General features: G+C 62.7%; 42 protein-coding genes (1 of these 42 running past the window's edge). 14 read left to right on the top strand and 28 right to left on the bottom strand.

The window, feature by feature from the left end; translation table 11 throughout:
* Positions 1-186 precede the first annotated feature (186 nt).
* Positions 187-6,531: an amino acid adenylation domain-containing protein gene (locus ACFY68_RS22585; RefSeq protein ID WP_387531932.1), complete on the bottom strand. Its 6,345-nt coding sequence runs from the start codon at positions 6,529-6,531 to the stop codon at positions 187-189.
* A gap of 415 nt (positions 6,532-6,946) precedes the next feature.
* Here ACFY68_RS22585 and ACFY68_RS22590 point away from each other — a divergent pair, with 415 nt between their 5' ends.
* From ACFY68_RS22590 to ACFY68_RS22605, 4 genes are all read left to right on the top strand, one after another.
* Complete coding sequence (locus ACFY68_RS22590; protein WP_387531935.1) at positions 6,947-7,717, top strand: helix-turn-helix transcriptional regulator; 771 nt, start codon at positions 6,947-6,949, stop codon at positions 7,715-7,717.
* Positions 7,718-7,734: 17 nt separating this feature from the next.
* Entirely contained in the window at positions 7,735-9,150 is a 1,416-nt protein-coding gene (locus tag ACFY68_RS22595) for an efflux transporter outer membrane subunit (protein ID WP_387531938.1), read from the top strand.
* An 82-nt stretch (positions 9,151-9,232) separates the two neighbouring features.
* The gene (locus tag ACFY68_RS22600; protein WP_387531941.1) at positions 9,233-10,123 is read left to right on the top strand and encodes a universal stress protein; all 891 of its coding nucleotides are present in this window, start codon (positions 9,233-9,235) and stop codon (positions 10,121-10,123) included.
* A gap of 561 nt (positions 10,124-10,684) precedes the next feature.
* Positions 10,685-12,820, top strand: a complete 2,136-nt coding sequence (locus ACFY68_RS22605) for a TonB-dependent siderophore receptor (protein ID WP_387531944.1) — start codon at positions 10,685-10,687, stop codon at positions 12,818-12,820.
* Between the two features lie 31 nt (positions 12,821-12,851).
* On the opposite strand, the gene ACFY68_RS22610 is transcribed toward ACFY68_RS22605, so the two are convergent.
* From ACFY68_RS22610 to ACFY68_RS22620, 3 genes are all read right to left on the bottom strand, one after another.
* Positions 12,852-13,373 (bottom strand): acyloxyacyl hydrolase, encoded by a 522-nt coding sequence (locus tag ACFY68_RS22610; RefSeq protein WP_387531947.1) that lies wholly within the window; start codon positions 13,371-13,373, stop codon positions 12,852-12,854.
* 564 nt (positions 13,374-13,937) lie between these two features.
* Positions 13,938-14,381 carry a carboxypeptidase regulatory-like domain-containing protein gene (locus ACFY68_RS22615; RefSeq protein ID WP_387531950.1) on the bottom strand — a complete coding sequence of 148 codons (444 nt, stop codon included), beginning with the start codon at positions 14,379-14,381 and terminating at the stop codon, positions 13,938-13,940.
* 61 nt (positions 14,382-14,442) lie between these two features.
* Positions 14,443-15,309 (bottom strand): LysR substrate-binding domain-containing protein, encoded by an 867-nt coding sequence (locus tag ACFY68_RS22620; protein WP_387532136.1) that lies wholly within the window; start codon positions 15,307-15,309, stop codon positions 14,443-14,445.
* Between the two features lie 105 nt (positions 15,310-15,414).
* Here ACFY68_RS22620 and ACFY68_RS22625 point away from each other — a divergent pair, with 105 nt between their 5' ends.
* Positions 15,415-16,800: an aldehyde dehydrogenase family protein gene (locus ACFY68_RS22625; protein ID WP_387531953.1), complete on the top strand. Its 1,386-nt coding sequence runs from the start codon at positions 15,415-15,417 to the stop codon at positions 16,798-16,800.
* A 35-nt stretch (positions 16,801-16,835) separates the two neighbouring features.
* Here ACFY68_RS22625 and ACFY68_RS22630 read toward each other — a convergent pair whose 3' ends face one another.
* Together ACFY68_RS22630 and ACFY68_RS22635 are read right to left on the bottom strand one after the other, a co-directional pair.
* A complete protein-coding gene (locus ACFY68_RS22630) occupies positions 16,836-18,749 on the bottom strand; it encodes a hypothetical protein (RefSeq protein ID WP_387531956.1) in 1,914 nt (637 codons plus the stop codon).
* A gap of 40 nt (positions 18,750-18,789) precedes the next feature.
* Entirely contained in the window at positions 18,790-19,689 is a 900-nt protein-coding gene (locus ACFY68_RS22635; RefSeq protein WP_387531959.1) for a helix-turn-helix domain-containing protein, read from the bottom strand.
* Between the two features lie 186 nt (positions 19,690-19,875).
* Here ACFY68_RS22635 and ACFY68_RS22640 point away from each other — a divergent pair, with 186 nt between their 5' ends.
* From ACFY68_RS22640 to ACFY68_RS22655, 4 genes are all read left to right on the top strand, one after another.
* Complete coding sequence (locus ACFY68_RS22640; RefSeq protein ID WP_346613253.1) at positions 19,876-21,234, top strand: glutamine synthetase family protein; 1,359 nt, start codon at positions 19,876-19,878, stop codon at positions 21,232-21,234.
* Positions 21,235-21,369: 135 nt separating this feature from the next.
* A complete protein-coding gene (locus ACFY68_RS22645; RefSeq protein ID WP_387531963.1) occupies positions 21,370-22,458 on the top strand; it encodes a polyamine ABC transporter substrate-binding protein in 1,089 nt (362 codons plus the stop codon).
* A 14-nt stretch (positions 22,459-22,472) separates the two neighbouring features.
* Complete coding sequence (locus ACFY68_RS22650; protein WP_387531966.1) at positions 22,473-23,768, top strand: NAD(P)/FAD-dependent oxidoreductase; 1,296 nt, start codon at positions 22,473-22,475, stop codon at positions 23,766-23,768.
* A 381-nt stretch (positions 23,769-24,149) separates the two neighbouring features.
* Complete coding sequence (locus tag ACFY68_RS22655; RefSeq protein ID WP_387531968.1) at positions 24,150-24,827, top strand: DUF3313 domain-containing protein; 678 nt, start codon at positions 24,150-24,152, stop codon at positions 24,825-24,827.
* Between the two features lie 15 nt (positions 24,828-24,842).
* On the opposite strand, the gene ACFY68_RS22660 is transcribed toward ACFY68_RS22655, so the two are convergent.
* Positions 24,843-26,219 (bottom strand): L-serine ammonia-lyase, encoded by a 1,377-nt coding sequence (locus ACFY68_RS22660; protein WP_387531971.1) that lies wholly within the window; start codon positions 26,217-26,219, stop codon positions 24,843-24,845.
* Between the two features lie 146 nt (positions 26,220-26,365).
* Between ACFY68_RS22660 and ACFY68_RS22665 the strand changes: the two genes are divergently transcribed.
* On the top strand, positions 26,366-27,325 hold the full coding sequence (locus ACFY68_RS22665) for a LysR substrate-binding domain-containing protein (RefSeq protein ID WP_387532139.1): 960 nt from the start codon (positions 26,366-26,368) through the stop codon (positions 27,323-27,325).
* A 6-nt stretch (positions 27,326-27,331) separates the two neighbouring features.
* On the opposite strand, the gene ACFY68_RS22670 is transcribed toward ACFY68_RS22665, so the two are convergent.
* The 13 genes from ACFY68_RS22670 to ACFY68_RS22730 all read right to left on the bottom strand — a co-directional run bounded on the left by ACFY68_RS22670 (position 27,332) and on the right by ACFY68_RS22730 (position 41,456).
* The gene (locus ACFY68_RS22670; RefSeq protein ID WP_387531973.1) at positions 27,332-28,993 is read right to left on the bottom strand and encodes a phosphoethanolamine transferase; all 1,662 of its coding nucleotides are present in this window, start codon (positions 28,991-28,993) and stop codon (positions 27,332-27,334) included.
* Positions 28,994-29,186: 193 nt separating this feature from the next.
* Positions 29,187-30,602, bottom strand: coding sequence for an undecaprenyl-phosphate glucose phosphotransferase (locus ACFY68_RS22675; RefSeq protein ID WP_387531975.1), 1,416 nt, complete (start codon positions 30,600-30,602; stop codon positions 29,187-29,189).
* A gap of 208 nt (positions 30,603-30,810) precedes the next feature.
* A complete protein-coding gene (locus ACFY68_RS22680) occupies positions 30,811-31,581 on the bottom strand; it encodes a WecB/TagA/CpsF family glycosyltransferase (protein ID WP_387531978.1) in 771 nt (256 codons plus the stop codon).
* Positions 31,581-32,768 carry a glycosyltransferase family 2 protein gene (locus ACFY68_RS22685; protein ID WP_387531981.1) on the bottom strand — a complete coding sequence of 396 codons (1,188 nt, stop codon included), beginning with the start codon at positions 32,766-32,768 and terminating at the stop codon, positions 31,581-31,583. The genes ACFY68_RS22680 and ACFY68_RS22685 overlap by 1 nt, the downstream gene beginning before the upstream one ends.
* Positions 32,765-33,967, bottom strand: coding sequence for a glycosyltransferase family 4 protein (locus tag ACFY68_RS22690; RefSeq protein WP_387531984.1), 1,203 nt, complete (start codon positions 33,965-33,967; stop codon positions 32,765-32,767). Before ACFY68_RS22690 ends, ACFY68_RS22685 begins: the two co-directional genes overlap by 4 nt.
* Before the next feature lie 76 nt (positions 33,968-34,043).
* Positions 34,044-35,003, bottom strand: a complete 960-nt coding sequence (locus tag ACFY68_RS22695) for a DUF535 family protein (protein ID WP_387531987.1) — start codon at positions 35,001-35,003, stop codon at positions 34,044-34,046.
* 7 nt (positions 35,004-35,010) lie between these two features.
* On the bottom strand, positions 35,011-35,988 hold the full coding sequence (locus tag ACFY68_RS22700) for a glycosyltransferase family 2 protein (protein ID WP_387531989.1): 978 nt from the start codon (positions 35,986-35,988) through the stop codon (positions 35,011-35,013).
* 150 nt (positions 35,989-36,138) lie between these two features.
* Entirely contained in the window at positions 36,139-36,663 is a 525-nt protein-coding gene (locus ACFY68_RS22705; RefSeq protein ID WP_387531992.1) for a serine O-acetyltransferase, read from the bottom strand.
* Between the two features lie 8 nt (positions 36,664-36,671).
* The gene (locus ACFY68_RS22710; protein ID WP_346613237.1) at positions 36,672-37,628 is read right to left on the bottom strand and encodes a glycosyltransferase family 2 protein; all 957 of its coding nucleotides are present in this window, start codon (positions 37,626-37,628) and stop codon (positions 36,672-36,674) included.
* On the bottom strand, positions 37,621-38,238 hold the full coding sequence (locus ACFY68_RS22715) for an acyltransferase (protein WP_346613236.1): 618 nt from the start codon (positions 38,236-38,238) through the stop codon (positions 37,621-37,623). Before ACFY68_RS22715 ends, ACFY68_RS22710 begins: the two co-directional genes overlap by 8 nt.
* 115 nt (positions 38,239-38,353) lie before the next feature.
* Positions 38,354-39,820, bottom strand: a complete 1,467-nt coding sequence (locus tag ACFY68_RS22720) for an FAD-dependent oxidoreductase (protein WP_387531997.1) — start codon at positions 39,818-39,820, stop codon at positions 38,354-38,356.
* Positions 39,817-39,945: a hypothetical protein gene (locus tag ACFY68_RS22725; RefSeq protein WP_346613234.1), complete on the bottom strand. Its 129-nt coding sequence runs from the start codon at positions 39,943-39,945 to the stop codon at positions 39,817-39,819. The genes ACFY68_RS22720 and ACFY68_RS22725 overlap by 4 nt, the downstream gene beginning before the upstream one ends.
* 134 nt (positions 39,946-40,079) lie before the next feature.
* Positions 40,080-41,456: an oligosaccharide flippase family protein gene (locus tag ACFY68_RS22730; RefSeq protein WP_387532000.1), complete on the bottom strand. Its 1,377-nt coding sequence runs from the start codon at positions 41,454-41,456 to the stop codon at positions 40,080-40,082.
* A 94-nt stretch (positions 41,457-41,550) separates the two neighbouring features.
* Between ACFY68_RS22730 and ACFY68_RS22735 the strand changes: the two genes are divergently transcribed.
* The 3 genes from ACFY68_RS22735 to galE all read left to right on the top strand — a co-directional run bounded on the left by ACFY68_RS22735 (position 41,551) and on the right by galE (position 46,720).
* The gene (locus tag ACFY68_RS22735; RefSeq protein WP_387532003.1) at positions 41,551-43,077 is read left to right on the top strand and encodes an O-antigen ligase family protein; all 1,527 of its coding nucleotides are present in this window, start codon (positions 41,551-41,553) and stop codon (positions 43,075-43,077) included.
* Positions 43,078-43,081: 4 nt separating this feature from the next.
* Positions 43,082-45,682: a glycosyl hydrolase family 5 gene (locus ACFY68_RS22740; RefSeq protein WP_387532006.1), complete on the top strand. Its 2,601-nt coding sequence runs from the start codon at positions 43,082-43,084 to the stop codon at positions 45,680-45,682.
* A gap of 75 nt (positions 45,683-45,757) precedes the next feature.
* Positions 45,758-46,720 (top strand): UDP-glucose 4-epimerase GalE, encoded by a 963-nt coding sequence (gene galE, locus ACFY68_RS22745; protein WP_387532009.1) that lies wholly within the window; start codon positions 45,758-45,760, stop codon positions 46,718-46,720.
* A 65-nt stretch (positions 46,721-46,785) separates the two neighbouring features.
* Here the strand turns inward: galE and ACFY68_RS22750 are convergent, their stop codons facing one another.
* From ACFY68_RS22750 to ACFY68_RS22785, 8 genes are all read right to left on the bottom strand, one after another.
* On the bottom strand, positions 46,786-47,592 hold the full coding sequence (locus ACFY68_RS22750; RefSeq protein ID WP_346613229.1) for a CpsD/CapB family tyrosine-protein kinase: 807 nt from the start codon (positions 47,590-47,592) through the stop codon (positions 46,786-46,788).
* Between the two features lie 12 nt (positions 47,593-47,604).
* Entirely contained in the window at positions 47,605-49,173 is a 1,569-nt protein-coding gene (locus tag ACFY68_RS22755; RefSeq protein WP_387532012.1) for a GumC family protein, read from the bottom strand.
* 20 nt (positions 49,174-49,193) lie between these two features.
* Positions 49,194-50,270 carry a hypothetical protein gene (locus ACFY68_RS22760; RefSeq protein WP_387532015.1) on the bottom strand — a complete coding sequence of 359 codons (1,077 nt, stop codon included), beginning with the start codon at positions 50,268-50,270 and terminating at the stop codon, positions 49,194-49,196.
* Between the two features lie 64 nt (positions 50,271-50,334).
* Positions 50,335-50,892, bottom strand: a complete 558-nt coding sequence (locus ACFY68_RS22765; protein ID WP_387532018.1) for a polysaccharide biosynthesis/export family protein — start codon at positions 50,890-50,892, stop codon at positions 50,335-50,337.
* A 302-nt stretch (positions 50,893-51,194) separates the two neighbouring features.
* Complete coding sequence (eppA, locus tag ACFY68_RS22770) at positions 51,195-51,371, bottom strand: EPS-associated small membrane protein EppA (RefSeq protein WP_167060926.1); 177 nt, start codon at positions 51,369-51,371, stop codon at positions 51,195-51,197.
* 339 nt (positions 51,372-51,710) lie between these two features.
* Positions 51,711-52,829 carry a glycosyltransferase family 61 protein gene (locus ACFY68_RS22775; RefSeq protein WP_387532142.1) on the bottom strand — a complete coding sequence of 373 codons (1,119 nt, stop codon included), beginning with the start codon at positions 52,827-52,829 and terminating at the stop codon, positions 51,711-51,713.
* 75 nt (positions 52,830-52,904) lie between these two features.
* Positions 52,905-54,056, bottom strand: coding sequence for a hypothetical protein (locus ACFY68_RS22780; RefSeq protein WP_387532021.1), 1,152 nt, complete (start codon positions 54,054-54,056; stop codon positions 52,905-52,907).
* A gap of 254 nt (positions 54,057-54,310) precedes the next feature.
* The gene (locus ACFY68_RS22785) at positions 54,311-55,924 is read right to left on the bottom strand and encodes an EAL domain-containing protein (RefSeq protein WP_346613223.1); all 1,614 of its coding nucleotides are present in this window, start codon (positions 55,922-55,924) and stop codon (positions 54,311-54,313) included.
* A 139-nt stretch (positions 55,925-56,063) separates the two neighbouring features.
* On the opposite strand from ACFY68_RS22785, the gene ACFY68_RS22790 reads away from it, so the two are divergent.
* A protein-coding gene (locus ACFY68_RS22790; RefSeq protein WP_387532025.1) for an NADP-dependent glyceraldehyde-3-phosphate dehydrogenase crosses the window boundary here: on the top strand, positions 56,064-57,671 show its 5' portion. Its footprint extends 12 nt past the window's final position; only the first 1,608 of its 1,620 coding nucleotides appear in the window; the start codon lies at positions 56,064-56,066; its stop codon lies off the right edge, out of view.

Here is a 57,671-nt window from a genome sequence, read left to right on the forward strand (position 1 = left end):
CGAAGCGCCGCGCGGGCGGCGCTCGATCTCAAAGGCGCTGAAGATCCCAAGGCAAGCGCTTCGCGAAGCGCCGCGCGGGCGGCGCTCGATCTCAAGGGCGCTAAAGATCCCAAGGCAAGCGCTTTGCGCACCGCCGCGCGGGCGGCGCTCGGTTTGTGCATCACCCCAAATCCACAGCGAACACCGTCAAATCCGCCTACGCTTGCCCAGGCTCGGGATGGTGGTCTGCGGTATCACTACCTCGACCTGCTCGCGACGGGTACTGGCCGCCAACCCGGCCAGGGTCGGCTGGCTGAACAAGGTGCGGGCATCGACATGCAGCCCGGCCTGACGCATGCGCGCCACCAGGCTTACCGCCAGCAACGAATGGCCGCCCAGCTCGAAGAAGTTGTCCTCGCGCCCTACCTGCTCAATCTTCAGCACTTCGGTCCAGATCGCTGCCAGCGCCGCCTCCAGCTCGCCCTCCGGCGCCCGGTACTCACGGCTGATCACCGCATCTTCACCGGGCGCCGGCAGCGCCTGGCGGTCGACTTTGCCGTTGGGGCTCAGCGGCAGTTGCGCCAGGGCGACAAATGCCTGCGGCACCATGTACTCGGGCATGCGCGCCAGCAGATGGCTGCGCAGCACTTGCAGGGCGGGCACCGGGCTGGCGTCGCGGCAGGTGAAATAGGCCACCAGGCGTTCTTCGCGCATCAGCACCACGCTTTGCCCAATGGCCGGGTGCGCCACCAAGGCTGCTTCGATCTCACCCAGTTCGACCCGCAGCCCGCGCAGCTTGACCTGGAAATCGTTACGCCCGACAAAGTCCAGCTCGCCATCCGCACGGTAGCGCACCAGGTCGCCGGTGCGGTACAGGCGGTCGCCCGGCGCAAAAGGGCTGGCGATGAAGCGCTCGGCCTGCAGCGTCGGTAGCCCCAGATAGCCACGGGCAACGCCAACGCCGCCAATGTGCAACTGCCCCACCGCGCCCAAGGGCACCGGGCGGTCGTGGGCATCGAGCACATACAGGCGGGTATTGGCGATGGGCCGGCCGATCGGTGGCGCCAGCGCGGGGAGCGGCTGATGCGCCTGCAGGGTCCAGGCGGTGCTGTCGACCGTCGCTTCGGTGGGGCCATACACGTTGTGCACGCGCACCTTGGGCAACCGCTCGCGCAGGCAGCACAACAGCGCCAAGGTCAACTCACCGCCGCCACAGAAGATATCGGTCAGGCTGGTGCAGCGCTCGACGCCCGGCTCATCCAGAAACTGGTGCAGCAAGGCCGGGACGAACTTCATCGTGGTCACCTGCCGCGCCTGGATCAACTCCACCAGGTACGCGGGGTCTCGGTGGCCGTCGGGGCGCGCCAGTACCAGGCGCAAGCCGGCACACAACGGCCAGAACAGCTCCCAGACCGAGCCATCGAAACTGAACGGCGCGCGTTGCAGCAAGGCATCCCCAGGCTGCGGGGGGCAGATCTGCGAGCCCCAGTGCATCAGGTTGCACAGGCCGCGGTGTTCGATCATCACGCCCTTGGGCGTACCGGTGGAGCCGGAGGTGTACATCACGTAGGCCAATTGCCCAGGCCCCAGGCCCGCCACCTGCGGGTTTTCGGCGCTGCAGGCTGGCCAATCGTCGCGGTCCAGGTCCAGCACCGGCGCTGCAAGCGCATCGAACAGGCCCAGCGTAGCGCCATGCACCAGCACCACAGTGGGCGCGCTGTCTTCGAGCATGAAACGCAGGCGCTCGGCCGGGTAACCTGGGTCCAGCGGCACATAGACGCCGCCGGCCTTGAGCACGCCGAGCAGCGCCAGCATCATCGACACGCCGCGCTCCACGCAGATGGCTACACGCGCATCGGGGCCAACGCCCAAGGCGATCAGGCGGTGGGCCAGGCGGTTGGCCTGGGCATTGAGCGTCTGGTAGTCGAGGCTGATGTCCTCGGCCTGCAAGGCAATGGCCAGCGGCGTGCGCCGCACCTGGGCCTCGAACAGCGCAGGCAGGGTGCTGCGCAACGGGCTTTGCCGGTCTTCGGTCTGGTTGAAGGTGTGCAACAGCTGCTGCAGTTCATCGGCGGGCACGCTGCAAAGGGTATTGAGCGCCTGGCTTTGCTGAAGGCTGTCGGCGAACTGGCGCAAGGTGGTCAGCAAATAGCCCAGCAGCCGCGCTGCGCCTATCGCACGCGGCGCACGCAGGGTGAGTTGCAGCGTATCGCCCAGGTCATCCACGGTCAGCACCCTGCCGTGGCTCAGCACTTCGCTGGCCGCGATCAGCGCTACGCCGGGCAGCACCTGCCCCTGCGGCAGCGCACCCTGGCGGTAGTTGATCAGGCTTTCGAACAACGGCGTGGCGGCCGGCAGCCCGCTGCAGCGCTGGGCCAGCAGCAAGGGCGCGTCTTCGTGCCCGAGCAAGGCGGCCAGGCGCGCGTGGGTCTGCGTCAATGCCTGGCCCAGCGGCTGGTCGCTCAGGCTGATGCGCAGCGGCAAACTATTGATGAACATGCCCAGCGCACGGTCAGCGCCCTCACCGGCCATGGCCCGCCCCAGCAGCACGGTGCCGATCACCACCTCGTCACGGCCCGACAAGCTGCCGAGCACCTGGGCCCAGGCCAAATGCAACAGGCTGGCCAGGCTCACCCCGTGTGCACGGGCCCGAGTACGCAGCAGCTCGCTCAGGCGACTCTCGAGCGCCAGGGCATGCGTCTGCAGGTCTTGCTCGTCAACCGCCACCGCGCCCAGCCCCGGCACGGGCGCCGGGGGCTCGACGTCAGCCAGCTGCTCACGGAAGTAAGCCTCATGGTGGGCCTGGCGCTCTGTCGCGCCGCTGAGCGCCACGTAGTTGCGGTACGGCACCGGCAGCGGCAATTGCTCGCCCCGGCCCTGCATGAACGCATCGAGTTCGCCGAACAGCACCTGCAATGAAACGGCATCGTTGACCAGGTGGTGGAAGCGCAGCAGCCCCAGCCAGCGGCCTTGCGCCGCGTCTTCGGCGGTGACCAGTGCCATCATCGGCGCCTGGCGCAAGTCCAGCGGCCGTTGTTGCGGGTCGTAGGCCTTGCGCAGCTGCGCCGCCACATCGCTGCCCGGCACTTCGGGCGCCCAGCGCTCGACGGGCAACGGCGCCTGGCGCCAGACCACTTGCTGCGGCTGCTCGAGGCCGTCCCACGCCAGGCTGGTGCGCAAAATGTCATGGCGCTTGATCACCTGCTGCAGGGCATCGGTAAAGGCCTGCAGCTGCGCATGGCTGGCAAAGGCGAACAGGGCCTGCTGCTGATAGGGGTCCTGGGCATCGGTGACATGGTGGTACAGCAAACCCTGCTGCAACGGTGCCAACGGGTAGATTTCCTGCACATTGCCAGCGCCACCTGGCACTGCCGCGACGATCCGGTCGATTGCGGCCTGGTTGAGTTTGGCGAGCGTGAGCATGTCGGGGGTAATGTGTTGGCACGCCGCTGGCACGCCATTGCCCGGTACCGTTGCGGCTTCCCCAACCACTACCGCGGCAGCCAGGCTGGCCAGGGTCGACTGGCCGAATAGCACCTGCACGTCAGCCTGAAGGCCCTGCTGACGCATGCGTTCGATCAGTTGCACCGCCAATAGCGAATGGCCGCCCAGTTCGAAGAAGTGGTCCTGGCGCCCTACCCGTTCGACCTGCAGCAGTTCGGCCCACAACAGTGCCAGGCGCTGCTCGACCTCACCGATCGGTGCTTGGTGCTCGCGGCGCACCTTGGCTGCCTCGTCGGCGGCCGGCAGCGCGCGGCGGTCGAGTTTGCCGTTGGCGGTGAGCGGCCAGCTTGCGATGTTGATATAGGCCGTTGGCAGCAAGGCGGCCGGTAGCCGCTCGCGCAGGTGCTCGTGCAGCTCACGGGGTGCCACCGCCGACTCGGCGATGAACCACGCCTGCAGTTGGCCGTCGCGCAGCAGCACCACGCACTCGCGCACCGCAGCATGGCTGGCCAACGCCGCTTCGATTTCCGCCAGTTCCACCCGCACACCGCGGACCTTCACCTGGTCGTCATTGCGCCCCAGGTATTCCAGCGTGCCGTCGGCCAACCAGCGCACCAGATCGCCGGTGCGGTACAGGCGGGCGCCGGGGCAGAACGGGTCGTCGATGAAGCGTTCGGCGGTCAGTTCGGGCCGGTTCAGGTAGCCACGGGCTACGCCGCTGCCGCCGATATACAGCTCACCCACCGCGCCGATCGGCAGCAACTGGCGATGCTCGTCCAGCACATACAGGCGAGTGTTGGCCACCGGGCCACCGATATGCAGTGGCCGGCCCGCCTCGACCAGGCCGGAGGTCGCTACCACCGTGGCCTCGGTGGGGCCGTAGTTGTTGATGACCCGGTAGCGGCGCTCGCGCGCCAGGCGGCGCAGGCGGTCGCCGCCGATCAGCAGGGTGTGCAAGGTTGGGTGCAGTACGCCCTGGGCAAAGGCATGTTCGGCCACCGGGGTAGGCAGGAAACTTACGTCCAGCGGTTGGTCGCGCCACCACTGCAGCAAGGCGTCGATATTCTCGGCGCCGTCGCGCACCGGTGCCAGATGCAACGTGGCGCCGCTGCACAGCGCCGGCCAGACTTCCCAGGCCATGGCATCGAAGCCGAAACCGGCCAGGCTCGACTGGTGCCGCCCTGGCCCCAGGTCGAAACTGGCGCAGTGCCAATCGACCAGGTTGGCCAGCATGCGGTGTTCGACCATTACCCCTTTGGGCAGCCCGGTGGAGCCGGAGGTGTAGATGACATAAACCAGATGGTTGGGTGCGAGCTGGGCGACGGCGGGCGCATCACCGGTCGCCCCGGCCCATGACAAGCGGTCCAGCTCTACCTGTGGCCGGCCGTGGGCCGGCAGGCGTTCACGCAAGTGCGAGAGGGTCAGCACCACCCGGGGCGCGCTGTCTTCCAGCAGGTAGGCCAGGCGCTCCTGCGGGTGAGCCGGGTCGATCGGTACATACGCAGCCCCGGCCTTGAGTACGGCCACCAGGCCAACCAGGGTATCCAGGCCACGCTGGGCGACCACCGCGACCCGCTGGTCGGGCCCTGCGCCCATGCCGATGAGTTGTTTTGCCAGGTGGTTGGCGCGCCGGTCGAGCTCGGCGTAGGTCAGGCTATTACCTTCGTGTAGCGCGGCGATTGCCTGCGGCCGGGCCCTGGCCTGGGCTTCGATGCGGCGATGGATCAGCATCTCGCCCTGCTGCCTGGCCACCGCCGAATCGTTCCAGCGCTGCAGTTGTGCCTGCTCGCTGGCGGTCGGCAGGTGGTAGGCGCCAATGCTCGCGTCAGGCTGCTGCAACCCTTGCTCGAGCACATGCAGCAGCCGGGCAGCCAGCGCGTCGACTTCGTCGGCACTGAACCACGCCCGGCTGTACACCAGGTGCAGGCAGGCCTGGTCGCTGTAGCTGTTGCTGCGCAGGTGCACGCTCAGCGGCGTCGGCTCGTGGCTGTTGCAGACCATCACCGTATGGCCGCCGACGTCACCGAAACGCAGGTCGTTGCTGTCCTCCTCGAACGACACCATCAGCTCGAACAGTTGCGGCCGCTCTTCGCGCAGCGCACCCAGCGCCCGGTTCTGTTCGCTCAGGGCGAAACGCTGATGGCGAAAATCCTGCTTGAGTGCGTCACGTATGCCCCGCACCAGTTCAGCGAACGAACGGCTGCGGCCAAAGTCCATGCGCAATGCGCTGACCTGGGTGAACAGCCCCATGGTCGATTTGAATCGGGCGTTGCCACGGTTGCGCACTGGCAGGCCGACCACCCACTCGTCGCGTTGCCAGGTGCGCGCGCAGCACACATGCATCGCCGCCAGCAGCACATGGAACGCCGAAGCCTGCAGGTCTGTTGCCAGCTGCCGCATCCGCGCCAGCAGGCCGGCATCGAAGGGTTGTTCAAGGGCGCCACTCGGCTCGCCGGCCTGTACCGCGCCACGTTCACGCGGCACCAGTAAGGCATCGGGGAGTTGCGTGAATTTGCCCAGCCAGTAGTCGCGGTCACGGCCATGACGGGGCGACGCCTGATACTGGGCGTCGTCGTCGATGAATTCCCGGTAGGACGGCCCCGTGGCAGGCAAAGGCAGGCCGTGCCCCAGCAGGCCATAGCAGTCGGCGAGCTGCTTGAACCACAGGTCAACGCCCCAGCCGTCGAGGATCAGGTGGTGCGCCTGCACGGCGAGCAGGTAGCGCTGATCTTCCAGCCTGACCAGCTGCGCGGCCCACAGGGCGCCGCCATCCAAGGCGAAGACCTTTTGCATCTGGGCGCTGAGCAGGCGCCGGGCGGCGCCGAACGGGTCGTCGCTGGTGCGCAGGTCGTGCTCGGGCAACCCCACCGCCAGGTCTTCGGCAAAGCGCTGGCGAGGTACACCCTGCCCAGGCACCAGCACCGTACGCAGCCCGTCGTGCAACGCCACCAGGTGCGCCAGGGCCGCGCGCAGCCGTTCGACGTCAACAGCACCACCCAGCTCGACATAAGCGCCTATGTTGTAAAGCGGCGAGTCGCCGTGGCTGATCTGGTCCAGCCAGATGTCGCGCTGGGCAACGGTCAGGGCAAAGGTTTGGGCGGCAGGCATGAGGGCTCAGGTCCTTCTGATTGATCATCCGCGGATTCAAGCATCGCCACCCCACCCTGTATGGCCCCTTAAACCCGGACAATCCCGGTGGCCGTCCACGGCGGCTGAAATATCTGTAGGAGATTGGCCATAGCTAGCTGCCCCTGATGGCCTACGCCCTGCGGGATAGTGCGGGATCAGCCGCGAACCGACAGGCTTATGACGTCAATTCGCTGGCTGCTGGCCACAACGCCTGCTGCGGCGCCGCATTAATGCCTACATTGGACTCCGCCATTACTGGCATTTTCTGTCCCGGTTTCCCGCTACAGACGCAGCAATCCGGGCACGCTTGAATACCGCTATCACCCGCTTGCCACCCGGAGACTCGACTGCGAGACCACCCGCCGTAACGCTTTGAATCAAGGACGACAACGCTATGAAGCTGACCGCCAGCCTCGACTACCGCCCCGACCCTCAGCTGTATCTGCAACTGGGCGAGCTGATCGCCAGCAGCGGCGCCGATGACTTCGCCGAGCAGATGTATCGCCTGGTCGATGCCCAGGTGCCGGTCCACAGGCTCGACCTCAGCGAATGGACCCTCGACCCACGCCAGGCCAGTGTCAGCCGCATCAAGCTGCTGGGCAGCGCCGGCCCTGAGCAACCACAGGCTGTAGATACCCTGCGCCACCCGCTGCTGCAAAGCATCATGCAGATGAAGGACCCGCTGCTGATCGAGTTCAAGGCCCCCCTGAACGCCTGCCACAGTGCCCACCAGTGCAACTTGGTTTCGCGCAGCGGCGACCGCCGCTGGGTCATCTGTTTCCATCGCCTGCCCAGCCAGCGGCCCTTCAGCCTGAGTGAGCTGTCGCAGCTCAAGAGCCTTTCCGACACCCTGCTGCCGTTGGTGGAACACCATGGCCAGCTGCTGGGCCAAGGCACGGCTCGCCGGGCCGGTACAGCCGCCTCGGCTGTGGACGCCGGCTCGCTGCGCCAATCCTTGACCGAACGCCTGGCGCAGGATGCCGTCAAGCTCTCGACCCGCGAGCAGGAAGTCTGCCTGGGCCTGCTGACAGGGGGCACCGTGCCCGAGATAGCGCAACGGCTGAATGTGAAGAACAGTTCGATCGAAACCTACCTCAAGCGCGCCACTGCCAAGCTGGGGGTCAGTGGCCGCCACGGCCTGGCGAAATGGATGGCGGGCGCCTGACTGTGCGAGAACCGGTAATGCCCCGACATGCCCTTACCCTGTGCGCTGCACTGCTGTGCGGCTGCTCCCTGGTGCCCGATTATCAACGCCCGGCGCCGCCGGTGGCCGGGCAGTTCCCGCAAGGGCCGGCTTACCAGGGCGATGCACTGGCACGCCAGCCTGCGCAGGACTGGCGCCAGGTGTTCCAAGACCCTGTACTGCGCCAGTTGATCGACGCCGCCCTGGCCAACAACCGTGACTTGCGCACCGCAGCGCTGAATGTGGAGGCCTATCGCGCCCAGTACCGCATCCAGCGTGCCGACCTGCTGCCCAAGGTGTCCGCCGACGCCCAAGGTACGCGCCAGTACCTGCCGCGCAGCATGACCGGCACTGACCAGGGCGTGATCTCCTCCACCTATGCGGCAACCCTGGGCGTCAGCGCCTACGAGCTGGACCTGTTCGGCCGGGTGCGCAGCCTCAGCGACCAGGCGCTGCTCACCTACCTGGCCAGCGATCAGGCGCGGCGCAGTACGCAATTGAGCCTGGTGGCGAGTGTTGCCAACGTTTACCTGACCTGGCGTGCCGACCAGGAACTGCTCACGCTCGCCCTGGAAACCCTGGCTGCGGACGAACGCAGCCTGCGCCTGACCAGCAACCAGCGCCGCGCAGGCACGGTGTCGGCGCTGGACCAGATCCAGGCACGCACCAGTGTCGACAGCACCCGTGCTGCGGTGGCGCGCTACAAGCGCCAGGTGGCCGAAGACCTCAACCAGTTGACCTTGCTGGTGGGCGCACCGGTGGCCGCTGACCTGGCCGCCCTGCCCTTGGCCGACGAACAGATCGCGGGCTTGCCGGCCGGCCTGCCCTCCGACCTGCTGCGCCGCCGCCCGGACATCGTGCAGGCCGAGTACCAGCTGCGCGCGGCCAATGCCAATATCGGCGCAGCGCGGGCAGCGTTCTTCCCGAGCATCAGCCTGACCGCCAATGCCGGCAGCACCAGCCCGGAGCTGAACGGGCTGTTCGACGCAGGCTCCGGCACCTGGCTGTTCCAACCGCAGATCAGCTTGCCGATCTTCACCGCTGGCAGCCTGCGCGCCAGCCTCGACTACGCCCAGTTGCAAAAGGACATCCAGGTGGCCCAGTACGAAAAGGCCATCCAGAGCGCCTTTCAGGAAGTGGCTGACGGGCTGGCGGCGCGGGCCACCTACCAGCGGCAGTTGCAGGCGCAGCGCGACCTGGTGGCGTCCAACCAGCGTTATTACAACCTGGCCGAGCACCGCTACCGCATTGGCGTAGACAGCAGCCTGACGTTCCTCGATGCACAACGCTCGCTGTTCACCGCACAGCAGGGTTTGATCAGCGACCGGCTGGCGCAGCTGGTGGCCGAGGTGAACCTGTATGCAGCGTTGGGCGGGGGGTGGCAGGAGGCTGGGGCACCTGGCAGGCAACTGTAGGCCGCAGCGCGCCCCCACAGGGGCTAGACTGAACAGACCAGATGGCATGAACCGGGGGGCTGCCCACACGAGGAGGTGTGCGATGAGCCAGTTCAAGCGTTTGTTAGTCATGCTCGGCCCGCAGATGCGATACACGCCGGCGCTGCAACGCGCGGCGGCGTTGGCGGAGTCCAGTGGTGCATTGCTGGACATCAACGTGTTCGTCGACGATGTCGACACCTTTGGCCTGATGGGCGACGGCCGCGAACGCGAGCGATTGCTCGCCGACAACCGCCAATGGCTGGCCGACGCCACCGAGCAGTTGCGCAATGCCGGCCTGGATGTCTCCACCGAGTTGCTACTGACCCGCGACCCGCTGGGCAGTGCCATCGAGCGCATCGAGCAGCTAGGCTGCGACCTGCTGGTCAAGGACGTGCAGCACGAACCGGTGCTCAAGCGCCTGCTGGTAACGCCGCTGGACTGGCAACTGCTCAAGGACAGCCCGGTGGCGGTGCACCTGGTCAGCGACATTCGCCTGCCACTGCCACGGCAGATCGCTGCAGCGGTCGACCTCAACAGCCACGGCGCTGGCGAACACCTGGACGAGCAGGTCATTCACTGCGCCCATGCCCTGGCGCTGCAATGCAACGGCGAGGTTCATCTGGTGCATGTGTGCGATGCGGCACGGACCCATATCGCCGATTTCGGCGCCGGCACAGTGACCATGCCCGGCTTCGATGCCAGTGTGCGCACCGCGCAGCGGGCGGCGTTCAACCGCCTGGGTGACCATCATCAGGTACCGCTGGAACGCCGGCATTTTCTTGAAGGGCCAGCGATTCGCGCGATTGCGCAATTTGTCAGCCACAGCCGCATGGATGTGATCGTGATGGGTAGCCACCGGCATGACGCCATGCAGACGTTCCTTGGCGGGACTACGGCGCATGTGCTGGAACACCCGCTGTGCAATGTGTTGGGGATCAAAGGGGCTGGCTGAGGCATGTCTTGGCGTTTTTGCCGGTCATGAGATCGCGTAGCGCTTGCCTTGGGATCTTCAGCGCCCTTGAGATCGAGCGCCGCCCGCGCGGCGCATCGCGAAGCGCTTGCCTTGGGATCTTCAGCGCTCTTGAGATCGAGCGCCGCCCGCGCGGCGCATCGCGGGCAAGCCCGCTCCTACATTTGTTGCAACGCGCCGTTCCAGTCAGGCCATTGTTGTTCGCCTTGGCGCAAGGCTGAAGACAGGTGGGGCGGCAGCAGTGCCAGCCGAAAAATCTCGTCGAGCAACCAAGGCTAACAACTATGGCCTCACAGGCCATGGCACGTTGCAACAAATGTAGGAGCGGGCTTGCCCGCGATGCGCCGCGCGGGCGGCGCTCGATCTCAAGGGCGCTGAGGATCATACGGCGAGCGCCTCGCGATCCCCTATCCTCCGGGCTAGTCTCGCCCCCAACCTGGCACTCCAGCTCCATTTAAAAATAATGCATTTGATAATGATTCGTAGTAGTTTCGCGACGCTTCCTCCACATCCCTAGCGCCCTACTTCAGGATCGTACCGTCGATGCGTCGCACATTCGTTTCGCTTTGTGTGCTCCATGCTGTCTCCCCGCTGGCTTTCGCCGAGCCCGAACCGCTCAACGACCCCAGGCAGATCGAACTCCAGGCCCTGAGCATTACTGGCAGCGCCGACAGCGAGCGCGCCGATGGGCCGGTCGATGGCTACAAGGCCAACCGCTCGGCCAGTGCCACCCGCACCGACACCGCCCTGCACGGCACCCCGCAGTCGATCAGCGTGGTGCCCAAGGATGTGCTCGAAGATACCGGTGCGACGCGCCTGCAGGACGGCCTGGACTACGCCGGCGGCGTCGGCCGAGCCAACAACTTTGGCGGCCAGGGCCTGACCACCTTCACCGTGCGCGGCTTCACTACCGGCGAGTTCTACCGCAACGGCTTCCCGATCAACCGGGGCTACCCCAACGCGCCTGACGCCAACAGCGTCGAACGCCTGGAAGTGATCCGCGGCCCGGCCACCAGCCTGTATGGCCGTGGCGACCCCGGCGGGACCTTCAACGTGGTCAGCAAGCAACCGCTTGCCGACCCCAAGGTGACCCTCGGCAGCCAATTCGACGACCAGGGCATGCACCGGGCCACCCTTGACGCCACCGGGCCGCTCAACCAGGACGGCTCGCTGGCCTACCGGCTGAACGTGCTTGGGGAAGGCGGCGACAGCTTCCGTGACGATGTCGAGAGCGAACGCTACGACGTCGCGCCGGTACTCAGCTGGCAGGTCAACGACGCCACCAGGATCGTCTTCGAGGGCGATTTCATGCGTAACAACCACCCACTGGACCGGGGCCTGACTCGCCTGCCCGGCCAGCGCGGCACGGCGTCACGCGATACCAACATCTGGGAAAAAGGCAGCGACAACCTGCTGCACAACGACAACAACATGGCGCAGCTGCGCTTCGAGCACGCGCTGAACAACGACTGGACGCTCGGCGGCGGCATGCAATGGCTGGACGGCTCGCTCAAGGGCAACGCCGTCGAAGCCAACGGCTTGCAGGCGGACGGCCGCACCCTGGGGCGCAACTTCAACTACCGCAAGCTGGAGTGGACCGACCGCGATTACCAGCTCAACCTCACCGGCCACTTCGACGCGGGCGGCTTTGCCCACACCCTGCTGACCGGCATCGAGTACGAAGACTACGACTACAACTCGATCATCCAGCGCTCGGCCGCCGGCACCGGCGCTTACCCGATCGACATTTTCAACCCGGTGCTCGGCCAGGCGCGCCCGGCCCTCACCCGCACGACCACGCACGACAAGGAAAACCTCAAAACCTGGGCGGCCTTCATCCAGGACCAGGTCGCCCTGACCGACCGCCTCAAGGCCCTCGCCGGCGTGCGTTTCGAGCGCTACGAGCACGACTACGACAACAAGCTCAACACTGCGGGCGACTTCAGCAAGGGCGAGAACGGTGTGACCCCGCGGTTCGGCCTGCTCTACGACCTCACCGATACGCTGGCGGTGTACGCCAATACCGCGCGCTCGTTCAAGCCCAACAGTGGCGCCAGCCTGCAAGGCAGCGGCTTTGACCCGGAAAAGGGCAAGTCGTATGAACTGGGCGTGAAATGGGAGGCGCCGGACCGTCAGCTGAGTGTCGATGCCGCGATTTACCACATCGTCAAAGAGAACGTGCTGACCCGCGACCCAAGTGACCCCAGCGGCACTTACAGCATCGCTGCCGGCGAAGTGCGCAGCCGCGGCCTGGACATCAACATTGCCGGCAACCTCACGCCGCAATGGCGTGTGATCGGTGGCTACGCCTATGTCGACGCCGAGGTCACCAAGGACAACACGGTGCCCACCGGCACGCGCCTGGCGAACATCCCGCGCAACAGCTTCAGCCTGCTGAACACATACGAGTTCCAGGATGGCGTGGCCAAAGGGCTGGGCCTGGGTGTTGGGGTGAAGTATATCGATGACCGTGCCGGGCAGACCGCAGCGACCACCTACACCATGGAGCGTTACAGCGTCGTCGACCTGCTGAGCTTCTACAAGGTCAACGAGCACGTGCGGCTGAACCTGGATGTTAAGAACGTGTTCAACAAGGGCTATGACGAGGGGGCATTCAATACCTACGTCTATCCGGGCGCGCCGCGTACGGTGCAGGCTGGGGTTTCCTACACCTTCTAAGCTGCCGGGGCCGCGATGCGGCCCCTTCGCTTCAGAAGCCCTTACTGTAGAACAGCGAGTACGATTCGATGCCGTCGTTTGGCTGCTTGATGCCGGCGTTGGAGTAATGCATGGCGCGAATGCCGACCTTCTGCTCGCCCGGCAGCTTCAGACCAAAGCCGATACGGTCCTCGAAGTTGAAGGACGAGCCCAGGCGCTGGTCGCCCACTTCGGTCTTGGAGAACGCCGCCAGGCCGATGCCGGCCTCGATGTACGGGGTGTAGGTGAAGCCGCTGAACTCGTAGGTGAATACCGGGCTGAACGACAGCGAGTGGGCGCCGCTGGCATCGCCGCCTTCCCAGTAGGTGTAGGCCGCATCCCAGTAGCCGCTTACGTAACCGGTGCTGCTTTCCAGCCATTTCTTGTCCCAGTCGAACGACAAGCCAATACGGTAGGTCATGTCGCCCTGGCTGGTGGCGCCAACGGCACCTGAAACCTGCGCCGCCTGGGCCAGGTTGGCCCCGGCGAAAGCCAGTACGGCAGCGGCCAGCGCAGTGGCAAGAGGGGTTTTCATCGATGACTTCTCCTGATGGTCAACACGGGCAAACGGGGGCTTTTCGCCCCTCGATTTTTACGGTGACCGGTGCATCCAACCGGTCACACGGGGTAATACTTTTCTGATTATTGTCCAGATAATCAGAAAGTTGAAAGTGAATTGCCACTAATGGCTATTTGTATGCCTTGAGATCTTCAGCGCCCATGAGATCGAGCGCCGCCCGCGCGGCGCATCGCGGGCAAGTCGGATCGCCGCACCGCCGCTCCCACATTTGTTGCAACGCGCCGTTCCAGTCAGGCCATGGTTGTTCGCCTTGGCGCATGGCAGAAGACAGGTGGGGCGCCAGCAGTGCCAGCCGAAAAATCTCGTCGAGCCACCAAGGCTAACAACTATGGCCTCACAGGCCATGGCACGTTGCAACAAATGTGGGAGCGGCGGTGCGGCGATCCGACTTGCCCGCGATGCGCCGCGCGGGCGGCGCTCGATCTCAGCGGCGCTAAAAATCCCAAGGCAGGCGCTTCGCGATGCCCCGGGCGGGCGGCGCTCGATCTCAAGAGCGCTGAAGACCTCAAGGCAAGCACTTCATCGCCAATTGAGGTTAACCGTAGCCGGTGCCTTGCCGCTTACGGTCACCTGCTGCTGCACCGTGGTGCCACCGGCCTGCCCGATCACCCTGTACCGGCCTGGCGGCAGCTGCACATACAGCAACGGGCCGGCATCCTGCACGCTCAGCAAGGACGTGCCCTGAGCATTCTGAATATCCACAGTGGCACCGCTCTGGAACTTGCCTTCCGGGCCCGTGGAGAGCTCGACGTGCAGGTCATAACCTGTGGTTTTGCGCAGGGCGTTGGCCTCGTCCTGGCCGATACCGCCTTGCACATAGCGAATACCGTTCTGCTCTTGCGGTTGCAGCTGTACCGCCTGCATGTCGATCGGGGCATTGAGATCGGCCGCCGCGGCCAGGGTCCAGGGGAACGCCAGCGCGAGCAGCAGCGTGGCACCCAGAGCATAGTGATGATTACGCATGGTCAGCGCCTCCTTGAGGAGATGGCTTACCTGATATTTGATCCCTGCCCTGCCGCCGGGTTCACGTCGCGCGCCGCTCTTCGAGCAGTTTCACGAACATGCTCAGGCTGCACGACACGGTGCCGCGACGCCATACCAGCCAGGTCTTGAGGAAGCGAAAATCTTCCGACATCGGCCAGGCGCTGACCGTGCTGCAGCCGGGCATGTTGTCGAGCATGCTGCGTGGCAACATGGCCAGGCCAGCCCCGGCGCTGACGCAGGCGAGCATGCCATGGTACGACTCCATCTCGTGGATCTTGCCCGGCACGGCCTGGTCCTGAACGAACCAGTTCTCGAAATGGTGGCGGTACGAGCAGTTGGCGCGAAAGGCGTAGATGCTCGCGCCATTCACATCCTGGGCGCGGGTCACCGGCGGGTGGTTGAGCGGTGAGATGATCACCATCTCTTCCTCGAACACCGGCATGCCCTCGAGCGTCGGGTGCAGCAGCGGGCCATCGACGAAGGCCGCCACCAGCCGCCCGGACAACACCCCTTCGAGCATGGTCCCGGAGGGCCCGGTAGACAGATCCAGGTCGACCTTGGGGTAACGCTGGTTGTAAGCCGCCAGCAGTGCCGGGATGCGCACCGCAGCGGTACTCTCCAGCGAACCCAGGGCGAAGGTGCCCTGCGGGTCTTCGCCGGCCACGGTCAAGCGCGCCTCGTGCACCAGGTCGAGAATACGCCGGGTGTACTCGAGGAAGTTCCAGCCTGCAGGTGACAGCCGAAGGCGGCTTTTCTCGCGGATGAACAGCTCGACGCCGAGGTCCTCCTCCAGCTGCTTGATGCGCGTGGTCAGGTTGGACGGCACCCGATGGATGTGCTGGGCGGCGGCGCTGATGCTGCCCTGCTCGGCCACGGCTTTGAAGATCTCCAGTTGCACCAGGTCCACAGTCATTCTCCAAACGTGAATGTTTCGCTCATTATTATTCAGTTTTCATTAAACCCCTAGCCCACTAGTCTGGCCTCATTGATAAACAACAACGAGTGTCCAGCCATGAGCGCGATCAGCAGCCTGACCCACGCCATCTCCGTCGACCCGCACAGCGGCGAACAGATCGGCAGCTACCCCTTCGACACCGACGCCGCACTGGAAGCGGCGCTGCAACGTGCCAAGGTCGGCTACCGCCAGTGGCGCCAGGTGTCGCTGGGTCAGCGTAGCGAGTCCCTGCTGGCCCTGGCCGCTACACTGCAGGCCAAGGCTGAAGCCTTCGCGCAGATGATCAGCCGCGAAATCGGCAAGCCGATCAGCCAGGCCCGCGGTGAAGTGAGCAAGTGCGTGGGCCTGTGCCAGTGGTACGCCGAGCACGGCCCGGCGATGCTCGCCGCCGAACCGACCCAGGTCGAAAAGGCACGTATCGAGTACCGCCCGCTGGGTCCGATTCTGGCGGTGATGCCGTGGAACTTCCCGATCTGGCAGGTGCTGCGTGGCGCCGTGCCGGCGATCCTGGCCGGCAATACCTACGTGCTCAAGCACGCACCGAACGTGATGGGCAGCGCCTACCTGCTGGGTGAACTGTTCAAGGACGCTGGCCTGCCTGAGGGCGTGTTCGAGGTGTTGAACGTCACGCCTGAAGGCGTCACCCGCGCCATCAACGACCCACGCATCGCCGCAGTGACCCTCACCGGCAGCGTGCGCGCCGGCATGGCCATCGGTGCCCAAGCCGGTGCTGCGCTGAAGAAGTGCGTACTGGAGCTGGGCGGTTCCGACCCGTTCATCGTGCTGGCTGACGCCGACCTGGATGCCGCAGTCAAGGCAGCCGTCATCGGCCGCTACCAGAACACCGGGCAAGTCTGCGCTGCAGCGAAGCGCCTGATTGTCGAAGAGCGCATCGCCGAGGCATTCACGCAAAAATTCGTTGAGGCGACCCGCCAGCTGAAAGTCGGCAACCCGCTTGAAGATGACACCTACATCGGCCCGATGGCCCGCTACGACCTGCGCGACGAGCTCGATGGCCAGGTTCAGGCGACCCTCGCCGAAGGTGCCACTCTGCTGCTGGGCGGCAACAAGGTCGAAGGCGTGGGCAACTTCTACGCCCCTACCGTGTTCGCCAACGTCACGCCGGACATGACGGCGTTCAAGCAGGAGCTGTTCGGCCCGGTAGCGGCGATCATCACTGCCCGCGATGCCGACCATGCAGTGGAGCTGGCCAACGACAGCGAATTCGGCTTGGCGTCGACTATCTACACCGCTGACTACGCCCTGGCCGAGCGCATGACGGCAGCACTGGATACCGGTGGTGTGTTCATCAACGGTTACTGCGCTTCCGACCCCCGCGTGGCGTTTGGTGGGGTGAAGAAGAGTGGTTTCGGCCGCGAGCTGTCGCACTTTGGGGTGCGCGAGTTCACCAATGCGCAGACGGTGTGGCTGGATCGTAACTGATTGCCGTTGGGGCCGCTTTGCGGCCCCAAACAATCTCAATCCCGAACCTGATCCTTGACCCAGTCCAGCATCCCCCCGGGCACGATCAACTCATGCCGCGCCCGCGAACACGCGGTATACAACCCCGCCAGCATCCGTGCCCGCTCATTGCGGTTGCCCGCCGCCAGCGGTGCGACCATCAGCTCCGGCGATACCATCACCCGGGCGAATTCCATGTTCTTCACATCCCGCACGCGGCCCAGGAACAGCTTGGGCGCCTTGTCCCAGCGGTAGCGGCTCTTGGCCTTGGCGAAGTGCTCCGCGGTGTAGCCCTTGCGCAGCATGTTGGCCACGGCGACAAAGGCCTTGTCGTCACCCTTGTCCTGCTCCAGCGCCTGCCAGCTGGGGTAACGGAACAGCATCGGGTGGCGTGGCCGCGTACCGTGGCGGTACAGCTCGATACAGTCCTCGACGAACAGCTCGAAATCCTTGCGTGCGCTTTTCAGCAGCACGAACGGCACGCCCTGGTGGGTCAGGCGCTGGAACCAGCCGAACAGCCCCCACTCGTCATCGACGATCAGCGCAGTAGGTTGCGTGGGCACCGTGACGGTGTCGAAGAAGCTGACCCGCGTGTAATGCTCGGCACTGCCGCTGAAGGCGGCCTGGATGGCCGCCGGGTGAGCCTGGATCAACGGGTTGAGCACGTTGTCCATGGCCGGCCCGGCGCGCAGTGAATGGTCGATGTAACGCTGGCGGATGAAACCGCCATGGTGCGGGCTCAAGCCGTTGAGGTTCTGCAGCTCGTCGCCCAGGGCGATGACCGACTGCGGGCTGCGGTCCAGCACGCTGAGCATCGGCGCGGACAACTCATGGGCTTCGTCGACGATCACGTGGGTGTAGCGGCTGTCGATGAGCTCGGCCGTGAGCGACAGCAGCTTGACCCGATGGTAATCGCGCACGGGCAACTGAACCTCGCGCGATGAAGGGCGGATCAGCTCCTGCCAGTACAAGCGGGCCTTCTCCAGCAGCACTTCCTGGTCCAGCGGCGAGGTGCCCGGGCCGGCCCAGGGCAAGTGGTGCAACTGCACCTGGGTATCGCCGCTGCGGCAGAAACTGCGCACAGCCTTGATGCACAGGGCGACCACGTCGCAGGCGGCCAGCGGGCCGATGTCGGGGATAGCCAGCCATTTCACCACTTGCGCTTCCTGCGGGCGCCACGACAGTTTGGTGCGATAGGGGTCGCGCAGGCGCCAGCCGTTGCTGGTGAGGTCGCGGTTGAGAATCTCGTCGGCCAACTGGCCGAAGGTCATCGCAGTGTAGGCTGCGGCGTCTTTGACCCGCGCCTGCAGCGCCCGCAACTGGCCTTCGGTGAGGGCCAGCAGCAAGGTACGCTGCGGGTCCAGCAGGCGCGCGAACTGGTGAATCAGGAAGGTCTTGCCGGTGCCGGCGAAACCCTGCACCGCCACCGATTCGTCCACACCGCAAAGAAATTCGCGCAGCAGGCGGTTTTGCTGGTCACTGAGCATCAGGTCGCTGGCCAGTGACGGCAGGTACACCGGGTGCAACGGGGTCACACGCTGGCGGTAGCTGTCGGCGAACTGGAAATTCCACTGGCCCTCGGCGTCCACAAACTCGTCTGCCGGGTACTCGACCTCCGGTGAAACCAGGCCGACGCCGTTTTCACCGAGCAGGCCGAGGCCCATGGCGAACGCCTCGCGGTCAAAGTGCTGTGCCACCTGGCCTTGAAAGCGCCCTGGTGCCGCCGCTTCGACTTCGTTGGCGATGCGTACTATCTCGGCAAAACGGCGTTCCTGGGCGTCAGCGGACACGCCGGCTGGCTGGCGCGGCACATTCTGCACGAACAGCACGGCGGCCGCCTCCAGCAGGCTGGCGGTCGGGAAGTAGTCGATGGCAGTGGGCGCGCTGGCCAGGCGGTCGGCCTGGTCGCTGGGCAAGGGCAGGTAGAACATCAGGACCTCGGGTGGAAACTGCCGGGCACGATAGCAGGTTTCAGGCCCGGCCGCGCTTGAGCGTCTCGCTCGGTAACTCCTTGAACAATTGCCGATAACTCTCTGAAAACCTTCCCAAATGCCAGAACGACCAACGCATGGCGACCTCGGCGATGGTCACCCCACCCCCACGCAACAGGTCGCGCCGGGCCCCGTTGAGCCGCCGCAAGCGTAGCCAGTGGGCCGGCGGCATGCCGGTAAAGGCTTTGAACGCTTGCTGCAACTGGCGCAGCGAAACGCCGGCAACATCGGCCAGTTCCAGCAGGTTCAGGGTTTCCTCCGGGCAATCTGCCGCCCACGCGCTGACCCGCTGCATGATTGCCCGCTCCTCTGCCCGCCGGCCCAGGGCGCCACCGTGCAGCCGCTGGCAGGCGTTATCGAGGATGAACAGGCAGTCTTCCAGCAGTTGCTCGGCCAACGCCTGCCCTTCCAGGGGGCAGTCTGCGTCGCCAAGGCGCGTCAGGGTGGCGCTGAGCCAGCTGCCGAACAGTGCATTCTGCCCGCTGCCAAGCGGCACCATGAACAAGCCTTCGAGGCGCTGCGGGTCGAGGCCATGACGGGCGAGGAACGGCTGGTCGAACACCACGGCCACCTCGTGGTAGTTCTCCGGCGTGATCCAGATATTGCGGCTCTGTTCGTTGAGCAGGTAGAGGCTGTTTTCGCTGCGGTCGAAACAGAACGCCAGTGAACCGCTCGGGGCCCGGAAGAATTGCTCGACCCGCGTGTTCAGGCGTTCTTCGTAGACCTCCACGCCGTCAAGGCCCAGGCAACGCAACTCGCCGCTGAAATGGCCGGGCGACATCTGCCGGTATTGCTGTTGCCAACCGGGGGTGGCACGCACTTGCTCGGTCACGTCGGTGGTGTGAAAAGCCTGGACTTGCAAGGCATTGGGCGTTGTCACGCTTTGTCCTAGTTGCACTCTTTTGGTGCATTAAATGCTGAAGAAAGTGGATAGATCACCCTGAGGGGCTGCGACCAAGATAGTCTCCAGCGCGTCACCTGGGAAGGGTTCACCCCTTTTGCAAAGCCGGCAACGGCCTTCGCGGGTAAACCCGCTCCCACAACAAAACCCAATCAAGAGGTCTGTATGAACGCCCCCTTCGATCAGCTTTCCACCTGGCTGAAAGAACACCGCATCACCGAAGTCGAATGCGTGATCAGCGACCTGACCGGCATCGCCCGCGGCAAGATCGCACCGACTGCCAAGTTCCTCCACGAGCGTGGCATGCGCCTGCCTGAAAGCGTGCTGCTGCAGACGGTCACGGGCGACTACGTCGACGACGACATCTACTACAGCCTGCTTGATGCCGCCGACATCGACATGGTCTGCCGCCCCGACCCTACGGCGGTGTATCAGATACCCTGGGCCATCGAGCCAACCGCAATCGTCATCCACGACACCTTCGACAAGCAAGGCAACCCGATCGAGCTGTCGCCGCGCAACGTACTGAAAAAGGTGCTCAAGCTTTACGCCGACCAAGGCTGGCAGCCGATCGTCGCGCCGGAAATGGAGTTCTACCTGACCAAGCGCTGCGAAGACCCCGACTTGCCTCTGCAAGTACCGCTGGGCCGCTCGGGCCGCGCCGAAAGCGGGCGCCAATCGTTTTCGATCGACGCTGCCAACGAATTCGACCCGTTGTTCGAAGACGTCTACGACTGGTGCGAGCTGCAGGGCCTGGACCTCGACACGCTGATCCACGAAGACGGCCCGGCGCAGATGGAGATCAACTTCCGCCACGGCGACGCGCTGGACCTGGCCGACCAGATCACCGTGTTCAAGCGCACGATGCGTGAGGCGGCGCTCAAGCACAACGTCACCGCCACCTTCATGGCCAAGCCGATCACCGATGAGCCGGGCAGCGCCATGCACCTGCACCAGAGCGTGGTCGACATCGCCACCGGCAAGCCGGTGTTCGCCAACGACGATGGCAGCATGAGCGAGCTGTTCCTGCATCATATTGGCGGTCTGCAGAAGTACATCCCCAAGCTGCTGCCGATGTTCGCCCCGAACGTCAACTCGTTCCGCCGCTTTCTGCCGGACACCTCGGCACCGGTGAACGTCGAATGGGGCGAGGAAAACCGCACCGCCGGCTTGCGCGTACCCACATCCAGCCCCGAGGCAATGCGCGTGGAAAACCGCCTGCCGGGCGCCGACGCCAACCCATACCTGGCGATTGCCGCGAGCCTGCTGTGCGGCTACCTGGGCATGGTCGAGAAGGTCGAGCCCAGCGCGCCGGTACAAGGCCGCGCCTACGAGCGGCGCAACCTGCGCCTGCCGATCACCATCGAAGACGCCCTGCAGCACATGGAGGACTGCCAGACCGTGCAGCGCTACCTGGGCAAGCAGTTTGTCCAGGGCTACGTGGCGGTCAAGCGTGCCGAGCATGAAAACTTCAAGCGTGTGATCAGCTCGTGGGAGCGTGAGTTCCTGCTGCTCAGCGTGTAACGCATCGCCGGCAAGCCGGCTCCACAGGGGCCGGTGTTGCCAACGCTGTACCTGTGGGAGCCGGCTTGCCGGCGATTGGCTGCACAGCAGCCCCACAACACCGAATTCAAATAACAAGACCAACGAGGTGTCGACATGCGTCATCTGCAAACCCTGATCCCCGCTGCATTTACCCTGCTGTTCGGGGCGGCCGCCCAGGCCCAGCCGTCAGTCAGCGTGTACAACTGGACCGACTACATCGGTGACACCACGCTGGCCGACTTCCAGGCCAGCAGCGGGATCAAGGTCGTCTATGACGTGTTCGACTCCAACGAAACCCTCGAAGGCAAGCTGCTCGCCGGCCGCACCGGCTACGACGTGGTCGTGCCGTCCAACCACTTCCTGGCCCGCCAGGCACAGGCAGGCGCGTTCCTGCCACTGGACCGCAGCAAGCTGCCGAACTGGAAGCACCTGGACCCCAAACTGCTCAAGCAGCTTGAACAGAACGACCCAGGCAACCAGTACGCGGTGCCGTACCTGTGGGGCACCAACGGCATCGGCTACAACGTCGAAAAGGTCAAGGCCGCGCTGGGTATCGAGCGTGTCGACTCCTGGGCGGTGCTGTTCGAGCCGGAAAACCTGAAAAAGCTCAAGCAATGCGGCGTGGCGTTCATGGACTCGCCCGACGAGCTGTTCCCGGCCATGCTCAACTACCTGGGCATGGACCCGCGCAGCGAAAAGGCGGCGGATTACGCCAAGGCCGAAGCACGCCTGCTGGCGCTGCGTCCGTACATCACCTACTTCCATTCTTCCAAGTATGTTTCAGACCTCGCAAACGGTGACATCTGCGTGGCCTTCGGCTACTCCGGCGACGTGTTCCAGGCGGCCAACCGCGCAGTCGAGGCCAACAACGGCGTGAAGATCGCCTACAGCATCCCGAAAGAAGGCAGCAACCTGTGGTTCGACCTGCTGGCCATTCCCAAGGATGCCGGCAACCCCGACCAGGCCCTCGCGTTCATCAACTACCTGCTGGAGCCGAAGGTGATCGCCAAGGTCAGCGCCACCGTAGGCTACGCCAACGCCAACCCGGATGCCAAGGCCGACATGGACCCCTCGCTGGTCAACAACCCCGAGATCTACCCACCCCAGGAGGTGCTGGACAAGCTGTACATCTCAAGCACCCCGACCCCGCAGATCATGCGTGTCATGACCCGCTCCTGGAGCAAGATCAAGTCCAACCGCTGAGCCGAGAACGCGCCATGCCTTTCACTACTCAACACACCGCGTCTTACTACGCCGCTACTGCGCGCGATACCGCGCCCTACCCCAGCCTCGACGGTGAACTGAGCGCCGACGTGTGCGTGGTCGGCGGCGGGCTGACGGGCGTAAATACCGCGCTGGAGCTTGCCGAGCGCGGCCTGTCGGTGATCCTGCTGGAAGGCCGACGCATCGGCTGGGGCGCCAGTGGGCGCAACGGCGGCCAGCTGATCCGCGGCATCGGCCATGACGTCAGCGGATTTGCCCGCTACGTCGGCCAGGACGGGGTGCGCTACCTGAAGCAGGCCGGCATCGATTCGGTGGCCCTGGTGGCCAAACGCATCGAGCAGTACGGCATTGCCTGCGACTTGCGCTGGGGTTTTTGCGAATTGGCCAATACGCCCGTCCAGTTCGCCGCCTTCAAGGACGAACAGGCTGAGTTGGCAGCGCTTGGTTACCGCCACGAAACACGCCTGGTCGGCCCCGAGCGCCTGCATGAAATCGTCGCCAGCGAGCAGTACGCCGGCGGCCTGGTAGACATGGGCTCAGGCCACCTGCACCCGCTCGACCTGGTCCAGGGCGAAGCGCGCGCGGCCCACGGCCTGGGCGTGCGCATCTTCGAGCAGAGCCCGGTGCTGCGCATCGAGCATGGCCCTACGGTGACCCTGCACACCGCGCGCGGCAAGGTGCGGGCGCAGAGCCTGGTGCTGGGTTGCAACGCCCACCTCGATGAACTGGAACCCCGCCTGAGCGGCAAGGTGCTGCCCGCCGGCAGCTACGTCGTCGCCACCGAACCCTTGCCCGAGGCTGTCGCCCAGGCACTGATCCCGCAAAACATGGCCATGTGCGACCAGAAAGTCGGCCTGGATTACTACCGCCTCACCGCCGACCGCCGCCTGCTGTTTGGCGGGGCCTGCCACTACTCCGGGCGCGACCCCAAGGACATTGCCGCTTATATGCGGCCAAAAGTGCTCAAGGTGTTCCCTCAATTGGCCGATGTGCGCATCGAGTACCAGTGGGGTGGCATGATCGGCATTACCGCCAACCGCTTCCCCCAGGTGGGGAGGCTCAGCCAGTACCCCAACGTGTATTACGCCCAAGGCTATTCCGGGCATGGCCTGAACGTGACGCACTGGACGGCGAAGCTGCTCGCAGAGGGGATCGCCGTTGGGGAAAGTCAGGGGCTGGATGTGTTCAGTGCTGTACCACACCTGACCTTCCCGGGCGGCAAGGCATTGCGCTCGCCGCTGCTGGCGTTAGGGATGTTGTGGTATCGGTTGCGGGAGGTTTTGGGGTAGGCCCTGGGTTTGCATTATGGCGGGCATGTGAAGGCCTTGAGGCATGCTGTGCAAGTGATATCGAGCGCCGCCCGCGCGGCGCATCGCGGCTAAAGCCGCTCCTACATTTGTTGAAACGTGCCACTGACAGTCAGGCCACAGTCGTCAGCTTTCCGCGTCCGCCGAGAGACGGTGTGATATCAACAAGGCTTGTCAGGCACAGGCACGGCGCGACAGGTGTGTAGGAGCGGATTTATCCGCGATGCGCCGCACGAGCGGCGCTCACCCTTGAGCACGCCCTCAATCCATCCTGGAATACCCAGTCAGCTCAAAAACACCAGGCACTCTGAACATTACCTGCTAGCGTTGTTCTGGCCACCCCCTCATGGACGCATCACCATCATGAAATCACTGCCTCGCATCACCCTGTTGTGCGCTGCTTTGCTCGCCGTGGCCGCCTGCTCGAGCAACCGCGTGGACCCGAAGGACTATTCAGGTTTCCTTCAGGACTACAGCCGGCTGCAGCCTGCTGAAAGCCCCTCTGGCGCGCCGGTGATGCGCTGGATCGACCCGAAGGTCAGTGCCAGCCAGTACACCCAGATTTTCATCGAGCCCAGCCAGTTCTATCCCAAGCCTCAACCCACCGCAGTCATCTCCGAACAGACCCTGCAGGAAATCACCCGCTACTTCAATGAGGCTCTGCGCCGTGAAATGGGCAGCGTGCTGACACTGGTCAAGGCCCCCGGCCCTGGCACGATCGTGGTGCGCCCGGCGATCACTGCCGTATCGACCGGCAATGAAGGCCTCAAACCCTACGAAGTGATCCCGATCGCGCTGATTTCGGCTGGGGTGAATACCGCCATGGGCGGTCGCGATCAGGAGGTGGACGTCGGCGTGGAGGCCGCATTCCTCGATGGCGCCAGCCAGAAGGTACTGGCGCAGGTGGTGCGCAAGGGCACAGGCAAGGAACTGGAAAACGATACCCAGAAACTCACCCTGAACGACGTCAAGCCTGTGCTCGATGGCTGGGCCAAGGACATGCGTAGCAGCTTTGTGGCCCTGCGCAACAAGGCCAAATGAGCCAGTGACGACTGGTCAGCACTCCACAAAGGCGACCGCAAGGCCGCCTCTGGAGGTTTCCTTGTAGTTGGCATGCATGTCCGCACCTGTGTCACGCATCGTGCGGATGACCCGATCCAGCGAGATGAAATGCTCGCCATCACCCCGCAGGGCCATCTGCACAGCATTGATGGCCTTGACCGCAGCAATCGCGTTGCGCTCGATGCAGGGCACCTGGACCAACCCGCCGACCGGGTCGCAGGTCAGCCCGAGGTTGTGCTCAAGGGCAATTTCGGCGGCGTTTTCCAGCTGTGGCGGCGTGGCGCCCAGCACCTGGGCAAGGCCGGCCGCGGCCATCGAACAGGCAGACCCTACCTCACCCTGGCAGCCTACCTCTGCACCGGATATCGAGGCGTTTGTCTTGCACAGGATGCCCACAGCGGCAGCAGCCAGCATGAATGCCACCACGTCATCGTCACAGGCCTCGGGGTTGAACTTCATGTAGTAGTGCAGCACCGCAGGGATGATGCCCGCCGCGCCATTGGTAGGTGCGGTGACCATGCGCCCGCCAGCGGCGTTTTCTTCGTTGACCGCCAGGGCAAACAGGTTTACCCACTCCATGGCACTCAAGGTCGAGCCGATTACGTTGGGCTTGCCCAGCTCTTGCAAGCTGCGGTGCAGGCGCGCGGCGCGGCGCTTGACACCCAGGCCGCCCGGCAGAATGCCTTCGTTGCGCAAGCCATTGTCGACGCACTCGCGCATCGCCGCCCAGATCCGCAGCAAGCCATCACGCACCTCGGCCTCAGGGCGCCAGGCGCACTCGTTGGCCATCATCAGCTGTGCCACGCTCAGCTGGTGGGCCTTGCACAGGGCAAGCAGCTGGGCACCACTGGAAAACGCGTAGGGCAGCGTGACGGCATTGGCCTCGGCCTGCGGCGCATCGATTTCACCCTGCTCTACGATAAAACCACCCCCCACCGAATAGTAGGTCTGGCACAACAAGCTGGCCCGCCCGTCCAGGGCCTCCAGGCTCATGGCATTGGGGTGATACGGCAGGTTCTCGTCCAGCAGCAACATGTCGCGGGCGTAAACGAAAGTCAGAGGCTGGCTGCCATCGAGCATCAGGCATTGCTCCTGCATCACCTGGCCGATACGCGAATCGATGGTGGCCGGGTCGATCCGGTCCGGCCACTGCCCCATCAGGCCAAGCAGGCAGGCGCGATCAGTGGCATGGCCAACCCCGGTGGCCGATAGCGAGCCATACAGGCGCACCTCGACACGGCTCACCTGGCCCAGCAGCCCCTGCGCTCGCAAGGCCTGGGCGAAGGTCGCGGCTGCCCGCATCGGGCCGACGGTGTGGGAGCTGGATGGGCCGATGCCAATTTTGAAAAGGTCGAAAACACTGATAGCCATGCTAATGCCTGACCGCGCCGGCCTGAAACGCCGATACGCGGCTAATTGGGTAAATTGAACGCAACTGCGGATTTGCGCGATACTGACGCGCTCAATCGTTGATGACCAACGAAACTTCCTAAGCAAGGCTTTAGTGGAGCTAAATGATGCGGCGACAGCTCAACGGCCAGATGTTCGTCTGGCTGCATGTCTTTTCCTGTGCGGCCCGGCACCTGTCGTTCACCCGCTGCGCGGAGGAACTGCACATTACCCCCGGTGCAGTCAGCCAACAGATGCGCCAGCTGGAAGAGCGCCTGGGTTACCGGTTGTTCCTGCGCCGCGCCCGCGGCGTTGAATTGAGCGCCGAAGGCCAGCGCCTGGCGCAGACGGTTGCCGAGGCATATGGCAGCATCGAGGCCGAGCTGTTGCGCCTGGACGCAGGTGAAATCCGTGGCACCCTGCGCCTGCGCTCAATCCCCTCGTTCCTGGCCAAGTGGCTGACACCACGGCTGCCGCGGTTCCAGCAGCGCTACCCAGACATCGAGTTGCGCCTGGTGGCCGAAGACAGCGCGCAGGCACTGCACCCGGGCGACTTCGACCTGGCCATCGACCTGAATGACGGCAGCTACCCCGGCATGCTCTCGACGCCGTTGCTGCACGAACAGATCTTTCCGGTCTGCTCGCCAGCCCTGCTGCGTGGCCGGCCACCGCTGCACGGGCCTGCGGACCTGGCGCACTACCCGTTGCTGCACGACATCACCGCCTGGCGTGGCAGTTCGGATTTTGCCGAATGGGAGTTCTACCTGGAGGGGATTGGCTCACCCGGCCTGGATGTGCGACGTGGGCACACCTTCAACCGCAACCACCTGACCATCGAAGCGGCGATTGCCGGGGTGGGCGTGGCGATTGCACGGCGCACGCTGCTCAATGACGAACTGGAGCGAGGCGCCCTGATCGTGCCGTTCGGCGTGCCGATCGCCAACCACAAGCGTTATGTGGTGCATTACCCGCCTGGCGGCCTCAACCAGCCGGGGGCACGCGCGGTGCACGACTGGTTGGTGACTGAAGCGAAGACGTTTCTTGCTCAGCACCCCATTCAAACAGACACGGCCAACAACGGGCCATGAGTGTGATCATTCAGCCGCGACACGTTTCACATCGAAGTCGAACGACGGAACGTAGCCGGTGCCAAGCAGATACGGGCATTGCGACGGGACGAAATCGTTGCTCAGCAGGTCGTGAGTGCTGTCGTAACCTGGCATCGAAATACCGGTGATGGTCAGCAGCGTATGCGGCAAGGAAGAAATACTGATGCGCTGCCCTTCCCTTTCATCAAGTTTCTGCAGCTTTTGCGCCAGCTGCTGAGGCAGGTTGCCTGAGGCCCAGATAAACGCCGCAACCGAAAGATCATACTCATTGCCCATGCCGTGGCCCAGCAGGCCGCGGCTGTCATCCAGCAAGTTCTCCCCATGATCTGACGAGTAAACCAGCAGCGCCTTGCGTTGGCTGGCCTTCAACTGCTCGATGATCGTGCCTAGCAGCCAGTCGGTGTACAACACCGAGTTGTCGTAGTTGGCGGTAATCCTGTCCTTGGCGCTGTCCGTTGCAGGCGTGAATTTGGCGAACTCACGCGGGTAACGCCGCGCGTAGTCGAAATGGCTGCCTTTGATGTGGATGAAGACCGCCTGCTTTTGCCCCGCCCCCTGCTGAATTATTTTTTCATAAGCCGAGATCAACGCCCCATCATAGCTGCGTTCAAAATACTGACGGTTTTGCGCCTCGGCGGCGATTTGCGGAATGATCCCGCCAAAACTGTCGACCTCCTGCGATGACAGCCAGTAGGTCTTGTAGCCGGCCGCACGGTAGATGCCGACCAGGGACTTGGTCGAGGCGATCAGGTCCCAGTGCTTGATGGGCTCGAGGCTGAGCAGCGAAGGCACCGCGACCGAGGTGTAAGGGGCGGTGGTGCACATGCTGCTGAACTTGAAAACCCCCGTCTCTTTATCAAGGTTGGGCGGGGTTACATTGGGGTAACCGAACAGCGACCAGTTGTGCGGCCGCGAAGATTCGCCAATCACGAACACCAAGGTCTCAATACCGGGCTGGTCCGATGTCGACGTTATGTTTACTTCGGACTCCAGGCGCTGCTTGATGTACTTTTTCGATTCTGTGTACAGGCTGGCGGTCAATCCGATTTGTGACAGATAACCGAACGGCGTACTTTGGTCTTTTGCCGCCAGGTCGAGAATGGCGCTCTTGCCGAACGAATTGAGTTTCACAGTTTTATAAAAGTAGACACCGTAGCCGACCAGCAAGGCGCCGATGGCGAAACACAAAACAGTTTTGCTCTTGTATAACGTGCGCCCGTAAAGGCCCGCCAGGCCAACGCCATAACACAACACCAGCACCAGCAATACCGTTATGATCGAAGACCCGTAGGTACTCAGAAAATCGCCCGCTTCCTTGTAATTGGTCAGGCCGATGAAAAGATAAGCGGCCGTCAACCTCGAGCCGAAGTTCAGTACCAGAAACAGGTCTACACTCGCCACCAGATAAAACGGCAGCAAGTACACATGAACTTTGAATTGGTTGCCTGAAACGAATCGTATTGCCAGCAGCCACAGCAGTGAAATGCCAAGCGTGTAGTACACCAGCAGGTCCGTTTTCGAGCACCTGCAGTCTGCCAGCAACCTGATCAGCAACGGCGACAGCAGGAACGACCACAACAACAGGGTCGGCCATTCCGCCTTCGCTACCTTCGCCGCACGCTCACCAAACTGGGACCTGTTTTTCATATTCGATGACCCGGATGAGGGCGTGAATGCGGGTGTATGTCCTGTAGGAGCTGGCTTGCCTGCGATCGGCTGCGTAGCAGGCGTAAAACCTGTATCCGCATTCTGTCTGGCAATCCGCAAATACCGGTTTTACGACTGCTTCGCAGCCGATCCCAGGCAAGCCAGCTCCTACACACACAATTTCGTACAGACCTTAGTAAGCCTGCTTGCCGGTGAAGGCATTGAGCGTTCGTACCAGGATCACGAAGTCGAGCCACAGCGACCAGTTGTTGATGTACTCGATGTCCGAATTCACCCGCTGGATCATCTGTTCGATGTCCTTGGTCTCGCCTCTGTGGCCACGCACCTGTGCCAGGCCGGTCATGCCAGGTTTGATGTTGTGGCGGGCGAAGTAGTCGACGATGTCCTGGGAATACAGCGTGTCATGCTGCAGCGCATGTGGGCGTGGGCCCACCAACGACATTTCGCCCGTCAGTACATTGAACAGCTGGGGCAGCTCATCCAGGCTGGTGCGGCGAATGAAGGCACCCACCCGCGTAAGCCTGGGGTCATTCTTCTGCGCCTGCTGCACCACGCCGCTCTCAGGCTGGTGCACCCGCATGCTGCGAAACTTCCAGATACGGAATGATTCCCCCGTCCAGCCCGTGCGTTCCTGGCGGAAGAACACCGGCCCGGGGCTGTCGAACTTGATGACGGCGGCCACCACCAGCAATACCGGTGAGGCGCACAGCAGAATGAACGCCGCCAGTACCCGGTCTTCCAGGTTCTTCAGGAACAGGCTCATGCCGGTCAGCGGTGTTTCAGACAAGGTCAGCACCGGGATACCGGCAATTTCACGCACACTGTGGTTGATCAGCCGCAGGGAGAAGATGTCCGGCACCCAGTTGACGGCGATGCACTTGTCCAGCAGCCTCAGGTAGACGTCGTTAATCAGTTCAGAGCCGCCAAGCGGCGTTACCAGGTATACCGTGCGGATCGCCTGCTTGGCGATAATCTCATCCAGGTCGCCAATGCGGCCCAACACCGGCAAACGCAGTTTTGTATCGCCCGTGTCCTCCCCGTCGGCTTCATCAATCAGTACACAACCCACTACCCGTTCACCGAACCACGGGTTATTGCTGATCTTCTGATAAAGGAAGTTGGCCAGATCGCCACCACCTATTATCAAAGCATTGTCCAGGCGGGCACGCGCGGTAAAACGCTTTTGCAGTTCACGCATCACAATATGCAACAGCAACTGAACGACGTAGCCAATAACAAACAGCTGGCCAACCAATAACCGGGAATAGGTTTCACTTTGTTTGGTGACGAACGCGATCACTACTAAAAAACAGAACGTTGCCGACCAGGCCTTGAACAGCCTGAAGGCTTTAACCGACAACCCCACGTTGCTTCGGTAAATGGCGTAATGGTCGTAAATGACCGCCAACGCACCAATCAGCAACAGCAGCATGATTACATAGTCAGAGGTAATGTAACCAACCCGATCATATATCAAGTACCACGCCACCCCGGTGACAGCGATTCCATCGAGCCCTGCTTGAATGGCGTTACTCACGCTGCTTCTACGCTGGAGCAAGGAACGGCTGCTTCTAGGCTCGAATACCATTATGAGGCCTCTTTTTCAGGTGCGCGACTCACGCATGCCCATTACATCAATGCAATAAACCCAACCTTAGATTTAATACAAAATCATTAAATTCAACGTACGGCACCCCACGCCATTGCTTTCACTGTAGCAGCACACCGCCAGCAGCGCCGGTCGCAAAACCTTCATCCCGTCCATTCTGACGCTCGCCGTTTCAAGCCAGCGCCTTTCAGGTCCGCCGGGGCTTGCCCTGACCACCTGGAAAGGTCGCTTTCGAGCACATCAGCGCGCGCAGCAGGAAAAGCGGGTTGCCAACCACATAGCGGGCAAACAGCCGCTTGGGCTCCCTGCATAACCGGTAAAGCCACTCGCCACCCAGCCGGCGCAACCAATTCGGTGCCCGTGTCACCTTGCCCCCGATGAAATCCAGAATTGCTCCGCCGCAGACGATCAGGCAGGGCCTGCCCATGTCGGCCAGCCGCGCGGCAACGTTTTCCTGTTTAGGCATACCCATGCCCAGTACGATCAGCTCCGGCTTTAGCGTCCTGGCCAGCTCGATGTAGGTTTCGACACGCGAGAACCCATCGTGCACCGAGACCACCTGCACGCCGTACAAGGCCTCGCTGCGCTGCGCAGCCTGGGACAGGTAAGGTTCCTGTGTACCCCAGAACGCCACCCGCCGGCCCTTGTACGCTGCCAGTAACTCGGGAATGAAGTCGGTGCCATTCATGTTCAAACCGGGGGCCAGCCCCAGGCGCCGGTACAGTATTGCGATCCCCGAGCCATCGCGCAGCAGCACATCAGCGGCCGCCAGCGCCTCGCAGTAGTGCTTGTCGGCGGCCACCAGGTTCATCGCATGGGCATTGACGAAGCCGAGCACGGTAGCGGTTTGCGGAGCACGCAGTGCCTCGAGTACCTGCTGCTCGTCGGCCGCATCACTGACGACACGCAACTTGCCGATGATCGACTTCCAGCGTTTTAGCCAAGCCCGGTCACCCATCAGTTGTCATCCCGTTTTGAACGCACCCATTCCACTTGGCGCTTGAGCAAAAACCCGAGGTACAGGGGAATCTTCTTCGCCGCGTAGAACGGCGCATACAACAGCACGGAAAACGGAATCAGCTCACGCGAGAAGCGCCACCAGGCCAGCAGCACCGCGGTGCCCAGCAAGGCCAGGCTGACCGTGGCGATCACCGCCGGCAGCACGATACCCAGCGCCAGCAACGCCAGCCAGGCCACTGTGAACACCACCATCATGGCCAACGACAGCAACGCCAGTGGCGGCACCAGCAGGTCGACGGTCATGGCCAACAAAGGCCAGTTGCGCTGCGCCAGCGCGCGGCCGATCAAACCCGGCCCCTCCGCCAGCACCAACCCCAGATGGCCATGCTCCCAGCGGGTACGCTGGCTGGTCAGGCCTTCCTGGCTGGTGGGGAACTGGCTGGTGACTTGCGCTGCCGGGCAGAACAGCGGCGGCTTGCCGTCACGGCAAAGCTCCAGGCCCAGCTTGATGTCTTCGACCAGATGGCCGGTCGCCAGATTAGCAGCGGTGACATCCTGCCAGCTGAACGCCATCCCCGCGCCCATCAACTGGCACGGTAGCCCCAGCCGGGTCCAGCCGCGCGGGCGCACCAGGTTCTTCACGCGCCAGGCAAACTCGGCGACCTGAACCTTGAGCCCCGCGCCGGCAGGCGCATGCATCAGGTAAAGCGACTGCGCCGGCCGCCCGGACTCGATGCAACAGTGGGCCAGGCGCTCGACAGTACCCGCGCTCACCTGGCAGTCCGCGTCGATGATCACCACCACATCCGGCGGCGCCTCGGCCAGGTGGCGTACACCGTAGTCCAGCGCGTAGCCCTTGCCCCGCAGTTGGGCGTGCTGGCGCTCGATCACTTGCGCGCCGGCGGCACGCGCCAATGCCGCGGTGTCGTCGGTGCAGTTGTCCGCCACTACCAGCAGCTGATCACCCTCGACCAGTTGCGGGCCAATAGTGGCGAGTGCCGAGGCAATCACCGACGCCTCGTTGTGCGCTGGCACCAGCACCGCTACCCGCGGGCGCGGCCCCTTTGAGGCAGGCACCGGCCGCGCCGGCAAGCAGGCCAACAGCACCTGGACCAACAGCACCAATACCGGCAACAGCACCAGCAGCGCCAATATGCCCAGTAGCCAACTCAATAAAGTCATCATGCAGTTGCCTTGAAATAGCTGACCAGCCTGGCCGCTTCAGTGTCGATGTCGTGACGTTGCAGCACGCGCTCATACGCAGCTTCACCCATGCGCTGCAGGGCCTCGGCAGGTTGCGCCAGGCAGTCCGCCATGGCCGTGGCCAGCTCCTCGACAGCGCCTGCCGGGAACAGCCAGCCGTTTTCACCCTGGCGAACCAGCTCGGGGATGCCCGCGACATAAGTGGTCAGTACCGGACGGCGCAGGGCCATCGCCTCCATGATCACCACCGGCAACCCTTCGGCAAAACTGGGCAAGACCAACGCCCGGGCGGCGAGGATTTCTTCGCGCACCTGGGCGCTGCTGATCCAGCCGGTGACGCGCACTTGCGCCTGCATGCCATGGCGCGCGATCAGTGCCTCGATCTGTTCGCGCATCTCACCATCACCGGCCAACACCATTTCGAACACCACGCCCTTGGCCAGCAGCATGCGCGCGGCTTCCAGCAACAGCAGCTGGCCCTTCTGTTCGCACAGGCGCCCCACGCATACCAGCCGCGGCGCGGCCGGAGGGGCAACGGCAGCGCCCTCGTGGAAGCTGCGCTCCAGGCCGCAATGCACCACCTTCACCTTTACCCAGTGCTCGTGGGCCACCCAGCGAAACAGCTGGCTACGCCCGTATGAGCTGACCGCCGCGACGAAGGCTGCGCGGCGGACCTTTTCCCCCATGTGCAGGAACTGCGGTTTGTCGAACTCCTCCGGGCCGTGCACGGTAAAACTGTAACTGGGCCCGCCGAGCGCATTGGCCAGCATCACCACTTCGGTGGAGTTGGTGCCGAAATGCGCATGCACGTGCTCGGCACCGAAGGCGTGCAACCACTGCACGACAAGGCATGCCTCGGCCAGGTAGACCAGGTGATACGGCCAGGCGCGGTCGGCCCGCAGCCCCATGCGCAGGGCAAGGCCCAAAGTGGAGAGAAAACGCCGTGGGTCAGCGCGCAGGGCCTGGAACATCGGTTTCATCAGGCCCTTGACGCCATCTTGCAGCACGTAGCGGGTTTTCTCCCGCTCGGCTAGGTCTTCGCTGTCTTGCAGTTCGGCATCCCAACCCCGCAAGGCAATGCGTAACACCTCGATGCCCTGACGCTCGAGCGCCAGGATTTCGCGCCGGATGAAGCTGTGACTGACCTTGGGATACTGATTGATGAAATAAGCAATGCGCATACGCCCCCAAATCGAAGTCCGTTTACCGAATGGCCAGGTCGACTCCGCGAGAGCCTGGCCTTCTTCTTGCTGTTCGTCACTGACTGCAGGCCAGTTGTGGATGCAGCGGCAGCTCTTTTTGCCCGGTCGTACGGGGCAGCGCTGCTTCTATCCTGGCAAACACATCGTCCAGCAGTTCATTGCGCCTGCGGTACATGGCTCGTTTCTTTGGCGCGATGTCCTCCAGGGTGCGCTGTGCCGGCGCCATCGGCACGGCGAAAAAATCCTCGCGCGTCGAGCCTTCAGCGCCGTTCTCCTGCCATATCACATCATAGTTGGCGGCCAGGTCCTGGGCCTTATCAATACCGAAATACGGGTGGCGGTGATGCCGGCACTGGTCAGTCACAGCATATATGTGCGTGGCCCCAATCGCTCTGGCCAGGCATTTCAGGGCTTCGACGAGGAAGCTTCTGGGGCGCAGCCCTTGGAAATCCTTGGTCAGGTCGCGGTAGATGTTCAGCGACGTTTCACTGTCGATGCCCTTGTGGATGCCCTGCACCGCGCCAATGAACAGGCACAGCCCACCCTCGGCGCGGCACAGCGTGAACGCCAGTGACGCCACGCGCAGGTCAGCCTGAAAAAGGTTGAGTACCAGCTCCCCTTCGCGCTTGAACCAGATGGGCCGGTCCAGCACCAGGGTGCAGCCACTGGCGTAGCTCGACAGGTCGCAAACCACTCGGCTTTCGTCGCGCCCCAGCAGCAACAGTGCAGGGAAATCCTTGGCGACCACTTCGTAGTGCGAAGCCACCACCTCGAAACGCTCGGGTGCCTCCCAGCATTTGCTGATGTAGGGCCATTGCACCATGCCGATGCAGTCCACCCCCAGCCTGGCGAAACGCTCCTCGCCCAGTGCACCCGACATGCGCTGGATGAACGCGCGCAGCTGCGGCCACTGCGTGATCATCGCTGCCGTCAACTTGCGCTTGTTGTTCAGCGCCCGTAACGAGTAGCCGGGCTGCAAGGTGAGCACACTTTTCGCTAACGATGTGAAAATCATAGGCATCTCATTTGTACTCGATCAACACCGGCTTGCTGGCCGCGTGGCGGTTAAGCAGGTACTTCACCTGGCCGAGCATCTCCGGGAATTTGCCCAGCACCAGAAACACCGCCTGCAAGCCGTTCTCACGCGCCGACCTGCCGCCACGCCGCGCCAGGCGCAGCATTTGCAGCGGGTAGAGCAACAGCAGCAGCAGCCCCCAAGGCCCCAGCCACACACTGGCAAAAACAATCAGCAGCGGAATGCCCAGCCCCCAAAACCAGGCGCGCCGCGACTCGCGCAACCAATGGCGCTCTGGCGGCGCGCCATGCAGGTAGGCGCCCTCTGCGTAGGCATAACCTGCCCGCAGGCTACGCCGCCACCACTGGCCAAAGCGCGTCATGGCCGCATCGTGCAGGGTCATTTCGGCGCCCAGACGCCAGACTTTCCAGCCAGCGGCGCGCAGACGCACGCACAGTTCGGGCTCTTCCCCGGCTATCAGCTCCGGGCGATAGCCAGACACCGACAAGAAGGCATCGACGCGCATCAGCGCGTCGCCCCCACAGGCCTTGGCCTCGCCCAGCGGCGTGTCCCACTCCAGGTCGCAGAGCAGGTTGTAGATCGAATGCTGGGGAAACCGTTCGCGGCGCCGGCCGCAGACCACCGCCACCTGGGGGTGCGTGTCGAGAAACGCTTGTGCCTTGGCCAGCCAGCCGGCATCTACCTCGCAGTCGCCATCGACGAACTGCACATGGCGGATTGCTGGCAGCGATTTCTGCAAGCAGGCGAAGCCTTCGTTGCGCGCGCGCGCAGCGGTGAACGGTATCGACATGTCCAGCGCCAGCACCTCGACACCCAGCGCCGACGCCCGCGCCACGGAGCCGTCGGTAGAGCCGGAGTCCACATAAACCACCTTGTCCGCACGCCCGGCCAACGACGCCAGGCAGCGCTCAAGGCGCTGGCCTTCATTACGGCCGATCACCACCACTCCAATGCCTGTCACCATGGGCCCTCACTCGCGCGCTTGACGGAACGACCCTTTTGCGCGGCCATTCATTGGCTAGGCTCTGTACGAAAAGCCTTGATACTTGTCCATGCTGCGTTGAAAACAGCCTCGCCTGCCCTACGTCTCAAGCCTTTTCGTACAGAGCCTGAATCATGAGCACTCCATGGCTTGGCTGTGCTTTCTGGCCTTGATGGTCGCGGGCACGCCTACCGCAAGCGAGTTGTCGGGCACATCGATCAACACCACGGCGTTCGAGCCTATCGCCACATTGTTGCCAATGCGGATGTTGCCAAGCACCTTGGCCCCAGCGCCGATGTCGACGTTATTGCCAAACACCGGTGCTATCGGTTCGTTGACGTTCTTCAGGCCGACCACCACGCCATTGCGAATCCGGCAGTCGTCGCCAAATCGAGCATAGCCGCTGATGACGATCCCGCCGAAATGGTCAATGACGAAGTTGCGGCCAATCACCACCTCGCATGGCAGCTCGACCCCGGTGATGATCTGCACGAACTTGAACAGCACCTTGTAGACAAACGACAGCAGCTTGCGCAAAAGCGCCGGCCGCACGCCATAACGCCAGCGGCCAAAGCGGTACACCACCAGCACCCAGAAACCCTGGGCGCCCCAATCGCCACCGTGTGCGCGCAAGTCCGCGCGAATGTTATCGAACATGGCTTCACCTACCGTGTGGGTTGGCTCGCGAACCGGGTCTTGAGCAGCAGCGACCAGGTCGCCTGGGTATGCCGCCAGCAGGCCTTGATTGCGCCCCAGCCGCGCCCCTTGAGCAGCGCCTTGAGTGCCAGCACCAGGTCACCCAGGCTCACCAGCAGCATGTGCAGGGCCAACCCGGCGACACCGTGATGCTTGCGAAAATACAGCAGCTCGCTTTCGATCTGGTAGCTGGAGATCTGCCGGCTCGCCGCCTCGAGCTCGGCGACCGACTTGGAGCTCTCACCGCCGATGTGCACGACCGTGGTGTGCGGGTAGAACACCACCTTCCAGCCAGCCTCCTTGACCCGCTTGCAATGGTCCACCTCCTCGTAATAAAGGAAGTACCGTGGGTCGAATAGCCCCACTTGGTCGAGCACCTCACGGCGCACCAGATAAAAGCAACCAGGCAGCCAGTCGCATTCGCGCACCGAGCCGTGGTCCCAGTTCATCTCGTCGACCATTTTCAAGCCGGGGAAAAAGCGCCCGAGACCGGTGCGTGCCACAAACACGTTCAACGGCGTAGGGAAGTACCGGCAACTGGGCTGCAGGTCACCGTCGCGCCCCACCAGCCGCACGCCCAGCACACCGCACTCCGGGTGGGCATCCATGTAGTCGATGGTTTTCTGCAGGCTGTCGTCGGCAACGAACGCATCGGTATTGAGCAGCAGCGCGTATTTGCCTTGCAGGTGGGCCAGCAGCTGATTGTTGGCGCGGCCAAACCCCACGTTCAGCTTGTTGCTGAGCAAAACCGCTTCGGGGCAGACCTGGGCCATGCGCTGCACCGAATCGTCGACGGAGGCGTTGTCCACTACCAGGTACTTGGCCAGCCGCTCACTGCCGGCCTGGCGCAAGGCATCGAACATCGGCTGCAGCAACGATGCGGTATTGAAGTTGACGACCATCACATCGACGGGTTTTCTATCCATTGCTACCGTCTCCGAAAAAATACTCGCTGCGTTGCCGCGCCAGCGCAGGCTCTACCGTTGGGTCGTAAGCGCCCTTGCGGTTTTTCACCATGTCGATCCAAGGATAGGCATTGCAGCGCGCCTCGACCCGTTTGATCAGCTCTTCGGTGGTGCAGATGAATTTGGCAGGGTTGCCGCCAACGACCGTGCCGGGCGGCACATCCTTGGTGACCACGGCACCGGCAGCAACCACCGAATCCGGCCCGATGGTGACCCTTGGCATGACGATCGCACCGTGGCCAACAAAGCTGTTGTCCCTGATATCAATGTAGCCGACAGAGTCCAGATGCTTGCCGTAACAGATCTCGATCAGCGCAACCACCCCATCGTGGCCGATCAATGTGCAGTCCGACAGGCCCACATTGCTGCCAATGCGCACCAGTGTCGGGTCGGTCACGTTACAGCCACAGTTGATATACACATTGCTGCCCACGGAGTGAAAACTCCCCCACCGCGCCAGGTAGGTGCCCCACTCCAGGGGTGTCGGGTTGCAGAATTTCTTGTATGCCGAGCGTCCCCGCCCTGTCGAGTAAAAGTACTGCGTCATGGCATTCCGTATCCATCCTTTCATACTGCTAGCCTCGCAAGTCAAGCGCTCCTGGACTGTCCCTGAGGCGAACCGGTCTCGTTCTTCTTTGTGCTGACCGCAACGCTCTCAACCCTTTACCCTGTGCTTCAAGCCTTCATCAAACCCGCTCGCCCCTGGCCGCCTTCAACCGTGCATCAAGGTGGTCGGCCAGGCGGAGCGCGAACTGCAACAGCGGCATCGTCGGGTTCGAAGCGCCGCCCGTGGCAAAAATGCTGCTGCCGGCCACGTAGAGGTTGTCTGTGCCGAACACCTTGCAGTCGCTATCGACCACGCCGAACTCAGGTGACGCTGCCATGCGCGTGGTGCCCATGTGGTGGGCATGCGGCTGCACTTTCAAGGCAAGGTCGGTGTCGTAGACATAGTCGTTCAGCTTGACGAAGCCAAGCCCCATCTCGGCGAACTGCTTGGCCAGTTCACTGCCAATGCACTTGATGGTATGCCTGTCGGTGGCACTGAGCGCCCAATTGACATTGACCTTGGAGACACCCAGTTCATCCTTTTCGTCGAGCAGCGAAATACGGCTGTGGGCATTGGGAAACTGTTCGATCATCGTGCTGATGACGCCATCGCCCGGGCAACTGAACTTGGCCACGAAGTCGATCTTGCTGGCCAGGCCCATCTCACAGGCGAGGTTCTCCAGAAAGTGCTTCACCTCGGCGGTTCTGCCATAGGTCTGCACATCGGTAAGCACGGTGGTCGAGACATTGCCTTTGCCGGCGCGGTACTCGGAAACAAACGTATCGGTGGTGTAGTACTGACGTGGCTCGGTACCTTGCCCGTCTTTGAGGATGAACGTGCCCATATCGACGTTCAGGTGTTCCATCAGGCAACAGCCGGTCAGGCCATCCTTCTTGATCACGCCTGCGCCCACCAGCGTCGTACTGTTGAGCAACTGCCTGGCATTCTCGATGGCGCCGGTGGCGAGAATGAATGTGCTCGCCACGACCCGTTGACGATTGCGCGCGTAATCGGAGACCACGGCCGCTTTCAACTGCCCGGCAGCCTCGTCGAAATCCAGGTCGACGCAATTGCAGTTGATGAACACGTCCAGCCCTGCCGTTTCGTCGAGCGCCTTGGCATATTTTTGCGCAAACCGCGTTGGCGGGCTGAGCAGAAAGCGGTCGGCATCGAATTCATCGCCGCCCAGGCCAGCGTTGACCGTTCGAAATTCGGCGCCTTGCGGCAGGTCGACGATATCCATGGCTGCGGGCAGGTAACGTTCTATCTCCCCATAGGGAATGGGCCAGCCGGGCAGATCGACTGGCGGTGCATTGGCGAAGTCGGACACCGTGAAGGGGCGGCAACGGCCTGCCCAGTGATTGGAGGTGCCGCCCAGGTAACGCAGGCGAGTTTCCTCAGCGTACAGTTCAAGCCCGGTGGAGGTACACCTGTAGAACGCCTGGGAACGCGGTGAATACTCATGACCACCGCCCTCCAGCAGCACCACCCGCCACCCCGCCTCGGCCAGGCGCAAGGCCAGAGTGATGCCGGCCGGCCCGGCGCCGATGATGCAGACGTCGTAAGCCTTGCGCAGGGTTTTCTCAACCTCATAGTCCTTGATCATGCTCGCCCGTCCTTGAAGTACTCGGAAGGCAACACCCAGCCGTTGATCACGACAAACTCGCCCTTTACCGCAGGTTTGCGCGGCACGCTGGCGCCCACGCCAAACACGGCAGCTCCGGCGCTCAACAAGACACAATTACGAAGAAAGCCCCTGCGCCCCAACTGCCGAGTAAGAAACTGCAGCTTCCCCATGATCACAAGACCTATGTCATTGATGTTATTGAGCTCGTTATTGTTCGGTACAACGTGCCATCAGGGCTTCACAGCCAGTCGAAAAGGCGTGTGAGCAAAAAGCCACAAAGCGCGCCGACCACAATCATTGGCAGCACCACAAGTTCTCGCTTCACACTGAAAATATCCAGCTTGCAGTTGACGTAGAAAATCAGGATCAGGGTTGGGAAGGTATGCAGTGCCGCGCCCCAGATCGCCCATTTCACACCGCCCAAGGCCAGCAGCAACGGTAGCAGGGTCCACAGCGACACGAGCCGGATGATGTTGTCCATCGCCTGGTACTTGGTGTGGCCCAAGGCGATCCACAGCTGATGGGCCAAGGTATAGCGCAGGGTGAAAAACGACAGCGACAGGATCGCCAGCATGGGGCCGGCGTCCGCGTAACGTGCGTCGTACAACCAGCCGATCAGCAGCGGGCTACCGGTCAGGAAGCCACCGCACAGGAACAGCATCACCAAATCCACGATCAGCCTGAAGTGGAAGTACAGCTTCTTCAGGCGAGCCTTGTCGCCCGACCGGGCTGCCTCACTGAACGCCGGCAGCGCCACCGTACCGAACAGCTTCATCAGGCCGGTCTGCAGTGACCCGAGTATGAGCACCGCAATCGAATAGACCCCCAGCTGCGCCACCGTCATGGTGCCGCCGAACCAGATGCGGTCACCATACATCGCCAGCACACCGACCATTGATGACAGCAGTATCCAGCGGCCGAACACGATCAGTTCGGTCAACGCCGCGCGGTCCCACTGCAGACGGTTATGCGGCCCTTGCAGGGCCAGGTGGCCGAGCAGCGTACCGGCCAGGGCGGAGGTCAGGCCGGCGATCACCAGCGACCAGATCGACCGGGTGAAATAACCGATGGCCAGCATCGTGATCAAACCGACGACCTGCGACGCGATGTCGACCAGTACCACGCGCTTCTGTTGGAAAGTTCGCACGGCCACGTCTATCTTGGTCGACTGGAACCCCCAGATGATCGCCGACAGGCCGGTGACTGCCAGCACCAGGGGTAACTCGGGCGCCGCATAGGTGGAGTGTGCCGGCCACAGGTCAGCCACCTGCGCAGCCCAGGCACCGAGGGCCAGCAGCAACGTCAACCCGAATAGCACGAAGCCACGCACGATCTGCACGGTCCAGGCGGTATTGAGGAACAGCGGGTCGTCGCCGCGGTGGCTCTGGATGATGTTCTGGCGCAGGCCGACATCCGACAGAAGGTGAAGCAGTACCGAAACGGTGGTAGCAATGACCATCACCCCGAACATTTCCGGCAGCAGGAGCCGGGCCATGATCAGGTTGCCGCCCAGGCGCAGCACCTGCGAGGCGACCAGCGACACCAGGTTCCATGCCCCGGCGCCCAAGGCGCGCTTGCGCAGACTGGATGAGGCTTGCACATCAATCGACGGCATGACTTCAATCTCTGACTGATTGGCTAGAAGTCACTATAGTTTCAATTAGCCATGATGCTAGTGCCCACCCACCCAGGGACAGGTGACCCTTCAGATGCCAGAACATATTCGTGCGTTGGTCGTCATTCTGTTCGTAGCGGGTGTGGTGTTTTTCCTCGCCCGCAACCCGGCGACCGACCTGATACCCGAGGGTGATTTCAAGCGCCGGCGCAACCTGTGGTTCGCCCTGACGCTGGTGGCGTTCTTTGCCCACAGCTACTGGATCTACACGGCCGTGGCCGCAGTCATCCTGCTAACGGCCAGGCGCCGCGAGCGCAACCCCATGGCGCTGTTCTTCATGCTGCTGTTCGTCATCCCGCCGGCGTCGGTCGAGGTGCCGGGGTTTGGCGTGGTCAACTACCTCATCGAACTGAACCATCAGCGCATTCTGGCCCTGTGCGTACTGCTGCCTGCCGCACTGGTGCTGAGCAAGCAAGGCGATACCCTGCGCTTTGGCCGGCTGTTGGCCGACAAGCTGCTGGCCGCCAGCCTGCTGCTGATGGCCTTGCTGTACCTGCGCGAAACGACCGTTACCGACACCCTGCGCCAGGGGGTGTACCTGTATATCGACGTGTTCCTGCCCTACTACGTCGCCAGCCGCGGGGTGCGGGATATCAGCGAATTCAAGGACGTGATGCTGGCCTTCGTCATTGCCGCGTTCGTGCTGTCGCTGCTGGCGGTGGCCGAGTATGTGCGCCACTGGCTGCTGTACAACGCCCTGCTCGATGCGTTGGGCGTGCAGTGGAGCATGAAAGGCTACCTGAGCCGCGGCGGTGCGTTACGCGCCAGTGTCACCACCGGGCAGGCCATCGCCCTGGGTTACGTCATCACCGTGGCGATCGGCCTGTTCCTGTTCGTCCAAGGCTTCGTGCGCAACCGCATGCAGCGCTACCTGGGCGCCCTGCTGCTGGCCGCCGGGCTGTTCGCACCGCTGTCCCGCGGCCCCTGGGTGGGCGCGGTGGTGCTGATCGTCGTGTACATCGCCATGGGCCGCCGTGCGCTAAGCCGGCTGGCCTTGCTGGGCCTTGCCGGGCTGCTGAGCATCCCGCTGCTGAGCATCATGCCCGGCGGCGAAAAAGTGCTCGACCTGCTGCCTTTCATCGGCAATGTGGACCACGAGAACATCACCTACCGCGAGCGCCTGCTCGACAACTCGTGGATCGTCATTCAGCGTTACCCGCTGTTCGGCTCCTTCGACTTCCGCAACACCCCGGAAATGCAGTCGATGATCCAGGGCGAAGGCATCATCGACATCGTCAACACCTACATCAACCTGGCCCTGCGCATCGGCCTGGTCGGCCTGGCACTGTTCGTGGGCTTTTTCGCCTGCGTCGTGTTGGGCATCAGAAAAACCCTGCGCACCTTTACCGACCGGGATGACCCGTACCGCGAACTGGGCCGGGTACTGCTGGCGACCTTGCTCGGCATTCTGGTGACCATCTTCACGGTCAGCAGCATCACGGTGATCCCGGTGATCTACTGGTCTGTCGGCGGCCTCGGCATTGCCTACATCCAGATGGTGCGCAGGCTCGGCCAGGCCGATGTAACTCAGCCCGCCAACGTCAGCCTGCAACCGAGGTAACGCGATGATCCGCACACTCCTCTGCCCTTTTACCCGGGCAACGGCACTCGCTGGCCTGTTGCTGCTGCCGCTGGCCGGCTGGGCCTCGCAATGGGTGGTCAGCGTCAACGAACAGAATGGCCTGCCAGGCCTGACACGCGGCGGCGGCGCGGCGATGGCGTCGAGTTTCAACTTCTGGGGCGCCAACTGGAGCTGGACAGGGTTTTACCCGAGGTTCAAGGTCGAAGGGCCTTACCACTACACCCTGGCGGGCAACAACAAGGACCTGGATTTCGACCTCAAGGCCGACATCCGCAAGGACGCAGCGCAAACCTTGACCTGGAACTTCGACCTGCAAGCGCAGAGCAAGCAGGCCGGTGTCATGGGTGGCGGCATCGTCTGGGACTTCGACCCCGCACTGATCGCCGGCGAGATGGGCGACCCGGTGCTGCTGCCGGGCAACCGGGGCTGGTCGTGGGGCAAGCGCGCACAAGGCCCGCGCGTGGAAATGCGCTTCGACCCGCCATTGGCCAAGGTCTATTTCGAACGGGGCGACACCCGCCAGATCCGTACCTTCTTCTATACCGACCCGATCCGCCCCGGTCGCCAGCAGATCAAGGCGGTGCTGAACGTAACCGGCGACGTCACCATCGGCCCGACCCCGAGCGAACGCTTTGGCCTGGCCGACCCCACGCAATGGCCTGACGACCAGCTCGACTGGCGCACGTCGCCGGTGGACCTGTCGTTCCTCAATGCCCCCGAAAAGCCTGCGGGCAAGCGCGGTTTCGTCAAGGCGGCCGGTGAACAGCTGGTATTTGCCGACAACACCCCGGCGCGTTTCTGGGGCACCAACCTGTCGGCCTACGCGCTGTTCAAGACCCCCGACGAAGAGATCAAGGCCCAGGCCAAACGGCTGTCGGCGCTGGGCTTCAACCTGGTCAGGCTGCACCACCATGACTCGCCCTGGGTCAGCCCGAATGTCTTCGGCGACCTGCAGCGCCTGAAGGACACCGGGCAACTCGATGCCGATGCGCTGAAGAAGATCGACTGGTGGATCAAGTGCCTCAAGGACGAAGGCATTTATGTGTGGCTCGACATGAACGTGTCGCGGGTACTCACCGCCAACGACAACATCTATGCATTCGACGAATTGCCCAAGGAACACGAGGTTGCCGGCCTGAAGGGCTATGCCTATGTCAACGTCACCCTGCAACAGGCCATGAAGCGCTTTGCCCAGCAATACATGACCCACGTGAACAGCTACACCGGGCTGGCCTACAAGGACGACCCGGCCATCGCAGCCATCCTGATCACCAACGAAAACGACATCACCCACCACTTCGGCAACGCCCTGCTGCCAGACAAGGGCGTGCCCAAACACAGCAAGTTGTACATGGACGAAGCCAAGGCCTTCGCCGCCCGCCAGGACCTGCCTGCAGACAAGACCTGGCGCGCCTGGGAACAAGGCCCGTCGAAACTGTTCCTCAATGACCTGGAGCACCGCGTTTTCGATGACATGATCAAGGACCTGCGCAGCCTCGGCGTCAAGGTACCCATCGCCACCACCAGCACCTGGGGCGGCAACGGGCTGTCGTCGCTGCCTTCGCTGACCACCGGGGATGTGATCGACGCCCACAGCTATGGCGGCATCGGCCAGCTGGAGAAGAACCCGCTGACCAGCGACGGCCTGATCAACTGGCTGGGTGCCGCTCAAGTAGTCGGGCTGCCGATGACCGTGACCGAGTGGAACGCCGAACCCTTCCCGCTGCCTGATCGCCACTCGCTGCCGTTGTACGTCGCGGCCACGGCCAGCCATCAGGGCTGGGACGCGATCATGCAATATGCCTATAGCCAGCAGGGTTTTCTGGCCCAGTGGCGCCGGGCCGACAACTGGAACGCCTACAACGACCCCGGGCTGATGGCCACGATGCCCGCCGCCGCCCTGCTCTACCGCCGCGAAGACGTGCAGCTGGCCAAGACCCGCTACGTGTTCGCGCCTACCCCCGACACGCTCTACAACACACCCATTACCCCCAACACATCGGTGTTGCTGCGTACCGCCATGGAAAAAGGCCGGCTGCAGATCGCCATGCCGCCGACCGCACAATTGCCCTGGTTGCAGGCCGGCGCCATCCCGGCCGATGCCCAGGTGCTGCACGACCCAGACCAGTCCCTGCTGGATGCCAACGCCAGCGAAGCGGTCACCGATACCGGTGAGCTGCGGCGCAACTGGCAACAGGGCGTCTACACCATCGACACCCCCCTCACCCAGGCCGCCACAGGCTGGCTGGGCGGCCAGTCGATCGGCCTCGGCGACATCACCCTGCAACTGAAAACCGCGTACGCCAGCGTGGCAGTGCAAAGCCTGGATGCCAAGCCGCTCGGTCAGTCGCGGAACCTGCTTATTTCGCTCGGCAGCCGTGCTGTCCCCCGGCCCGACGACATGACGCCGTTCCACGTCGAACCGCTTGAAGGTAGTTTGAGCATCAAGGCACCCGCGGGCCTGAAACTGTACAGCCGCACTGCCGACGGCCAGGAAAAGACACTGGCTGCGAGCTACAAGGATGGGCGCTACATGATCACCTTCGACGCTCAGAACATGACCAACTGGCTTTTCTTGAAATAGGGCATATCGCCATCTAGAGTCAATTCAGACCTGAATTCCAGGCATTCGACGCTGCGTCTGTTCCAGGAGGATTGGATGAAGTACTTGGTGGTCGGGGGTTCAGGTTATATCGGTTCGCACATGGTCAAGCACCTGCTGCGCGCCGGGCATGAAGTCGTGGTGGCGGACACCGCGGCCGCCGGCCCGAGCATCGAATGGGTCGAGCTGGACATCGCCAACGCGCATGCGTTGGACACTTTGTTTGGCGATTGCCACTTCGATGCCGTCTTTCATTTCGCTTCTTTCATTCAGGTAGGTGAATCGGTCAGCGACCCTGGCAAGTATTACCAGAACAACGTCGCTGCCACCCTTACCCTGCTCAACGCCATGGTGCGGGCAGGTATCAGACACCTGATCTTCTCCTCCACCGCCGCCGTCTACGGCGACCCACAGTACGTGCCCATCGATGAGCAGCACCCCAAGGCGCCCATCAACCCCTACGGCCGCAGCAAGTGGATGGTGGAACAGATCCTCCAGGATTTTGATCGGGCGTATGGGCTGAAGTCGGTGTGCCTGCGCTACTTCAATGCAGCAGGCGCCGACCCGGAAGGGCTGCTAGGTGAATGCCACGAGCCGGAAACGCACCTGATCCCGTTGATCCTGCAGGCCGCCGCGGGGCGGCGCGAGGCGATCACCGTGTTCGGCCACGATTACGACACCCCGGACGGCAGCTGTATCCGCGATTACGTGCATGTTGCCGACCTGGCGTCCGCCCATGAGCTGGCAGTGGAGTATTTGTCGAAAGGAGGCACTACCACGGCGTTCAACTTGGGCAATGGCTTGGGGTTTTCGGTGCAGCAAGTGATCGATACAGCCCGCGATGTAACGGGGCGGCAGATCAATGTGGTCGAGGCCGCACGTCGCGATGGCGACCCGGCCAGGCTGGTGGCGGATGCTACCAGGGCCAGGCTGGTGCTGGGCTGGCAGCCACGGTTTGATTCACTGGAGCAGATTGTGCGCCATGCTTGGGAGTGGGAGCTGCAGTATCCGTGGCGATGAACTGAGATACAGAACAGCCAAGAGCAGGCTTGCCCAGCCTGCTCCCGTTTGAAGCGAACCTGTCTCTAGTAGTAGGCCCGCGGCTTCTCATCCGCCTTGTTCAACACCGCCCCAATCAGGTTCGCCGTCGCCAGGTGGTGCAGGCAATCCTCGATGTCCTTCTTGCTGTTCATCCCGTTGGCCACCACCAGCAGCACGCAGTCGAACTTCGGCAATACGGTGAGCGCATCGTCGGAGCTCAACAGCGGCGGCAGGTCGAAAATGCAGATGCGCGAGTCGTAGCGATCGCGCAGGTCGTTGATCAGGCTGTTCACCTTGGGCGACGAGAGCATCTCGGTGGACATCGGGATCGGCTCGCGCGTTGGCAACACGACAAAACGCGGCAAGGTCGGGTTGACCATCACCTCCTCAAGCCACGCCTCGCCCTTGAGCAGCTCGTTGAGCGCTTTGTCCATCGGCAAGCCGAGGCTGCTGCCGACCCGTGGGCGGCGCAGGTCGAAGTCGACTAGCAAGGCGGTCTTGGTGGTGTGGTGGGCGATGCTCATGGCCAGGTTGACCGCCAGCACCGTCTTGCCCGCCTCAGGCGTTGGCGAGGTGATCGCCAAGGTACGCCAGCCGTTCTCTTCCATGGCCTGCAGCACTTGCGTGCGCAGCAGGTCGATGGCGCCGCTCATGTTCGAGTTCTTGTTGTACGAGACGATGCGGTTGCGCTCCAGGTGCTCCGCATTCAGCGGCACCACCTTGGTCTGCACATAATCGAACTGCCCAAGGGCCTCGGGCTTGTCCGCCAACAGCGGCGCCTTGGGCGTTTCTGCAGGGCTGGGAGAAACCTGATGAATGTTCTTTCCGATAGCCGGCGTAATTCTGTCCATCGCTGCGCTTCCCTATTCAAACCGAGCCATAGCTTTAAACAGCAGGAGGTCCAAGGGCATGTAGAACACATGGACGACCACCATCAGCATAGCAACCAGTACCAACCCCGCGATCAGCAACCAGAACCGCCACTTGCGGCGCCTGGCTGCATCTGCCTGCGTGGGAATGTATGGGACAGCCACCAGCACACGCTTGCCCAGCACGCTTTCCAGCGCACCCACACCGCGTACCCGCTGGTTGAGCATTTCCAGCAACATCACCAAGCCACCGCCAATGGCCGGTGCCAGCACCAGGCCCAGGGCGACGATTTTCTTGCGGTTGGGCTTGACCGGTTTTTCCGGCATCAAAGGGGGTTCCAGCAGCACGAAGCGCTCGGCCTTGTTTTCCTGCTCGAGGCTTTCGGTGATCTTCGCGCCCATTTCCTTGTTGCGGATTTCTTCGTACTTCTTGCGTGCGTTGTCGTGGTCACGCATCAAGGTCACCAGCCCACGCTCGACTTGCGGGGCTTCGAGGATATCGGCCTCGTAGCCTTCCATCTTGGCGGTGAGCTGGCGTTTCTGTTCGGCCAGCGAGCTGATGCGCGACTGCGCCGCAGCCATCTTGGTGCGCACCCTCGCGGCATCGAGGTTCATGGCCGCAGCTGCAGCGATGCCCTTCCCGCCCGACGCCTGTAACAGGTCGATCTTGCGTTTGACCGCGACGACATCGGGGTGCGCCGAGGTGTATTTGGTCAGCAGCCTGGCGTACTCGGCCTTCAGGCTGGCCAGGTCTTGCGGCTGGTCCGCGGGTGCAGGCCTGCCGCCGGCAGCCTGGCTGGGCACCCCCGCATTGGCGGCCGACAGTTCCAGTTCGAGGTAACGCAGTTCTTCCTGGGCCGATTTGTAGTCGCGGTCAACCTCGCGGAACTCCAGCTCCGAGCGTGACAGCATGCTCATGCGCAACTGCTGGTTCTCGGGCAAGGCATTGGCGTGGGCCTGCTTGAAGTCCGCCAGCTTGTTTTCGAGGTCGGCAAGCTCCGCGCCGAGCTTGTTCGCCTCCTGGGTGAGGAACTCGGTGGTTTCGGTGGCCCGTTCAGTGCGCTGTTTCATGTTTTCGTTGAGGAACAGCGTTACCAGCTCGTCGGCCACTTCCTTGGCGACGTCGGCACGCTTGTCTTCATACGAAACCGTGAACGCGACCGTGGCTTCGCCTCGACCTTTGACATAGGTGCTCAGCGTGGCCACGACGATCGCGTTGCGCATCTGGTCGATCTTGTCGGTTTCACTGAACTGCCGGCCCTTGTCGGCAAACAGGTTGTACTTGTCGATGATCTTCAGCAGGTTCTCGCGGGTCATCACGCGCTGGCGGATGACCTCGATGCGCTCATCGGCAAAGCTGTTGTTGTTCGCCGACACCAGGTCCGGGGAAATCTGCTGCGACTCCACCAGGATGGTGCCGGTCGATTGATACAGCGGCGGCACCGTGACGGCGACCCCCACGGTTGCGGCAACCACGACGACGATGCTCACCCCCAGCAACAAGGCGCGGTCCTTGATGATGGCGATGTAATCTTTGAGGGAAAGCTCGTACTCGGATTTCATGGTGGCCACCCGTGCGAGAGTCAGATGTCGGGATATCTATACGTCAGCGTCAGCCCAGCAATGGTCGCGTCAGCATCGGGCAAGCCGTCTTGCTTACGCTGCTTGTACATCAAAGAGAAACGCAGGTCCCAGGCCGGCGAAAACGCTCGGCTGGCCCAGACGCCATAAGTCTGCAAGGTATTCGGTGATACGCCTTTGCTGTCCTGCCAGGATGCATCGACGCCCACGCGGTCCACTTCAGTGACCAGGTAGCTCCAGCTGCCGCGCACCATGTCGAGTTCGGCAAAGCCGCCCTCGGCGTTGGCGACGGTGCTGCGCTCGGCGCTCAAGCTGGCATCGGCGCGGACGCCGCGATAGAACAGCGACATGCCGCCTTCACCACGGCGCCCGCCCCCTGGGCCTGTAGTCTTGTTGACGCCAACGTGCATCTCGCCTTCGAAGCGCTCGGAGAACCGGTGACGCACGCCGATGTTCGGGCTGTAACTGTTGGAGGACACTGCTGTGGTGTCATCCTGCGGTTCATAACGCCTGGCGTTGAAACCGGTGATGATGTCGGTGCGCTCGTTCCAGGCGTAGGTCCAGGTCGATTTGTTGAACAGCTCGTCGTAGCCGGTCAGCGTACTGATGTCGTAACGTGCATGGGAGTACGTGAGCACGTTCGCCAGCGTACTGCGCTCGGTCACCGCACTCGTCCAGTTACCCTCCAGCGTGGTCATCTTCTGGGTGCCGTCGGTGGTGACCACACCGGTATCCTGCACGGCGCCGGACAGCGTGGAGCTTTCTTCATAGCGTGCCAGCAGGCCAAAGCCGCCGGTCTCGGTTTCGCGCTGCCAGCCCAGGCTCAGTTTGGGGTCTTCGCGGTCATCGACGACCGAACGGTCGGATGAACGCAGCACGTTCACGCCCAACCCAAAGCGCAGTTGGTCACGATCGAACTGGCCTGTGAGGGTGTAGTCGGGTGCAATGATGGTACGCGTCACACCTTTCTCCTCGGACGTCAGGAGCAATGGGTTGCTGTCGTACTCGACAGACGTGGGTACCACGGCTGAAGACTGCCAGATGGCGGCGTGAGCCACCCCCGCGAACGGCATCATCATGATCGCCGTCGCAATACGTGTTGGTCGAAAAATAGGCACTGGAGATTCTTATTTATATGAGGGGTCAAGGTACGACCAGCGTATCGCCAGCCTGAAGTTGGAAGTTGGTGGACATGTCCCGCCCGGAGACCAGATCCTTGTAACGCACTGGCATTACCCTTTGCGAAGGGCCGTTGCCACGGATGACCTTGATGGCACTTTCGTCGGCGAATTTGTCCATTCCACCCGACATGCTCAGCGCCTGCAGCACCGCAGTAGGGCCTGTCATCGGTACTGGGCCTGGCTTGACCACTTTGCCTTGGACATACACCTGATTGCCAGCAGTGCCCGTGACGACGACGCTGACGTTAGGGTCGGCAAGATAGGGTTTGAGGCCGGCCGTGACCTTGCTGGCTACCGCTGTGACATCGAGGCCAGCCACATCGATTCGGCCAGCCAGGGGGAATGTGATGCTGCCGTCGGGAAGCACGACGGTTTCCTGGCGAAGCGTGTCTTCCTGCCATACCGAAATCAACACCCTGTCGCCAGGGCTGAGCAGGTACGCCGAGTTGCCTTGATCGGCGACAGTGGCGCCGGACCACGCTACGAGTACGCAGAAGATGGAAATCAGCAAACGCGCCATGAGGGATCCCTCCGGCCTTGCGGCCCAGGTTCAAGAGCACTGAATGAGAACAACACTAAACCTCTCGCTCCGCTTCGCAGGGGTGACCCGCTGCGATGGCCTCGAGCATCCTGGAGGCCTTGTACCGCGATGCTGCTTGTGCCACTGCCAATCAGCCCTGGGGCGTCAGCTACTGGAATATAGCAATAGCTGGAAAATTGACAAGCGGCGAATCCCCCCTTAACGCAAATATCCCTTATTTAGCGTCAATTCACCGGCAGCGCGGTAATACATGTACAACGTTGCAACGGTACTGCCTGAAACTAGATTTTCTTTCTGTTTGCCACCGCAACAAAACCAATAACCGCAAATGCAAACAACCAACCGGCTGTCGCCAGCGGTACAATATTGGTCTGGCTCATATAAGAGTCCGCTGCGCGCGCCGCACCACTCAATAATACCAACAGGAAAATCGATTTGATGAAGAGTGTCGAACGCATGGTCCCCTCCTACGAAGAGGAAAGTGTGGCAAGGGTTTTTGGCAGGGGTTTTAATCGCTGTTGATTGGAGCTTATGGGCACGATGCCATTACGTCAACGATCCGACACCATAATAAATCTCAATCGATATGCCCTGGTTTCGTCAATATCTCGACATGCAGAATTTGCAGCCTCGACCCAGCCTTGATATGCCCACCCAAGTTGCTGAAAATTATCATAAACGGGTAGCAATGAATGCAGGCTCAACCGGGGCAGCTTTGCCGCCTGGCCGACACCCGGCCAGCGTTAATGTGTTTCATCAGCGAGAATACGTGAGAATCATTGCGCTTACCGTCACGCTTATGACGGTAGCAAATCCAGGGTACGCTCGACTTCTTCGACATCGATCGTAAAGCCCTCACCCTCCGGCATCCCCACCACAAAGCCGAAATGCTGGTGGTCTCGGTCCGTCAGGTATTTGTAGTAACTGACGAAGCGGTTCGGTGGCTGCAGTGCCACTACAGCGCCCCCCGAGCGCAGCACGTTGACACCGTGGACCAGTTGGCTGCCTTCCACGCCAATTACCGTCCTTGCGCCCGCGCAGGCTGCAACGATGGTCGGCACATCACACTTCAGCGGGTTGATGACACGGAACCCGCGGTGGCTGCGCAGGTGTTCGGCAACTTCCAATTCATTGCGCATCAGACGCAAGTCACCCTCACTGCCGCGCAGGATGAACACGCCGGGGTGTGCGCTGTGATCGACATGCGACAGCAACTTGTCACCCATGGCGCGGTAACGTTGGTGACGGCTGCGGTTGTTGCTCACGTCATCAAATAGCACCAGTTCCTTGAAATAAGCACTGCGCACCCGCAGCGGCTGCATACCTAACCAATCTTCATAAGCCGGCCCTTGGGTAAATAGCGGGTACCGCGCCGACGGCGCGATGGTAATCGGGATGCCCTCGTTAACGGCCAGGGCATAGGTCGGGCAGTCTTCCATCAACCAGGTGCCAAACCATGTATTGCCGTTTTGCGTGCAGAAAGCAGCCCCCCGTTCAATCTCATACTCGACTTTTACCCGGGGAAAGTTGCTCGGCTTCAGCGACAGCCAGTGGCTGGCATTGCCTTTGTAGAGCGCGCCGTCAACCATCCATACATCTTTGATCAGGTAGCCACGGGTCGGGCCCTGTTGCGCACTGATGCCACCCTCCATGGTGCGGGCTGGGTGTATATAGGGGTAAAAGCGCTTGGCCTCCCAGCCAGTGACACGTTCCAGCTGGCCGGGCAGGTAAATGGCAGGAGGCGAAAGGGTGGCTTCACCCGGTGCAATATCCCAGGTTTTAACCGCAAGGCTTTTTATATCGATGTCGGCTTTGCGCATCAGCCGCTTTCTTGCCATGTTCCTGTACGCCGCCAGTGTCCAGGTGTTTTCGCGGGCGTTCAGCGCCTGGCTAAACTGTGAGATATCGCTTCCCATCAAACGTCCCCTATCAATGACAACGTCAATAACGTGGCAAACGACATCCTGTTCGATGCCGAACCTGCGTACAACTTAACTGGACAAGACCCGCTCCATCGTCGGCGGCGACTTCACGCTCGCGTAACGTTCGCGCAAGTTCTCCAGAAATTGCTCGCCCGAACTTCTGGCACCATAAAGGTATATTTTGTGCAGGCCGCCAAACACCATCTCGTGATAACGGCTGGCAAGTTCTTCATCACTGGACCCGTCGGGTAACCCCAGGTGCAGCGTCAACTTGTTGCCTTCAACTGCAAACAGCGGCGTGTCCCACAGAAACTGCGCAACGCCCGTTCGCGGCAAGCGGATGAACATGTAGGCGTGGTTGCCAAGCGAATCGACATCGCCCCCGCGTCGGCGCTTCCATTTGAGCAACCCGTCATCGGGGCGTGCCAGGCACAGGCCGATGTCATAGTAGTCGAAGCCGTTGGCCAAGGCCCACTCCAGCGCCATGAAGGTGGTGATGGAATTGACTTCGCGCAGCTTCTTGGCGTCGGAAAACACCGCTTCGCAGTAACCGAAACGCAGGGTGCTCCAGTAACGCTTGCCGGCGCGGGTAATCTCGCAGCCCAGGTGGCAGGCGACCACTTCGCCATTGACGGTAATCAAGTCCAGCCGGCCTACCCCCTTGGCCAGGCGGAATACCTCTTCAGTGGGGAACTGCGCCGCATGGATGCCCTGCCTGGCAGTGGCATACGGGCGCAGCAGGTCGCGGTCGGCCATGGCGATGTCGTCATCCGCCAGGGTTTGCCTCATCTCGTACAACGGGCGGTTCTTGCGGATGCTGCGGCGCAGTTCGCTGTCATAGCGTGCGGTGATGTCGTCCAGCGAACGGCCCAGTGGCACGACGGCACTCAGGTAGTGCGGCACGGACAACGCGCCGAGGGTCGGCAGTTCACTCACCACCACACGGTTCGCCGTGGTGGCTGCCGCGCTGCTTTCGGGCACCTGGGTTTGCTGCTGGCCCTTGCCGCCAATCAGCAGCTTGGCCATTTCCCGCTGCTGTTTTCTGCCAATGTAGAGGATTTCGTAGGGGCTCTCCTGCTGCAGCCTGAAACGGGCCACTTCCCAGCGCCAGAAACACGCACGCCCCAGCATGTCGCGTATCACGTTTGAAACGTTTCTGAGCTCATAGCGCATGGAGGGGGAGATGAATTTTCGGGCTACCGCTGCCAGGTGCTGTTTCATGTCTGCTTCGACGTCCTTAGATGTTGCCCATGGGCGTGATCGAAAAAGAGTATCGGAAATGTGCAGATAACCCGCGTAACACATTGATATAAATGGGAACTTAGCCGCTCTACCATCCTAATATTCAGTAACAATTTAAGATGCAAGGCTGCGTCTTGGCAAGCGGCCAATTGATATCACCGGCCTCTATTTAATGGCGTCAAATAAGGGATAAGTAACACGGCAAGGTGCACCTGGCACCTATCGACAAGTGACTATCTCTCGGCGTTGCCATTACCCCTCGCCCGGTCGGGCTGACGGGCCAACCAAAGCGCCAGGTCAGGCGCAGGCATCGGCCGCCCCATCAGGTAGCCCTGCCCCTGATCACAACCTGCATTGCGCAGGAAGTCATACTGTTCCTGGGTTTCGATCCCTTCAGCCGTGATGCGATAGCCCAGGGCGTGGCCAAGGTCGATGATTGCCCGGGCGATGGCCACGGCGTCGTCATCACCGGGCAGGTCTTTGATGAACGCGCGGTCGATCTTCAGGTGGTCGATCGGCAAGGCACGCAGGTAGGCCAGCGACGAATAGCCCGTGCCGAAGTCGTCAACTGCCGTCGCCACCCCCATGGCCTGCAGCTGGGCCAGCGCGGCGCAGGCCTGCTGCTGGCTTTCCATCAACAGGCTCTCGGTGATTTCCACTTCCAGCATATTGGGCGACAGAGCATGCCGTTCAAGCGCCAGCGCCAGGCTCGACACGTAGTCGCTGCGCTCGATCTGCAGGGCGGCAACGTTGATGGCCAGCGGGCCAGGCAGGCAATCGTCGGCACGCCAGGCTGCCAATTGCGCACAGGCCAATTCCAGCACCCGCTCACCCAGGGGGATGATCAGGCCGGTGCGCTCCGCCAGCGGGATGAATTCGCCAGGCGAAACCAGGCCATGCTCAGGGTCACGCCAGCGAAGCAACGCTTCAACCCCTTCCAGCTGGCCGCTGAACAGGTCCACCTTGGGTTGGTACCACAGCTCGAACTCGTTGTTCTGCAGGGCCCGGCGCAAGTTGCGCTCCAGCTCCAGGCGCTGTTGCAGGCGCGCGGTCATGTCGCGGTGGTACGGCCGCCAGGTATTGCGCCCACCCTCCTTGGCCACGTACATCGCGGTGTCGGCGTGGCGCAGCAGGCTGCCAACATCGGCGCCGTGCTGCGGGCACCAGGCCAGGCCGATGCTGCCGGTGACCAGCGCGGCATTGCCGTTGAGGTCGAACGGCCGTTGCAGGCAACGCAGCAGGTGGCGGACCTGATGGTTGATCTGCCCCTGGGTGCCCTGCAGCATGAACACGAACTCGTCGCCGCCCAGCCGGCACAGCCGGTCGGTGGTGTCCAGTTCCTGCAGAAAGCGCGCGGTAGCCTGCTGCAGCAGCAAGTCGCCCATGGCATGGCCCAGGCTGTCGTTGACCTGCTTGAAACCGTCGATGTCCAGCATCAGCACCGCCAGGCCGTTGCCCTGGCGTGTGGCGTCGGCCAACTGTTGCTGGAACAGCACGCGGTTGGGCAGCCCGGTGATAGTGTCGTAATGCGCCAGGCGCTCGAGTTGCGCCTGCGAGCGCTGCAACTCGCGGTTGCGCTGCACCAACTGGCGCTGCTTGCGATTGATCTGGGCGACCAACAGGCCGCTCAGGCCGGTGCACACAAGCCCCAGCCAGAACAGCGGCGAAGCGAACACGCCTGCGCCCTCTGGCGCCTGCTGGCGCTGTGCGTCCAGGTGCCCAAGCGCCACCGACAAGCCGATGCCGGCCAGGGCAAAAGCCACCGGCAGCAAGCGCTTGACGGTCTTGCGCAGGGTGCCGGCAGCCGGCTTCTGCTCATCGGAATACGGGGAATTGGACGGGATCATAAGCCTGCGGACGCACTCGATTGCTTCTGTATCGGCGCAGCTTCGGCAATGTTGAGCCAGACTGGTGTTTTTCTTCAGGCCGGTGCATGCTCGAAGCTGAAGCGTTTCACCTAGCCAACACATGTGAGGTGCAGTACCCATGGACCGTCAGCTCGATTCGTTGTTTCCTGCCGCCGAGAACATCCCCGAGGCGTGGCGCCTGGGCGAGCCACTCGAGCAACGCGACTACCTGGTGAACGGTGAGCTGCGCCGCTGGGACGGCCCACTGGCCACCGTGCGCAGCCCGGTCTGGCTCAGGGACGGCGACAGCGAGCGCCAGGTCATCCTTGGCAGCGCCCCGCTGCTCGACGCCGACACGGCCCTGACCGCACTCGATGCCGCCGTACAGGCTTATGACAAGGGCCGCGGGGTGTGGCCGAACATGCGCGTTGCCGAACGCATCCAGCATGTCGAAACCTTCCTGGCACGCATGCGCGAACAGCGCCAGGCGGTGGTCAAGCTGCTGATGTGGGAGATCGGCAAGAACCTGAAGGACTCCGAAAAGGAATTCGACCGCACCTGCGATTACATCGTAGATACCATCAACGCCCTCAAGGACCTTGACCGCCGCTCCAGCCGCTTCGAGCTCGAGCAAGGCACCCTCGGCCAGATCCGCCGCGCGCCACTGGGCGTGGCGCTGTGCATGGGCCCCTACAACTACCCCCTGAATGAAACGTTCACCACGCTGATCCCGGCCCTGATCATGGGCAACACCGTGGTGTTCAAACCGGCGAAGTTCGGCGTGCTGCTGATCCGCCCGCTGCTCGAAGCCTTCCGCGACAGCTTCCCAGCTGGCGTGATCAACGTCATTTATGGCCGTGGCCGCGAGACGGTCAGCGCCTTGATGGCCAGCGGCAAGGTGGATGTATTCGCCTTCATCGGTACGCACAAGGCCGCCAGCGACCTGAAGAAGCTGCACCCACGCCCACACCGCCTGCGCGCCGCACTGGGGCTTGACGCCAAGAACCCGGGCATCGTGCTGCCGCAGGTCGACCTGGATAACGCCGTTGAAGAAGCGGTAACCGGCGCGCTGTCGTTCAACGGCCAACGCTGCACGGCGCTGAAAATCCTGTTCGTGCATGAGGATGTGGTCGACGCGTTCCTCGACAAGTTCAAGCGCAAGCTTGCCGCGCTTAAACCAGGCATGCCGTGGGAGCCAGGCGTGGCCCTGACCCCACTGCCGGAACCGGGCAAGGTGGACTACCTCGACGGCTTGGTGGCCGACGCCACGGCCAAGGGCGCGCAGGTGCTGAATGAAGGCGGTGGGCACAGCCGCGGCTCGTTCTTCTACCCCGCCCTGCTCTACCCGGTCAGCAGCGACATGCGCGTGTACCACGAGGAACAGTTCGGCCCGCTGGTGCCGGTGGTGCCTTACCGCGACCTGCAGACGGTGATCGACTACGTGCTGGACTCCGACTATGGCCAGCAGCTGAGCCTGTTCGGCAACGACCCGCAGACCATCGGCAGCCTGGTCGATATCTTCGCCAACCAGGTGGGCCGCATCAACCTCAACGCCCAGTGCCAGCGCGGCCCGGACACCTACCCTTTCAACGGCCGCAAGAACAGCGCCGAAGGCACGCTGTCGGTGCATGACGCCCTGCGCGTGTTCTCCATCCGCACACTGGTCGCAACCCGGTTCCAGGAGGCCAACAAAGAACTGATCAGCGAAATCATCCGCAACCGGCAATCGAGTTTCCTCACCACCGAT

The organism is Pseudomonas sp. NPDC012596, assembly GCF_042902325.1.
Taxonomy (GTDB): domain Bacteria; phylum Pseudomonadota; class Gammaproteobacteria; order Pseudomonadales; family Pseudomonadaceae; genus Aquipseudomonas.

Excerpts from the sequence above, each read along its gene's own strand:
- ACFY68_RS22585 (WP_387531932.1), bottom strand. The coding sequence starts at position 6,531 with ATGCCTGCCGCCCAAACCTTTGCCCTGACCGTTGCCCAGCGCGACATC.
- ACFY68_RS22590 (WP_387531935.1), top strand. The coding sequence starts at position 6,947 with ATGAAGCTGACCGCCAGCCTCGACTACCGCCCCGACCCTCAGCTGTAT.
- ACFY68_RS22595 (WP_387531938.1), top strand. The coding sequence starts at position 7,735 with ATGCCCCGACATGCCCTTACCCTGTGCGCTGCACTGCTGTGCGGCTGC.
- ACFY68_RS22600 (WP_387531941.1), top strand. The coding sequence starts at position 9,233 with ATGAGCCAGTTCAAGCGTTTGTTAGTCATGCTCGGCCCGCAGATGCGA.
- ACFY68_RS22605 (WP_387531944.1), top strand. The coding sequence starts at position 10,685 with ATGCGTCGCACATTCGTTTCGCTTTGTGTGCTCCATGCTGTCTCCCCG.
- ACFY68_RS22610 (WP_387531947.1), bottom strand. The coding sequence starts at position 13,373 with ATGAAAACCCCTCTTGCCACTGCGCTGGCCGCTGCCGTACTGGCTTTC.
- ACFY68_RS22615 (WP_387531950.1), bottom strand. The coding sequence starts at position 14,381 with ATGCGTAATCATCACTATGCTCTGGGTGCCACGCTGCTGCTCGCGCTG.
- ACFY68_RS22625 (WP_387531953.1), top strand. The coding sequence starts at position 15,415 with ATGAGCGCGATCAGCAGCCTGACCCACGCCATCTCCGTCGACCCGCAC.
- ACFY68_RS22630 (WP_387531956.1), bottom strand. The coding sequence starts at position 18,749 with ATGTTCTACCTGCCCTTGCCCAGCGACCAGGCCGACCGCCTGGCCAGC.
- ACFY68_RS22640 (WP_346613253.1), top strand. The coding sequence starts at position 19,876 with ATGAACGCCCCCTTCGATCAGCTTTCCACCTGGCTGAAAGAACACCGC.
- ACFY68_RS22645 (WP_387531963.1), top strand. The coding sequence starts at position 21,370 with ATGCGTCATCTGCAAACCCTGATCCCCGCTGCATTTACCCTGCTGTTC.
- ACFY68_RS22650 (WP_387531966.1), top strand. The coding sequence starts at position 22,473 with ATGCCTTTCACTACTCAACACACCGCGTCTTACTACGCCGCTACTGCG.
- ACFY68_RS22655 (WP_387531968.1), top strand. The coding sequence starts at position 24,150 with ATGAAATCACTGCCTCGCATCACCCTGTTGTGCGCTGCTTTGCTCGCC.
- ACFY68_RS22660 (WP_387531971.1), bottom strand. The coding sequence starts at position 26,219 with ATGGCTATCAGTGTTTTCGACCTTTTCAAAATTGGCATCGGCCCATCC.
- ACFY68_RS22665 (WP_387532139.1), top strand. The coding sequence starts at position 26,366 with ATGCGGCGACAGCTCAACGGCCAGATGTTCGTCTGGCTGCATGTCTTT.
- ACFY68_RS22670 (WP_387531973.1), bottom strand. The coding sequence starts at position 28,993 with ATGAAAAACAGGTCCCAGTTTGGTGAGCGTGCGGCGAAGGTAGCGAAG.
- ACFY68_RS22675 (WP_387531975.1), bottom strand. The coding sequence starts at position 30,602 with ATGGTATTCGAGCCTAGAAGCAGCCGTTCCTTGCTCCAGCGTAGAAGC.
- ACFY68_RS22680 (WP_387531978.1), bottom strand. The coding sequence starts at position 31,581 with ATGGGTGACCGGGCTTGGCTAAAACGCTGGAAGTCGATCATCGGCAAG.
- ACFY68_RS22685 (WP_387531981.1), bottom strand. The coding sequence starts at position 32,768 with ATGATGACTTTATTGAGTTGGCTACTGGGCATATTGGCGCTGCTGGTG.
- ACFY68_RS22690 (WP_387531984.1), bottom strand. The coding sequence starts at position 33,967 with ATGCGCATTGCTTATTTCATCAATCAGTATCCCAAGGTCAGTCACAGC.
- ACFY68_RS22695 (WP_387531987.1), bottom strand. The coding sequence starts at position 35,003 with ATGATTTTCACATCGTTAGCGAAAAGTGTGCTCACCTTGCAGCCCGGC.
- ACFY68_RS22700 (WP_387531989.1), bottom strand. The coding sequence starts at position 35,988 with ATGGTGACAGGCATTGGAGTGGTGGTGATCGGCCGTAATGAAGGCCAG.
- ACFY68_RS22705 (WP_387531992.1), bottom strand. The coding sequence starts at position 36,663 with ATGTTCGATAACATTCGCGCGGACTTGCGCGCACACGGTGGCGATTGG.
- ACFY68_RS22710 (WP_346613237.1), bottom strand. The coding sequence starts at position 37,628 with ATGGATAGAAAACCCGTCGATGTGATGGTCGTCAACTTCAATACCGCA.
- ACFY68_RS22715 (WP_346613236.1), bottom strand. The coding sequence starts at position 38,238 with ATGAAAGGATGGATACGGAATGCCATGACGCAGTACTTTTACTCGACA.
- ACFY68_RS22720 (WP_387531997.1), bottom strand. The coding sequence starts at position 39,820 with ATGATCAAGGACTATGAGGTTGAGAAAACCCTGCGCAAGGCTTACGAC.
- ACFY68_RS22730 (WP_387532000.1), bottom strand. The coding sequence starts at position 41,456 with ATGCCGTCGATTGATGTGCAAGCCTCATCCAGTCTGCGCAAGCGCGCC.
- ACFY68_RS22735 (WP_387532003.1), top strand. The coding sequence starts at position 41,551 with ATGCCAGAACATATTCGTGCGTTGGTCGTCATTCTGTTCGTAGCGGGT.
- ACFY68_RS22740 (WP_387532006.1), top strand. The coding sequence starts at position 43,082 with ATGATCCGCACACTCCTCTGCCCTTTTACCCGGGCAACGGCACTCGCT.
- galE (WP_387532009.1), top strand. The coding sequence starts at position 45,758 with ATGAAGTACTTGGTGGTCGGGGGTTCAGGTTATATCGGTTCGCACATG.
- ACFY68_RS22750 (WP_346613229.1), bottom strand. The coding sequence starts at position 47,592 with ATGGACAGAATTACGCCGGCTATCGGAAAGAACATTCATCAGGTTTCT.
- ACFY68_RS22755 (WP_387532012.1), bottom strand. The coding sequence starts at position 49,173 with ATGAAATCCGAGTACGAGCTTTCCCTCAAAGATTACATCGCCATCATC.
- ACFY68_RS22760 (WP_387532015.1), bottom strand. The coding sequence starts at position 50,270 with ATGATGATGCCGTTCGCGGGGGTGGCTCACGCCGCCATCTGGCAGTCT.
- ACFY68_RS22765 (WP_387532018.1), bottom strand. The coding sequence starts at position 50,892 with ATGGCGCGTTTGCTGATTTCCATCTTCTGCGTACTCGTAGCGTGGTCC.
- eppA (WP_167060926.1), bottom strand. The coding sequence starts at position 51,371 with ATGCGTTCGACACTCTTCATCAAATCGATTTTCCTGTTGGTATTATTG.
- ACFY68_RS22775 (WP_387532142.1), bottom strand. The coding sequence starts at position 52,829 with ATGGGAAGCGATATCTCACAGTTTAGCCAGGCGCTGAACGCCCGCGAA.
- ACFY68_RS22780 (WP_387532021.1), bottom strand. The coding sequence starts at position 54,056 with ATGAAACAGCACCTGGCAGCGGTAGCCCGAAAATTCATCTCCCCCTCC.
- ACFY68_RS22785 (WP_346613223.1), bottom strand. The coding sequence starts at position 55,924 with ATGATCCCGTCCAATTCCCCGTATTCCGATGAGCAGAAGCCGGCTGCC.